The organism is Sulfuriroseicoccus oceanibius, from assembly GCF_010681825.2.
Taxonomy (GTDB): domain Bacteria; phylum Verrucomicrobiota; class Verrucomicrobiia; order Verrucomicrobiales; family SLCJ01; genus Sulfuriroseicoccus; species Sulfuriroseicoccus oceanibius.
Window position 1 is genome coordinate 2,823,822 of record NZ_CP066776.1, and the last position, 57,671, is coordinate 2,881,492.

At 57.4% G+C, this 57,671-nt stretch carries 43 protein-coding genes (2 of these 43 cut by a window edge); 22 read left to right on the forward strand and 21 right to left on the reverse strand.

All coding sequences use genetic code 11. The features are described 5' to 3' along the window. The 8 genes from G3M56_RS11390 to G3M56_RS11425 all read left to right on the forward strand — a co-directional run. Nucleotides 1-700, forward strand: partial view of a type II secretion system protein GspD gene (locus tag G3M56_RS11390; protein ID WP_164363624.1) — the 3' portion only. It extends 1,157 nt beyond the left edge of the window; the window shows 700 of its 1,857 coding nt (coding positions 1,158-1,857); its start codon lies off the left edge, out of view; it ends in the stop codon at nt 698-700. Nucleotides 701-771: 71 nt separating this feature from the next. Continuing rightward, the gene (locus tag G3M56_RS11395; protein WP_164363627.1) at nt 772-1,365 is read left to right on the forward strand and encodes a hypothetical protein; all 594 of its coding nucleotides are present in this window, start codon (nt 772-774) and stop codon (nt 1,363-1,365) included. Further along, nucleotides 1,362-3,053 (forward strand): GspE/PulE family protein, encoded by a 1,692-nt coding sequence (locus G3M56_RS11400; RefSeq protein WP_164363629.1) that lies wholly within the window; start codon nt 1,362-1,364, stop codon nt 3,051-3,053. The genes G3M56_RS11395 and G3M56_RS11400 overlap by 4 nt, the downstream gene beginning before the upstream one ends. A gap of 41 nt (nt 3,054-3,094) precedes the next feature. Then, nucleotides 3,095-4,315, forward strand: a complete 1,221-nt coding sequence (locus tag G3M56_RS11405) for a type II secretion system F family protein (protein ID WP_164363631.1) — start codon at nt 3,095-3,097, stop codon at nt 4,313-4,315. 42 nt (nt 4,316-4,357) lie between these two features. Beyond that, a complete protein-coding gene (locus G3M56_RS11410) occupies nt 4,358-4,876 on the forward strand; it encodes a hypothetical protein (RefSeq protein ID WP_164363632.1) in 519 nt (172 codons plus the stop codon). A 27-nt stretch (nt 4,877-4,903) separates the two neighbouring features. Continuing rightward, entirely contained in the window at nt 4,904-5,326 is a 423-nt protein-coding gene (locus G3M56_RS11415) for a pilus assembly FimT family protein (protein ID WP_164363634.1), read from the forward strand. Nucleotides 5,327-5,346: 20 nt separating this feature from the next. After that, nucleotides 5,347-5,820, forward strand: coding sequence for a hypothetical protein (locus tag G3M56_RS11420; protein WP_164363636.1), 474 nt, complete (start codon nt 5,347-5,349; stop codon nt 5,818-5,820). Nucleotides 5,821-5,854: 34 nt separating this feature from the next. After that, nucleotides 5,855-8,614, forward strand: a complete 2,760-nt coding sequence (locus G3M56_RS11425) for a glycoside hydrolase family 2 TIM barrel-domain containing protein (protein WP_164363637.1) — start codon at nt 5,855-5,857, stop codon at nt 8,612-8,614. Between the two features lie 560 nt (nt 8,615-9,174). Here the strand turns inward: G3M56_RS11425 and G3M56_RS11430 are convergent. From G3M56_RS11430 to G3M56_RS11455, 6 genes are all read right to left on the reverse strand, one after another. Next, nucleotides 9,175-10,572: a TonB-dependent receptor gene (locus G3M56_RS11430; protein ID WP_164363639.1), complete on the reverse strand. Its 1,398-nt coding sequence runs from the start codon at nt 10,570-10,572 to the stop codon at nt 9,175-9,177. A 57-nt stretch (nt 10,573-10,629) separates the two neighbouring features. Further along, a complete protein-coding gene (locus tag G3M56_RS11435; protein ID WP_164363642.1) occupies nt 10,630-11,955 on the reverse strand; it encodes a TFIIB-type zinc ribbon-containing protein in 1,326 nt (441 codons plus the stop codon). Nucleotides 11,956-12,033: 78 nt separating this feature from the next. Continuing rightward, a complete protein-coding gene (locus tag G3M56_RS11440) occupies nt 12,034-13,302 on the reverse strand; it encodes an ABC transporter permease (RefSeq protein WP_164363643.1) in 1,269 nt (422 codons plus the stop codon). Further along, a complete protein-coding gene (locus G3M56_RS11445; protein WP_235203415.1) occupies nt 13,299-14,048 on the reverse strand; it encodes an ABC transporter ATP-binding protein in 750 nt (249 codons plus the stop codon). Before G3M56_RS11445 ends, G3M56_RS11440 begins: the two co-directional genes overlap by 4 nt. A 48-nt stretch (nt 14,049-14,096) precedes the next feature. Further along, nucleotides 14,097-15,215, reverse strand: coding sequence for an efflux RND transporter periplasmic adaptor subunit (locus G3M56_RS11450; protein WP_164363645.1), 1,119 nt, complete (start codon nt 15,213-15,215; stop codon nt 14,097-14,099). 41 nt (nt 15,216-15,256) lie between these two features. Next, nucleotides 15,257-16,825 (reverse strand): TolC family protein, encoded by a 1,569-nt coding sequence (locus tag G3M56_RS11455; RefSeq protein WP_235203416.1) that lies wholly within the window; start codon nt 16,823-16,825, stop codon nt 15,257-15,259. 162 nt (nt 16,826-16,987) lie between these two features. Here G3M56_RS11455 and G3M56_RS11460 point away from each other — a divergent pair, with 162 nt between their 5' ends. The 6 genes from G3M56_RS11460 (at nt 16,988) to G3M56_RS11485 (ending at nt 24,234) form a co-directional block, all read left to right on the forward strand. After that, the gene (locus G3M56_RS11460) at nt 16,988-17,920 is read left to right on the forward strand and encodes a diacylglycerol/lipid kinase family protein (RefSeq protein WP_164363648.1); all 933 of its coding nucleotides are present in this window, start codon (nt 16,988-16,990) and stop codon (nt 17,918-17,920) included. Between the two features lie 102 nt (nt 17,921-18,022). Beyond that, nucleotides 18,023-19,114 (forward strand): outer membrane protein assembly factor BamD, encoded by a 1,092-nt coding sequence (bamD, locus tag G3M56_RS11465; RefSeq protein ID WP_164363649.1) that lies wholly within the window; start codon nt 18,023-18,025, stop codon nt 19,112-19,114. A gap of 101 nt (nt 19,115-19,215) precedes the next feature. Continuing rightward, nucleotides 19,216-19,731, forward strand: coding sequence for an LPS assembly lipoprotein LptE (lptE, locus tag G3M56_RS11470; protein ID WP_164363651.1), 516 nt, complete (start codon nt 19,216-19,218; stop codon nt 19,729-19,731). A gap of 83 nt (nt 19,732-19,814) precedes the next feature. After that, complete coding sequence (gene rsmI / locus G3M56_RS11475) at nt 19,815-20,549, forward strand: 16S rRNA (cytidine(1402)-2'-O)-methyltransferase (RefSeq protein ID WP_164363653.1); 735 nt, start codon at nt 19,815-19,817, stop codon at nt 20,547-20,549. Nucleotides 20,550-20,583: 34 nt separating this feature from the next. Beyond that, entirely contained in the window at nt 20,584-23,148 is a 2,565-nt protein-coding gene (glgP, locus tag G3M56_RS11480) for an alpha-glucan family phosphorylase (RefSeq protein ID WP_164363654.1), read from the forward strand. A gap of 126 nt (nt 23,149-23,274) precedes the next feature. After that, nucleotides 23,275-24,234, forward strand: coding sequence for a sugar phosphate isomerase/epimerase family protein (locus G3M56_RS11485; protein WP_164363656.1), 960 nt, complete (start codon nt 23,275-23,277; stop codon nt 24,232-24,234). A 10-nt stretch (nt 24,235-24,244) separates the two neighbouring features. Here the strand turns inward: G3M56_RS11485 and pbpC are convergent, their stop codons facing one another. The 5 genes from pbpC to G3M56_RS11510 form a co-directional block, all read right to left on the reverse strand. Continuing rightward, entirely contained in the window at nt 24,245-26,524 is a 2,280-nt protein-coding gene (pbpC, locus tag G3M56_RS11490; RefSeq protein WP_235203417.1) for a penicillin-binding protein 1C, read from the reverse strand. A 98-nt stretch (nt 26,525-26,622) separates the two neighbouring features. After that, a complete protein-coding gene (locus G3M56_RS11495) occupies nt 26,623-32,490 on the reverse strand; it encodes an alpha-2-macroglobulin family protein (RefSeq protein ID WP_164363660.1) in 5,868 nt (1,955 codons plus the stop codon). 91 nt (nt 32,491-32,581) lie between these two features. Further along, the gene (locus G3M56_RS11500; protein WP_235203418.1) at nt 32,582-33,649 is read right to left on the reverse strand and encodes a chorismate-binding protein; all 1,068 of its coding nucleotides are present in this window, start codon (nt 33,647-33,649) and stop codon (nt 32,582-32,584) included. A gap of 8 nt (nt 33,650-33,657) precedes the next feature. Further along, on the reverse strand, nt 33,658-34,482 hold the full coding sequence (locus G3M56_RS11505) for an Hsp33 family molecular chaperone HslO (protein ID WP_164363663.1): 825 nt from the start codon (nt 34,480-34,482) through the stop codon (nt 33,658-33,660). A gap of 106 nt (nt 34,483-34,588) precedes the next feature. Continuing rightward, nucleotides 34,589-35,344 carry an outer membrane lipoprotein-sorting protein gene (locus tag G3M56_RS11510; RefSeq protein WP_164363665.1) on the reverse strand — a complete coding sequence of 252 codons (756 nt, stop codon included), beginning with the start codon at nt 35,342-35,344 and terminating at the stop codon, nt 34,589-34,591. A 100-nt stretch (nt 35,345-35,444) separates the two neighbouring features. Here G3M56_RS11510 and G3M56_RS11515 point away from each other — a divergent pair, with 100 nt between their 5' ends. The 3 genes from G3M56_RS11515 (at nt 35,445) to G3M56_RS11525 (ending at nt 39,291) form a co-directional block, all read left to right on the forward strand. Next, on the forward strand, nt 35,445-37,004 hold the full coding sequence (locus G3M56_RS11515; protein ID WP_164363666.1) for a glycosyltransferase family 39 protein: 1,560 nt from the start codon (nt 35,445-35,447) through the stop codon (nt 37,002-37,004). Between the two features lie 35 nt (nt 37,005-37,039). Further along, nucleotides 37,040-37,753, forward strand: coding sequence for a glycosyltransferase family 2 protein (locus G3M56_RS11520; RefSeq protein WP_164363667.1), 714 nt, complete (start codon nt 37,040-37,042; stop codon nt 37,751-37,753). Between the two features lie 230 nt (nt 37,754-37,983). Then, entirely contained in the window at nt 37,984-39,291 is a 1,308-nt protein-coding gene (locus G3M56_RS11525; RefSeq protein WP_164363669.1) for a sigma-54-dependent transcriptional regulator, read from the forward strand. Between the two features lie 8 nt (nt 39,292-39,299). On the opposite strand, the gene G3M56_RS11530 is transcribed toward G3M56_RS11525, so the two are convergent. The 8 genes from G3M56_RS11530 to G3M56_RS11565 all read right to left on the reverse strand — a co-directional run bounded on the left by G3M56_RS11530 (nt 39,300) and on the right by G3M56_RS11565 (nt 50,520). Beyond that, nucleotides 39,300-40,487, reverse strand: a complete 1,188-nt coding sequence (locus G3M56_RS11530; protein ID WP_164363671.1) for a ribonuclease D — start codon at nt 40,485-40,487, stop codon at nt 39,300-39,302. Nucleotides 40,488-40,536: 49 nt separating this feature from the next. Continuing rightward, nucleotides 40,537-41,916 carry a transcription termination factor Rho gene (rho, locus tag G3M56_RS11535; RefSeq protein WP_235203419.1) on the reverse strand — a complete coding sequence of 460 codons (1,380 nt, stop codon included), beginning with the start codon at nt 41,914-41,916 and terminating at the stop codon, nt 40,537-40,539. Between the two features lie 170 nt (nt 41,917-42,086). After that, nucleotides 42,087-42,755 (reverse strand): dephospho-CoA kinase, encoded by a 669-nt coding sequence (coaE, locus tag G3M56_RS11540; RefSeq protein WP_164363673.1) that lies wholly within the window; start codon nt 42,753-42,755, stop codon nt 42,087-42,089. Between the two features lie 154 nt (nt 42,756-42,909). Beyond that, complete coding sequence (locus tag G3M56_RS11545) at nt 42,910-45,513, reverse strand: Amuc_1098 family type IV pilus outer membrane protein (RefSeq protein WP_164363675.1); 2,604 nt, start codon at nt 45,511-45,513, stop codon at nt 42,910-42,912. A 91-nt stretch (nt 45,514-45,604) separates the two neighbouring features. Beyond that, on the reverse strand, nt 45,605-46,675 hold the full coding sequence (locus G3M56_RS11550; RefSeq protein ID WP_164363677.1) for an Amuc_1099 family pilus-like system protein: 1,071 nt from the start codon (nt 46,673-46,675) through the stop codon (nt 45,605-45,607). Between the two features lie 87 nt (nt 46,676-46,762). Then, entirely contained in the window at nt 46,763-47,872 is a 1,110-nt protein-coding gene (locus G3M56_RS11555) for an Amuc_1100 family pilus-like protein (protein ID WP_164363679.1), read from the reverse strand. Between the two features lie 65 nt (nt 47,873-47,937). Further along, nucleotides 47,938-49,704 (reverse strand): Amuc_1101 family PilM-like pilus complex protein, encoded by a 1,767-nt coding sequence (gene mul2B, locus G3M56_RS11560; protein WP_164363682.1) that lies wholly within the window; start codon nt 49,702-49,704, stop codon nt 47,938-47,940. A gap of 180 nt (nt 49,705-49,884) precedes the next feature. Next, nucleotides 49,885-50,520 carry an Amuc_1102 family pilus-like protein gene (locus G3M56_RS11565; protein WP_164363684.1) on the reverse strand — a complete coding sequence of 212 codons (636 nt, stop codon included), beginning with the start codon at nt 50,518-50,520 and terminating at the stop codon, nt 49,885-49,887. A gap of 219 nt (nt 50,521-50,739) precedes the next feature. On the opposite strand from G3M56_RS11565, the gene G3M56_RS11570 reads away from it, so the two are divergent. Genes G3M56_RS11570 through G3M56_RS11590 form a run of 5 tightly spaced genes read left to right on the forward strand, consistent with a single transcriptional unit; the run spans nt 50,740 to nt 55,094 of the window. After that, nucleotides 50,740-51,459 carry a type I 3-dehydroquinate dehydratase gene (locus tag G3M56_RS11570; protein WP_164363687.1) on the forward strand — a complete coding sequence of 240 codons (720 nt, stop codon included), beginning with the start codon at nt 50,740-50,742 and terminating at the stop codon, nt 51,457-51,459. 51 nt (nt 51,460-51,510) lie between these two features. Further along, a complete protein-coding gene (locus tag G3M56_RS11575) occupies nt 51,511-52,665 on the forward strand; it encodes an ABC transporter permease (RefSeq protein WP_164363689.1) in 1,155 nt (384 codons plus the stop codon). A gap of 10 nt (nt 52,666-52,675) precedes the next feature. After that, a complete protein-coding gene (locus G3M56_RS11580) occupies nt 52,676-53,464 on the forward strand; it encodes an ABC transporter ATP-binding protein (RefSeq protein ID WP_164363692.1) in 789 nt (262 codons plus the stop codon). After that, nucleotides 53,461-54,459, forward strand: coding sequence for an MlaD family protein (locus G3M56_RS11585; RefSeq protein WP_164363693.1), 999 nt, complete (start codon nt 53,461-53,463; stop codon nt 54,457-54,459). Before G3M56_RS11580 ends, G3M56_RS11585 begins: the two co-directional genes overlap by 4 nt. Before the next feature lie 20 nt (nt 54,460-54,479). Further along, nucleotides 54,480-55,094 (forward strand): PqiC family protein, encoded by a 615-nt coding sequence (locus G3M56_RS11590; protein ID WP_164363695.1) that lies wholly within the window; start codon nt 54,480-54,482, stop codon nt 55,092-55,094. 35 nt (nt 55,095-55,129) lie between these two features. Here the strand turns inward: G3M56_RS11590 and G3M56_RS11595 are convergent, their stop codons facing one another. Together G3M56_RS11595 and G3M56_RS11600 are read right to left on the reverse strand one after the other, a co-directional pair. After that, nucleotides 55,130-57,130: an ATP-dependent DNA helicase gene (locus tag G3M56_RS11595; protein WP_164363698.1), complete on the reverse strand. Its 2,001-nt coding sequence runs from the start codon at nt 57,128-57,130 to the stop codon at nt 55,130-55,132. A 158-nt stretch (nt 57,131-57,288) separates the two neighbouring features. Beyond that, nucleotides 57,289-57,671, reverse strand: partial view of a hypothetical protein gene (locus tag G3M56_RS11600; RefSeq protein WP_164363700.1) — the final stretch only. It continues 721 nt past the right edge of the window; 383 of the gene's 1,104 nt are visible here — the last part of the coding sequence; the start codon falls outside the window, past its right edge; its stop codon occupies nt 57,289-57,291.

The following is a 57,671-nucleotide window of genomic DNA, read 5'->3' on the forward strand; positions in this document are numbered from 1 at the left end:
CCGCGAGGTCGGTGTGACCCTTACCGTCACCCCTACCCTGCTGCCGGACAACACCATCCGCATGGACCTGCGCCCGCGTACCGCACAGATCGTCGACTTCGTCGAAGGCCGCAGTGGCAACGTTTACCCACGCGTTACCGAATCGATGGTTCAGTCGATTGCTCGCGTCCCTAACGGTCACTCGCTGATCATCGGTGGCTTCTACGGATACACCGACAGCAACAAGGAGAACAAAGTCCCGATCCTCGGTGACATCCCGGTGGTGAACTTCTTCTTCAAGAGCAAGGAAACCATCAAGGAGTCGACCAGCTTGGTGTTCATCATCACCCCGACCTCGTACGATCCATCCAGCGCCATCGAAAATCTCCGCGCCAATGACGCCATCTACGACAACGTAGCCCTGGACAGCGACCACAACGAAGTCTTCTCACCTCGCGTCGAAGGTGTCGCCCATCGATCCAACATGGGCAACACCGTGCGTAACATCATGCGCCCACGTGACGACAAAGCCGAAGATCAGCGCAACCCATTGGTTCGCCCCGAGCGCGCCGATGAAAAGGTGCAGCAAAACATGGAGCGCTACGAAGCGACCTATCAAAAGGCCAAGGCAGCGCAATCTCAGCAGGCAGCACCTGCGACCAAGGCTCCTGCCAAAACCACCCCAAGCTCGAAGAAATTCGAGGGGGGCATGTTTGACTAGTTCCTCCCACGCCGCATCACGGTTTTTACCGGGGTGCGGCGCTTTTTGTCTCGATCACCAGACCCAATCCCATGTTTTCATCCGATTTCGAAGGCAATGACCTAGGCGGTTCGTCCGCCAACAGTAGCTTTGTGGATCCTGATTTGCGCGACAAGCAGAAGACCGTGGCCAGAAAGACCCTGGACGCACTCATCACGCGCAAACACCTCAGCTTCGACGAAGCGGAACAGATTCAATCCGCTTACCTTTCCGAACTCGATGGCATGGCATCAGTCGAAGTATTCGAGACCATCGTGCGACTCAGCACCACCTCACCGCGCGATATCCCACAGTTCATCCGCCAACTGGGTGACGCCGTGTCCAAGACCCTGGAGCGCAACGTTCCTTACGTACCACTGGCAGGACGGCTGCAAAAACCCTCGGCATTCTACGAGCGGCACGATTCGGTCAAACCTCTGTGCAAAGCGTTGCTCACCCCTATCCTCTACGCTGAAGAGTCGGAAGTGATCGGAATTGGGTCCATCAATCCGAAGGCCGCATTTGTTGCCTCCGAACTCGTCGCAAATGCGGTTTCAGCAACCGAGCCCGTCAAGCCCTTCATGTCTGTGGTTCGCGTGGACTACGACACCTGGAAAACCCTCCTTGAGAAACAATTCGGCTTATGATCTCTATCGACAGCATCACCTTCAATGAAGGCATCAGCGACCGGATCATGGCGCGTCTTGAGGCGCATGACCCGGCAATCGCAAACATCAACCACGACCAGATCGAGTCGAAGACCACGCGTTCGACCCTGATGGCGGCAATTGCTTCGCTGCGCGATCTCCCCTTTATCCCGAAAGTGGCCGCATTGACGGATATGGAGTTGGTACGCGTTTGCGACCCAAAAGTCCTCAACCGCGGCATGTTCGCGCCTATCGCACGCGAAGGAAAATTCCTGATCGTGGCGGTCTGTGACCCGTGGAACGACCTGCCGCTCGACTACCTCGGGCTGATCTTTCCTGAGCTTGAGATCACCATGGTGGTCACGCTCCCCTCGGAGATCACCAAGATCGTCGAGGTGCTCTCGTCGACTGCCGGCCCCGGGAAATCCGAGCTCGAAGCAATTGAAGTCGAAGACACCGACGACGAAATTCAGGATTTCGACGTCCTTAAGAAGTACGACGAACCCATCGCCCAATTGATCGCCACTATGATGGCGACCGCCGTCCAGCTTGGTGTTTCTGATATTCACATCAAAGTGGAGAAGGACACCTTCTACTACAGCTACCGTCTCGACGGGGACCTGGGCGAGAAGTACCAGCTTCCAATGAAGCTGCGCGACCGTGTCGACGCCTTCCTGATGAACTTGATGAAGCTGGCGACCGAAAAACGTTCGACCAGCCCGGGCATCTCCGGTCGTTTCAGTCTTTCCTACCTTCACCGCAGTATCGACGTCCGTTACGAGCGCCACCGGACCTACCGTGGTTACCACGTGACCATGCGATTGCTCGACAAAGGCAACTTGAGCGTTGCTCTCGGTAAAGGCAACATGGCCTTCGACCCGGAGACCCTTTTCGAGCTACGCCGCGTGATGCGTATCCCGGCTGGTATTATCGTGATGTCCGGACCTACCGGATCCGGTAAGTCCACCACGCTCAACGCCATGCTGCGCGAGCTCAACGAACCCGAGGTCAACATCCTCACTCTGGAAAACCCGGTGGAGGATGAAATCCCCGGCGTGACCCACTGTGACTTGAAAGGCCCTGCCGAGTTCAAACCCATGATCTCCTCGTTCATGCGAAGTGACCCGGATATCATCCTGATGGGTGAGGTGCGTGACACCGAATCCGCAGAACTTGCTATCGAGGCCGCTATTACCGGTCACAAGGTGCTGACCACGGTCCACACGCCACGGGCCAGTCAGATCATCGAACGTTTCGAGCAGCTCGGAATGGAGCGCTGGAAGATCGCGCAGACTCTAAAAGCAGCCTGCGCCCAGCGTCTCTGTAAGGAACTCTGCACGTCCTGCAAGATCCGCCTCGATGGCGTCTCAGAGGAAGATCGCCGGGTTTTCAACTTGGAGGAAGAGTGGGCACACAAAGAGGTGTATAAGGCGGCCCCTGAGGGTTGCTCGGAATGCGGAGGCAGTGGCTACAAAGGACGTACCGCCATTCTGGAAATCATCCCGATCTCGCCCTCAGTCTCCGATGAGCTCTCAAAAGGCACACTCAGCCCGTACGAGCTGGAGATCCGAATCCAGGAAGAAGGCCGCCTGCCGTCCCTTCGCAAAAGTGGTCTTCGCCTATTGGAAGCCGGAAAAACCGACCTCAAAGCACTCGCCAAGGTCATTGATATGACCTACACCGACTAGGATCGATTCGTAACGCCTTCGCACTCACTCCGCTCCCCGCCATGCCACCACTCAATCAAGTCCCATCCTCCGCGCCAAAGCCTGTTGCCCCCAAACCGGTTACCCCGAAGCCTCCCAAAGGCGCTGCGAAAGAGCAAACAGCTGAGGGAAGCGCACCTAAAAAGGAAAAGAAATCCTTGGCGAGCAAAGAGATCGAGATCTTCGGCCCAAAGAAGATCAAGATGCCCGAAAAGGAACTTATCAAGTTTTACCGGGGTATGGCATCAATGCTGCGCTCGCAGATCAACACAGGTGATGCATTGAAGTATTATGCCCACGGAATGACCAATCGACCGGTAGCTGATAAGGTCATAGGCATTCAAGAGGCGATTACAGCGGGGGTTCCGATTCATGAGGCATTCCGTAAGTCAGAGCTCTTCGACGACACCACCATTGGTCTGGTTCAGGCCGGAACAGAGTCCGGCCAACTGGATCAGGCCTTCACCGCAGTAGCCCATCGCATCAAGACGGCACACGAATTCAAGGTAAAGGTGAGGAAAGCAATTGCCGTCCCACTTGTTGTAATTTCCTTACTTATCTTTGCTTTCATCATGTCGCAGGTGAAGATCGTCCCCCAAGTAGAGGAGATGCTCATGCAAGTGGCCCAAGAACCGGACGCATTCACAGGTTTGATCTTTAAGATGAGTCACTTCACCCAGGAATGGTGGTCTACGATTGTTATAGCAATCGTTATCGCTGTGGTAGCGATCGTATTTTCAGAGGGGTTACGGACTATCATCACCAACATTGCGATGTCCAAATGGCGCCTGTTGCGCAACCTCATCATGGGACTTCGCCAAATGACCTTCCTCGGAACCATGCACATGCTGCACTCCAACGGAATCAACCTGGCAAAGGCTATTCAAACCGCAGCGAGCAGTGTCAAAGGGACGCCAATGCACGACGAGCTCAAGGAAGCTGCCAACAAATATCAGGAGACCGGCTTACCGGTTTCCGAGGCCTTCAAGAAATTCACATCTTGTGACCCACAGGTTTCCCACATGCTTTTCATTGGTGAAAGGGCTGCCTCTATCGATACCCAATTGAAGATGTTGTCGGAGATGTACGAGGAAGACACGCGCGCATACATGGAAGATTTCACCGCGGCCTTGAACTTGGTGGTTTTGATCGTCGCCGTGATTCTGATTGCCACGGTCTTCATTGGAACCTTCCTTCCAATCTTCTTGATGGGGCCAAAGATGATGCAAGGTGGCAACATGTAGAACGCTGGTTAATCCAAGTCTTTCGTACTGCCCACTTAAAACATGCAACAAACCAAATTCGATCGCTGGCTCCAATCACGCTACGTCAATGAGACGTTGGTGATCACGGTGCGCCAACCGCCCTATGTCCCTAAAGGCATTGTGGTCGAAGAGCTACCACAGTCACTCAACAATCGCTACCGCTACCAGATGGTAATTAGCGACGCCAAGGAGTTGGACAAAATTCTGACCGAGCTCAAGAAGCTGAGTCAGACATACACCACCAGGGTCCGTCAGCGTAAGGGATTGGCAAAATTCTTCTTCGCCCACGAAAGTGGCAGAAGCTTCTCGATTTCCCTCATCTCCGCAATTTTGGGAGCGTCCGCAATGTTTTGGGTGGTTTTACTATTCCCCGACATCTTGATCGAGTATGCTGATCTCTACCTTGTTCCACCGATTTTGGAGCTTAAAGACTCGTTGCTAAATACTGCGAAAGAGCTCCTGAGGAGCGCCGAAGAGGTGCTTCACTCCCAATCCCCGACAGAAGGCATAGAGCAGCAGCCCTCCCCCTCTAACGAATGAGCTTAGATCAAACAACACATAATGATCATGAAGACTCCACTCATCACCAGCAGTCTCCGAACCAAGTCTCTGCACGGCCTCACATTGCTAGAAATGACGTTGGTCATATGCATCCTGATGATATTCATCGGTCTCGGCTTGGGCTATTCGACAGTCACGCAGGACTGGAAAAAGGGGAAAATGGCATCTGAGGCTCTTCGTGAAGTGTATTCAGCCCAAAAGACCTACCTAGGTGACCATCCCACCAGTAACGTCGCAGATCTGACCCAAGAGGACATCACACCATATCTCCGCAATGGGCTCACGGAGGTTCCGACCGTGGTTGGTCTCGACGATGCGACCTACACCATCAAAGTAAACGTCAGCCCTCCAGTTATTGATGATGGCGCCGGCGGTATCTACGACCCCTCCGACCGCTCGGACGACGGCTTGTGGGACGTTGGCTTCTAGCTTCATTGCTCCTCCCCACCATGCGTCCGCTCCTCACTGTCGCATTACTCTGCCTCCTGTTTGTGGGGAGGGAAAGCCTCGCGCAGGCCGCACCCAATGTCGTGCGGCCATTGCAAGAGATCGGAGTGTTTCGGGTGTCCGCGATGTGGCGGGTTTCCAATGGTGAGCTGATCCCATCGGCGATCGAGCCCTACGACTACCGGGTACTCTCCAACGGTGAGCGAATCGAATTGGAGTTGGTAGACGGTGACTCGAAACGCATCTCGTTCGCCGTCTATCGCGCCGGCACCCGCATGATTGTCGAGGACGGCTTGGATGGCATCGCAACAGCCGAAGCCTTGCTCGCCTCCTCCAAAGACGACGGTACGCTCCGCCAGGTGGTACTCACTCCGAAAATGCTGCGCATCACCCGAATGCCAGTCAACAGCATGGACATCATCGTCATCGAGGCCCATAAGGTGCCCGCCAAAAACAAGAACACACCAAGTTCTTGAAAAACAAACGGGCGCGCTACGTAATGGGCCGGTCATGACCTTAGTGCGCTCCTCATTCCAAGCTCTCGCTGCGATCTCCATCGCCGCCGCCCTACCGCTCAGCCTGACCGCACAAGCGGGCGACTCTCCGAACTGGACACCAGCCTCGTCTACTGCAGGCTTCTACCAGACCGACGCAGAGGTCCGAGAGGCCATCAATTTCAATGTCGGTTGGCGCTTTTTCAAAGGCTCAAAAGCGGACGCCCACACTCCTTCATTCAATGATGAAAACTGGGAGGTGGTGAACCTTCCGCACGGGCTAGAAACACTTCCGCTGGATGCCAGCGGCTGCGTGAACTACCAAGGCGTAGCCTGGTACCGCAAACAATTCACGCCCCCTACCGATTGGCAAGGTCAACGCATCTACGTCCACTTCGAAGGCATCATGGGGAAATCCAAAATCTGGATCAACGGCAAGCTGCTCAAATCCCATTTCGGCGGATTCCTTCCCGCACATCTGGACCTCACCGACCACCTTAAACTCGGTGAGCCCAATGTGATCGCCGTCCTCGCCGACAACTCAAACGACCCCGAATACCCACCGGGCAAGCCGCAGGAAACACTCGACTTCTCCTACTTCGGAGGCATCTACCGCGACGTTTGGCTCGTCAAAACCGGTGATGTTCACTTCAGCAATACCAACGCCGTCAACGAAACCGCAGGCGGCGGCATCTTCGTCCACACAAAGAGCATCGACGCCAACAACGCAACCCTTCAAGTCGATGCCCACATCCTGAACCACTCAGGCAAGGCCCAGAACGTCACGGTTACTTCCCATCTCGTGGATGCCGATGGAAAAACCGTTGGAACGAGCAAATCCCCGGCCCGCATCGACGCTTCCGGCAAGGTTTCCCACGACATTCAGGTGCAAGATGCCAAGCTCTGGACCCCGGACACCCCGTACCTTCATCACCTCCACGTCACGATTCAAGACGCCTCGGGTAAAACGATCGATACACTCAAGCTGCGCGTCGGCATCCGCACCATCGAATTCAAGGGCCGCGACGGGTTCTGGCTCAATGGCAAACCCTACGAGCACAAACTCATCGGAGCCAACCGCCACCAGGACTACGCTCATATTGGCAACGCCCTGCCGAATACCACCCATTGGCGCGACGCCAAAAAACTACGCGATGCCGGACTCCGGATCATCCGCAACGCACACTACCCGCAGGATCCTGCGTTCATGGATGCGTGCGACGAACTCGGGCTTTTCGTGATCGTCAACACACCTGGCTGGCAGTTCTGGAACCCAAAGCCACACTTTGAGCAGCGGGTCTACTCGGACGTCCGCAACATGGTGCGCCGCGACCGCAACCGCCCGTCGATCCTCCTGTGGGAACCCATTCTCAACGAAACCCACTACCCGGCACACTTCGCGCAAACCGTCCATAACATCGTCAAAGAAGAATACCCTTACCCCGGCTGCTACACGGCCTGCGACGCCGGTGCGAAGGGCCAGGAACATTTCGATGTGATCTTCGACCACCCGATGTCCAACACGCCGAAGATCAATTTCTGGACCGACGCTGTACCCAACACCGCGGAGAACCGTGAACGCTTCCTCAAGTCGCCACCTAACGAATCCCGGCCGATCTTCACCCGCGAGTGGGGCGACTGCGTGGACAACTGGAACTCGCACAACTCGCCAAGCCGCGTAGCCGTGGAATGGGGAGAAGCCGCCCAACTGGTGCAGGCTCTGCATTACTCGATTCCTAACTTCATCTACACAGCCTACGATTCGCTCCACCACACCTCACGCCAACACTTTGGCGGCAGCTTGTGGCACAGTTTCGACCATCAGCGTGGCTACCATCCGGATCCATTCTGGGGCGGGGTCATGGATGCCTACCGCCAGCCAAAGTACTCCTACCATATGTTCAAAGCACAAAGGGATCCTCAGCTTGAGATCCCGAACGTAGAGAGCGGATACTTCACGTTCATCGCCAATGAAATGACGCCATTCTCGGACTCCGACGTCTGGGTCTTCAGCAACTGCGACGAAGTGCGTCTCAAATTGCATGGCGAGGTCATTGGAAACAAATCCACCAAGCCACAAGGCGCCGGCATGCCGCACCTTCCGGTTGTCTTCGAAGACGTCTTCGACTTCATGAAGGTGAAAAAGCTCAACCGCGCACGCCGGGGCAATGATGCTGCTATCGTCGTCGAGGGGTTGGTCGATGGAAAAGTTGTCCACACCGAAACCCGCCGCCCGGCGATGCGCCGCAGTCAGATTATCCTTAAGCCTGACTACCAAAACGCGGCCCTCGTAGCTGATGGCTCGGACATCGTTCCAGTGGTCGCCTATCTGGCAGACGCCGCCGGCAATACCAAGCGCCTCACCAATGAGTTCATCCAATTCAAGGTGACCGGCGAAGGCTCGCTAGTGAACGATGCAGAGGTCGCCGCCAACCCACAGAAATCCCGTTGGGGCCGTGCGGTCGCTCTCGTCCGATCGACCAATACCCCCGGCAAGATCACCGTCACCGCATCTGTGTTGCGCAATGGTAAGAACCAGCCGGTGACTACGTCGATTGACCTGCAGTCGATCGCAACCAGCCACACCTTCCTCCACTCGGAAACACCAGCAGTGAACACCAAGAGTGTAAAAGTGCAGCAGGATCCGCAAAGTCAGGACTCCGCCGAAGTCGAGGCCCTCCGCAAAAAGCTCCAGGCTGTGGAAAAAGAACTCACCGAGCTCAAGATCAAACAGGTCGAACGCCAACAATCCGAGTTCGAAAACGGGAACCAGTAACCGGAGGACAAATCCGTCTTAGTATCAAAATAGCCGGGCCGGAAAACGGGCCCGGCTATTTTTGTCTTCGCCCCTTGCGCGTTGAGGTGATCCGCAGATCTGCCCTTACGCCACACACGACGCAAAACGATGGAGCAACCTCACTCTTGAGGTTGACCAACACCGCTCGAGCGCAGCGAGCACTCCCCCCACTCCGAGGACAAGGAGCCAACTGCAACGCACCGCTTCGTCGTGGTCACGTTAAGGACCAAACCAAGTCACACTGCCGGCAAGAATGCCGTCTCTCCAGCGCTGCGCGTGAACCTCCGCAGATCTCGCCCTACGCCACACAACACGGAAAACGATGGAGCAACCTCACTCTTGAGGTTGACCAACACCGCTCGAGCGTAGCGAGCACATCCTCCGCTCCGCGGATAAGGATAACGAAGAAGATAACGATAAGGAGTCGACAGCAACGCACCACTTTGCCTTGGTCACGTTACGGAGCAAACCTCGTGACACCGCCACGTTCCCATCCCGTAAATCATGTCAATCCTGTCCAAAAAACAGGATCGCCCCCTCTACTGGAATTTCTGATACAGATTCCCGGGCAGATTCGGAGCTACCAACTCCTGCCATCGATCATCCCCCGCCAATATCATCTTGCGGATGTCGCGAGGCTTGAAGTGCAACAACTCCTCTACCTCACTATCCAACGCCTCGACCATCTCATTAGTGCGCATGTAATCGAGCAGCGACTGCATTGCCACGGGCACAGAGGCGCTTTCGAGCCTTCGGATGTCCCCCCCCGGCTCGCGCGCGGTCGGATAAACGTGCAAACGCACCTGGTTCTTGAACAACCGCCCGAAGCCCTCGAGGATCCCGCCTTCCAGTTCCTCGTACCAATGGGCTTCAAACAATCGCTCAAACAAAGGCAGGCCCACCAGCACGCCGATCGGCTTGTCCGTGTATCTGGAAAAGAACGCGGACAGCCGGTGAAACTGCGCAAACTTGGAGACCAATACGTTCTTGCCCAAAGCCTGTAACATATCGGCTCGTGCGACAAAGTCATTGTAATCCACTCCGCCCTCCCGTTCGCGCAGCAAGTTGTTCATTGTGATCTCCATCACTTCCACAACCTCTTCACCGGAGCCGTTCCCCAATTGTGCATTCATGCGCATCCGGGACTGCTTGAGCATATCCATATGCACTCGGGACGGAGGTTGGAAGCCCCCGCGCAGCACCACAATCGGCTTGCGATAAAAGCACTCGGCAGGTTGCACCACGCTGCCGTTGGCAGAGAACATTGCCGTAGGAGTCAGCCCTTTTTCCACCAGCATCAGGCTGCAGATCCGGTTGTCCACGCTGGCAAAGTCTGGCCCCACAAACTTGAGCATGTCGACCTCCACTCGCTGCGCCGTCAAGTTATCCATCAGCGAGCAAACAAAACGATCCAGATCACCGTCGAAGAACAACGCGCCGTAGATCAAATTCACCCCGAGCACTCCCAACGCTTCCTGTTGTCGCCGGTTGGTCGGATCCAACAACCGCACATGCAAAAGAATATCGTTACTTGCGTGCCCCGGGCTCATTTGCAGCCGGATTCCCATCCAGCCATGACACTCGCCATTGTCTTTATACCCTCGGGCACGAACCGTATTCGCATAGGAAAAGAATCGCGTATCAGCCCCCCGCTTTTGCTCCAGACGCTGCGTTAGCAACTCATACTCGTGGTCGAGCATGTGCACCAGTCGCTCGCGCGAGACATAACGCTTCGTCTTGCCATAAATGGCATCGCTCATCGTCATGTCGTAGGCCGAAATGGACTTGGCCACCGTCCCAGCGCTCGCCCCGACGTAGAAGAAATTGTTCACAGTCTCCTGACCCGCCCCAATCTCGGCAAATGTGCCGTACATTGAGTCGTCCAAGTTGATGCGCAGCACCTTGTCTTTCGTCGTCGCGTATCCTGGGCTCACCATGCCCACAGTGGCTAACACAGAGCAATCCACAACGCGAGCCAAACCCACGCCCGCTACTTATTCCTCCTTCCCTGCATCCAGCCCCAATAAATCGCTGAACCCAATGCACACCACATCCACAACTTCCACCTGATTATCGACACGGGCGTTTTCCGGATAGCGCAACATCAACGTCACATCAATTCCATCAGGAGCCTTGATCAATGCGCGGTGGAGCTCACTCGCAAACCCCGGCTTGCGCTTGTCCACGTAGGCGTAGAGCAGGTTCCCGGCATCCTCGCCATGAAGCATCAAGCTCGCCCACCGCTCCGCATCAGAAAATGCAAAGTTGTGGTACTGCGAGGGCATCATCGCAATCCGTCCCCGGAACAACTGCGTCTCTGTCGGCCTCTGTTGCTTCAGTCCATCCACATCCATCGATGAATAGCGAACAAACGCCTCCCAATCCACTCGCCACTTGTCCCCCTCGCGGACAACCACAAGATCTCGCTCGGTGTAATCAGCCAACGCCACTTCCAACTGCACGCCAAAACGCCCGAGTCTTACAGAGCTCCCGGAAAAATACTCCGACACCCCGATTGGCCCCACCGCTTCGCCACTACGCGCATAAAACTCATTCATCAATGGCATCACCCGCTCGCGATCCGCTACCCATTTGATCCGCTCGTCCACCGACTCGGCAGCGAAAAAGCTCTCGAGTACGGGCTTCACCTCGTTCATGAAGCGCTCTGGATCTCTGGACACACCCGCCCGCCACTCAGTCACCTGATCGTTCCCCTCAGCCTCCACAATCTCACGCCCGGAACGAGTCTCATCTTCTGCCGATCCCAGTGGTGCAGGAATCGACACCACCATCTCGCGTAACATCTGCGACGCAGTCTCCGCATCCTCAGCCGATGCCTCCTCACCATTGCCGACCGTCGCCGCCCAGATCAAACCGCCGACGATCAACACTGCCATTCCGCCCAAAGCTACCAATGCACCGCGTTGCGACTTCCCGCCCGGCTTACGCTGATCCCATTCATCCGCAGCCCCTCCACCGGCAGCGGAGCGACTCGTGCGTGTGGCTGGCGGCGTCACGGGTTGCTCAGCTAAACCTGATGCACGCTTGGCATACGGCTCGATAGGTTGCTCAGAAACAGGTTGAGGTGCGACAGCGGCCTTCGTTGCCACATCTACAACGGCCACTTGTTTCGCGGGGATGCCAGTCTGCGCACTCGCCCCCGCAGCGCTCAATTTGCCAAAATCCACGTCACCGGAGCCGTCGTCGTAAATCATTTCCAAGCCACACACAGAACATGCGGCTCTATCAGCATGATCCACCGCCTCAACGCGGAATGTGTTCCCGCAATCGGGACATTTGAGCAATAACCAGTCGTGCATGAACTAAAGGGGGATGGCGGAAATCTGAAACGGTGCTCATCGAATCACCGATCCGCCATCGCTGTCAACCACCCAGCATCACTCGTAGCGCAACGCCTCAATCGGATCCAGACGAGCCGCTTTGAGAGCCGGGTACAATCCCGAAACCACCCCGACCACGACACTGAAGGCAAACCCGAACAACATCGAATCCACCGAGATCGTTGGTTCCAATCGCGACCCTTCAAGCAGCCCACCCAGCAGCCCCACACTCCAAATACTCACCGCCATTCCGATCAATCCACCGATCAAACTCAAAGTCACCGCTTCCGCCAACACCTGGACAAACACATTCGCGTTCGTCGCCCCAACCGCTTTACGGATACCGATCTCGCGGATGCGCTCCGAGATCGACGCCAGCATCACGTTCATGATCCCGATTCCGCCAATCACCAGCGAGATCCCAGCGACCCCGCCCATCGCGGTGAGATAGGTTTTCCGCATCTCACGCGCCTGCTCCACCCCTTCCTCGTTGGTCTTGACCTCAAAGTCGAGCACTCCGTGGTGCGTTGATGCCAGCGCGTTGTTGATCTGCGCCACGACATTCTCCAGCTTGTCCAAACTCTCCACCCGTACCGAAATCGAGTCAACCGACGTCGGGGTCAGCCGCCTTCCCTCGGATGGGAAACGTCGCTGCACCGTGCTGATCGGAACGAAAACGCCGCGGTTCTTCCAGCGCAGGGCATTGCTGTTGCGCCCGGACTCATTGCGGGACTCGAGCTCGTAGTTCTGCAACACCCCAACCACGGTAAACGGCACGCGGCCAATGATAATCTGCTCACCCACGATCGTCAGCCGACCGCGAAACAACCGCTCCGCAGCCTCGTGCCCGAGCACCACCACTTGCGCAGCATTGCGCACATCTTCATCGGTGATAAAGCGCCCGTCGGCCAGGTCGTACACGTTGAGTTCAAAATAGTCCGGCACCACGCCCTTCATCCGGCTGCGGTACTCGCGGCCGTTGGCACGTGCGATATAACGGTATTCGTTAGCCTCCGGAGCCACCAGATCAATCCCTTCGACCGTCTCGCTGATCACGCTGGCGTCTTCGAGCGTCAACTTCTTGGAGTAACGCTGGATCGCCTGCTGAGATGCCGGAGGGTCGCTATTCTCAATCATCAACTTGGACAATCCGCCCGTCTGCTTGAGCTGCTCCTCGGCCATCTGGAACATACCCGACACGATACTGATCGTGGAAACCAGCGCAGTCACCCCGAGGATGATCCCGAGCATGGTCAAAAACGAACGACCAGGGTGAGCTAGAATCTCCCTCCAGCCCATCTGCAATCCATTGAAAAACGTTCTCATCGAACCTCCTTCCCATCAGATTCCTTCACCATTCCAACAAAGCTCGTCAACGCACCGGATTCCGAAACCCGCCCGTCTTCGACCACAATTGTGCGGTGCGCCACATCCGCCACCCGCGGGTCATGCGTCACCAAAACAACCGTCCGCCCGCGCTCGTGTAGCTCGCCAAACAACTCCAGCACACGTCTTGCACTCGCGGTATCCAAGTTGCCCGTCGGCTCGTCCGCCAAAATCACCCGCGGATCATTCACCAACGATCTGGCAATCGCCACCCGCTGACGCTGACCGCCGGACAACTGCCCCGGCATGTGCCCCACCCGATCAGACAACCCCACCATCTCCAAGACCTCGGCAGCGCGTTTCCTCGCATCCGCCCGCTTGCGGTGACAATACAACATAGGCAGCATCACATTCTCCAACACCGACAACTTCGGCAGCAAATTGAAGGTCTGGAACACAAACCCCACCTTGCTACGCCGAACCCTCGCCAGCTTAGACGCCGACACCTTCGCCACATCCTCACCATCCAGCAGAACCTCGCCGGCACTCGGCTGGTCCATGCAGCCCATAATGTGCATCAAGGTCGACTTACCGGAGCCCGACGGCCCCAGGATGGCAAGAAACTCGCCCTCCCTCACCTGCAGATCCACCTCGTTGAGCGCATACACCGTGGATTCCCCCATCTGGTAACTCTTGGAGACACCGCGGAACTCAAACACCGGCTCACTGGAAATATCTGACATCATACAATTCCGATCAGGCTTCTTCTGCGACCTCTCTGCCCGACAACTGGTCTAACGCCACTTCGCCCAGCGCCCCACCTCACCTCGGCGAGCCTCTACATCAAACCCCGCAGGGATCCCCAGGGTCACTGATTCCCCCTCCTCCAGTCCCGATTTGATCACCACTTTGCTCTTCGCACTGAGACCGATCTCCACCTTACGCAGCTCAAACTCATCTCCCGCATCCACAAACACAAAGGTCTCGTTGCGTTCACGGAACAACGCAGACACCGGGATCACGAGCGCTCCCTGCTCTTCTTGGACGTCAATCGACACCAAGGAACTGATCCCCGGCTTCACCCGCTCATCGGTGTCGCGCAACACCACTTTAACCGGGAACACAACCTCCGCTTTATCCGCCACCGCCGACGGGGAAATACTGCTTACCTCGCCCGACAGCTTCAAATCCGCCATCCCCGGAAAGGTGATCCTCGCAGCCTGTCCGACTTCCATCCGCGGCAGATCCACTTCGCTCACCTCCGCTTCAATCAACATCTGGCCGAGATCCGCAATCTTCATCGGCACATCTCCTGCGGAAACCGAACTCGCCCCGACCATCACCTCGCCCTCGGTCACATCGAGGTTCAACACCACCCCGCCATGCGGCGCGTGAATCCGGGTCTTGCTCAAGCGGTCGTTCAAGTTCTCCAATCTGGCCTCTTGAATCCTCAGTTCGTTCTCCGCCAACTTGCGCGCGGTCACCGCATCCTCCATCTCTTTGTCCGTGGCAAACTTCTTCTCGTAAAGCTCGGCCGTGCGCTTTTCATCGCGCTCCGACTGTTCTTTGCGCAACTGATTGGAAACCATCTGGCGTCGCAGTTCCTCGATCTCGGTTTCAATCTCCGTGCGGTCGAGCTCCAACAAAAGCTGACCTTTCTCCACCGCCTCGCCGTCCTCAACCGCCACGTTGATGATCCGCCCGGAAACTTCGGACTTCACTTCTGTCAACCGGACCGGCTGCACCGTGCCCACAAACGACACCGTCTGAACCACATCGCCGCGCGAAACCTCGACAAACTCCAACCCGGCATTCGGATCTTCCTCTTCGGTGGAAATCATCCGCAACGAGTAAAAGCCCACGCCACCGATCACTCCCGCCAAAATCAAAAAAGTAATTATCTTACGAATCATAACATCTAATTAAAATCTACATCCACCCTAACGGCTCATTCTCATGAACGTTGGTCCTCAGGCACATCCTCGACCGCCTTCCCATCGACCAACACCACGCCAAGCGTCTCCGGCAACTGACCGTCCAGCGCCCGCAACCGGGCCAGAGACGTCAAAACTTCCACCCGCGCCTGCAATTGCCCCAAGCGCGAACCATCGAGATCGTTCTGCGCTTCCAAGAGCGCGCGCAATGAGGAATCTCCGTTGCGGCGGCGGATTTGTTGTTCTTCAAAACGAACCTCGTTCACTTCCACCGCAGCATCGGCCGCCGCCAGTCGTTTGAGGGCGGCCTCCACAGCACGGCAGGCCTCGCGCACATCGCCAAAAAGGTCCAAGCGCTCGGCATGCACCTGCAAGCGCTCGCGCTTCAAATCAGATTCGGCCGACGCCTCACGCGCCCGCTCCGCTCGCGATCCCCAGGGAATGCGAAACTCAATCCCGGCATTGGCAGCACGACCGTCCTGGTTGGCTGCTCCGGACCAGGCACCCCGCATATCCGCGTCCCGCCCGGAAACCCCGACACTCGCCGTAAGGTCCAATGTCGGCCGCACATCATATCGCGCACGCTCGACCTCCAACTCAGCCTGGTCAATTCGCGCACGCTGAATCGCAATCCGCGGGCTCGTCTCCAATGCCTGGGCATACCGCTTTTCCGGATCGATCAACTGCTCCACATCCGCAGGCACCCGCACTTTCTGCAGAGCCAGGTCTCCCGGCTCCATCTCACCCAGCACCCCTAACACACGCAGCAAATTGTCGGTTGCGTCGTCGAGTTGCTTCTGCGCATCGACTAACGCGGCCTCGCGCTCAAGCAAGTTGGACTTGGCCTCCAACTCGTCCACCCTGCTGGTGTCGCGCGCCATCGTCTCCTCGAGAATAACTTTCGCCAACTCAACCGCCTGAGCTCGGATCTCCAACTCGTTGGCCGCGGCTCCTGCCTGCCAGTAACTCACCTCGACATCCCGCAAGGTATCAATCACCACCTGCATCGTCTGGTACTTGCCACTGGTCACATTGACCATCGCCAACTCGGTCGGGATCTGGTTCACCCCCCAGCCGCCCTTCAGCAATGGCTGGCGCACATTCAGCGAAAGCTCACTCGAGAAGCTTGGGTTCAACGTGGAGAACGTAGAGTTAGTCGCGCTGCGGTTCAAAGGCTGCCAATCCAGACCAACGGACGCCCCCGTTCCCAGTTTCTTTTCCACCCCCATCGAGGCAGTCACGCCATCGCTTTCCGGCTGGACCGCACCGTCCAACTCACTGGAGGCTCTGGGTTCCCGCCTATAACGTCCGGCGCTATCCGCGCTCAAAACAGGATCAAACTCAGCTCTGGCAACATCTAGTTGCAGCTCGGTCGCCACTTGCTGCTCCCTCTGAATTTCTATCTCCGGGTTCAACTCCAGCGCCGTAAGCACCGCCTCGCGCAAACTCAGCCGCCCACTCAATACTTCGCGCTGCTCCACCGGGATCACCGATCGCTTGCCCACCAACGCACCAGTCTCCGCCAGACTCATTCCCGTCATCAACAAGCCGAAAGCAGTGCCAAAGGTGTAAGATTGGAAGGTAGTCACAGGAATGATGAAGCAGTTAAAAATCCGAGTCGCAATTCCCATGCAGAGAACTGACTAATAGCACACACGACGTCGCATCAGGCGACGCCCCAGCCTAGATTTGTTCACTAGATTACGTTCTGTTCAAATGACTTGTCTCAGACGCTAGAATAAGAAACCGTCATGAGCACCGTGTCTGCCATCCCAATCATCTACAATCCGGCTGCAAAAAGCGCCCGCTCATCCCACCGCGAGGCCCAGCTCTCCGCGCTATCCCCACGCGTCCAACTGGTTCCCACCACCTGCGCCGGAGATGCCACCCGCATCGCCACCGAATTGGTCCAAGAGGGAGCCACCACGATTGTAGCCGCCGGCGGCGACGGCACCATCAACGAAGTGGTCAAAGGAATCGCCGCCTGCGGAGACGCCGCCAAGGACGTCCATTTGGGCGTACTTCCTGTTGGTACCGCCAATGTGTTTGCCCAGGAACTTGGCCTACCGATGCTTGAGATGGGACTCCCCGGACTGGGGATGCACCGCTGTTGGAAGATTATCGAAAGCGGTGCCACCCGCAGGGTCGATGTCTGGACCGGCAATGACATGCCCTTCATCCAACTGGCGGGAATCGGCTTCGATGCCGCAGTCATCAATGAAACCAGTTGGGAGCAGAAGAAGATCGCGGGCCCTCTCTCCTACCTCATGAACGCAGTGCGCATCTTCGGCGAATCCCACGAAAATGTCACCGTCACCAGCAACGCCCTCGCCGCCCCGCTGCAGGGCGCGTTCGTCCTGATTGGCAATGGCCAACGCTACGGCGGACCGATGCGATTCTTCCCGGAGGCCGCTAACGACGACGGGCTTCTCGATGTCATGGTTTTCAAAAAACAGGAAATCCCCGCACTGCTGAAGTTCTTCGCCGCCGTGGGGACCGGTCAGATCCCCAAATCAGGCAACGACTTCGAATTCTTCCGCTGCCACTCGTTGGACATTTCCGCGGAAGGACAGGTTCCATTCGAACTCGATGGCGAGCTCTGCGGCACCACTCCGGTCGCGATCCGCCACGCCGGCACCATCAATGTCAAAGTGCCTGCGAAAAAATCGAACGTGGACCTGTAGCACGCTCGCTAACCCATCGGCGGCACCCAACGCATCCAATCAGAACGAATGACAATTTCGACTGCTTGACCCATCCTGCCGCATTCATTAACGTCCCTCGACATGAACTTGCGTAACCGACTCTCTTCCTCGGCTGCTGTGGCAATCACCGCATCGGTGCTGGCATCCGCCACCCTCACCACTCCGGCCGACGCCGGCATCTTCTCCAAGCTCTTCGGTGGCGGCGACAAGGAGGAGCTCCCGACCCAGACCGAGCTCGAAAAGCGCGAACAAGCCGCAGCCGAACTCGTCGCCAAAGCGCAAGAACAAGAACAAAAGGGCGACTTCAAGGACGCAGCCAAAATTTACCGCAAGCTGGTCAAAAAGTTCCCACTGACCAAGTTCACCGCAGACGCCGCAATCCGCAGCGCAGAGCTCTTCGAATCTGAAGGCGAACCAACCGACGCCTTCGACGTTTACCAAAAGTTCATCGAACTCAGCCGCGACGACAAACGTTACGGCGAAGTGCTGAAGGCTCAGTACGAACTGGCTCAACGCTCGAAGACCGGTGACTTCAAGCGCCGCGTGGTGGGTCTCCCTCTGGACGTGCCGATGAACAAAAAGGTCGAGATGTTTGAGACCGTTTCCACCAACTCCCCGCGCAGCCCGCTCGCAGCTCAGTCGCTCTTTGCTATCGGCGAAGTGTATCAGGAAGCTGGAAAGACCCAGGATGCCATCATGGCATACGGCCGAGTGGTCAGCGCTCACGGCACCCGCCCACAAGCACCGATCGCCCAGTTCCGCATCGGTCAATTGCACATGGCCACCGCCGCCCAGGGAGCCAAAGACACGTCGACCATCACTTCGGCTCGCGAAGCCTTTGAAGATTTCCTCCTCGCCTACCCGGATCACAAGCTCGCTCCAAAAGCGAAGGAACTACTCAAAACTGTCGACAAACGCCAGGCCGCAGAGTTGCTCAAGGTCGCAAAGTTCTACGAAAAGACCGAAAAGTACCGCGCTGCCGCACTCTACTACCGCGATGTGATCAAGCGCGGCGGTGACGAGGCCGTGGTCGAAGAGGCCAAGGCCCGACTGGCCGCACTTCAGGCAAAAGGCGGTGAACTCAACGCCCCCACCACCACAGACCCTGAAGACTCAGACGGTAGCCTGACCAAGGACCGCAAAGACTACGTCGGCCCAAAATCTGAAGATTAACCTCCCTCAGCAGCCCGATAGAATTCACGCTGGCTGCACCATTTCGGCTTGCATACACAGCCCTGCCCCCTTTTGCTGGGCACTCTCAAACACCATCTATCATGATCAAGTTTTTCACCCGCATCTCTTTGCTGATCCTCACCGCCTTTGCGGTCACCTCCTGCGGCTACCGAGTGGGCGACATCAAGCCGGCTCAACTCGAAGGCGTCGAATCTATTGCCATCCCACTGGTTAAAAACGACACCCTCCAACCTCGTACCGCTCAAATCGTTACGGGTGCGCTGATCAGCCAAATGGAGCAGGACGGCACCTACAGCATCGCTCAAAGCGAAACCGCCGACGCCGTGCTCAACGGCCGAGTGAAGAGCATCGAACGCCGCCAACTACGCTCCGCTCGCGACAACCAGTTGCGCTCACGGGAACTCGAACTGCGCATTGAGTTCGAATACGAACTGGTGGAAAAAGCCACCGGAGACATCCTCAGCCGCGGCACGTTCTTCTCCAGCACCAACGTCTTCGTCTCGGCGAACTACCAGACGGCAGAACGCCAAGCTCTGCCGGAGGCCGCACGCCAACTGGCAATCGACCTGACCACCCGCTTGACCGAAGGATACTAACTCAGCCAAGCCTCTCTCACTCTCCCAACCATGCGACCGTAACGTGACGCTCAACTGTCACTGCGGTCGCATTTTTTGTCTCCATGAGCCATCAAGAATCATCCACCACTCCCCGCGTCGTCCTCGTCCCCACGCCCATTGGAAACCTGGGCGACATCACTCTGCGCGCGCTCGACGCCCTGAAAGAAGCCTCGGTCATCGCCTGCGAGGACACCCGCCGCGCGCGCATCCTGCTCAAGCACTTCGAAATCGACAAACCCACGATCAGCCTCCACGAACACAATGAGGCGTCGCGCTCACAAGAGATCATCAAACGCGTCCAAGACGGACAGGTCGTCGCCGTCGTCAGTGACGCCGGCATGCCCGGCATCTCGGATCCAGGCCTGCGGCTGACCAATGCCTGCGCCGATGCGGGGGTTCCCGTCGAGGTTCTCCCCGGAGCGTGCGCGGTGCCTCTCGCTCTCGTCGGATCCGGCATGCCAACCGAGCAGTTTGTCTTCGATGGCTTCCTGCCACCGAAATCCGGACGCCGCCAAACCATGCTCACCGCCGCACTCGAACGCGAGTCCGCCACCTCGATCTTCTACGAGTCTCCGCACCGCCTCACCAAAACCCTGAAGGCACTCGCCGATCTCGACCCCGAGCGCTGGGTCTGCGTCGCCCGCGAACTGACCAAGAAGTTTGAAACCTATCACCAGGGCAACGCGAGCTCACTGCTGGAGCACTTCACCAAGCAGCCACCAAAAGGCGAAATCGTTTTACTCATCGCCCCCCAAAAACTGCCCAAGTTCTTGACCGACAGATCCCTAAGTGATTAGTGATCAATCGGCAATTAGTTACCCCCAATCTATCATGCATCCACATCTCACGTTCCATGTAACACCAAAATTACCGGAGCGGCTCGAACCGCTGCGCCAGATCGTGATGAACATCTGGTGGAGCTGGGAGCCGGAAGCCCGAGGTCTCTTCCGCGAGATCAATCCAGAACTCTGGCATAGGGTGAACCACTCACCCATCCGCATGCTCCAGCTCGCCTCACAGGACCGCTTGGTAGAACTTTCGAGGGACCCGGATTACCTCCACAGACTCGACACCACATTCCGCCGCTTCAAGACCTACCTCGATCGCCCGGACACCTACTTCAAGAAACGCGCGGCCGACTCTCCGCTCAATGGCCCCATCGCCTACTTCTCGGCTGAGTTCGGCTTCCACGAGTCCATTCCAATTTATTCCGGTGGCCTCGGCATCCTTTCGGGCGACCACTGCAAGGCCGCCTCGGATCTCGACCTTCCATTCATCGGCGTCACCCTGCTCTACCGCCACGGCTACTTCAAACAGCAGATCAACTCCGACGGTTGGCAGGAAGCCCGCGAGCTCGACCAAAACTTTCACCAGCTCCCGGTCGAAGAAGTGACCATCAACGGCAAGCCGCTGATCATCCACGTTCCAATGATCCACCGCAACGTCGCGGTGAAAGTGTGGAAAATGGCCGTCGGCCGAGTCACCCTCTACTTGCTGGACACCGACGTGCCGGAAAACCCGCACGAGGATCGCGAGATTACCGCCCAGCTCTACGGAGGCAACAAGGAAACCCGCATCCAACAGGAGATCATCCTCGGCATGGGCGGAGTCCGCATGTTCGACGCGCTCAACATCGAGCCGGAAGTCTACCACATGAACGAAGGCCACTCCGCCTTCCTCAGCCTGGAGCGCATCCGCCGCCGCATGGCGTCACACAACCTCTCGTTCCGCGCCGCGCTTCAAGTCGTCGCCGCATCAAATGTCTTCACCACCCACACTCCGGTACCGGCGGGTAACGACGCGTTCTCACCAAACATGATGCGCCATTACTTCGCAGGCTACTGCGCGGACTCCGGCATCTCATTTGATGACTTCTACACCTTCGGTCAGGCCACCGTGCACCCGGACCCTGACTTCTCGATGACCATTCTCGCGCTGCGCACCAGCCGCCACGCCAATGGAGTGTCCGCTCTGCATGGCGAAGTCAGCCGTGAAATGTGGCAGAATGTCTGGGCAGGAGTTCCGAGCTCGGAGGTCCCGATTTCCTCGGTTACCAATGGTGTCCACACCAAGACCTGGCTCGCTCCCGAGTTTTCCCGACTCTTTACCAAATACCTGGGCGACGACTGGGAAGACCATATCACCGACACCGAGTTCTGGGGCCGCGTCACCAACATCCCGGCCGAGAAACTGTGGTCGACCCACCAACACCTCAAATCACGGCTCGTCGACTTCGCCCGCGAACGCGTTCGCAAACAACGTAAACGTAACGGCGAGACCCCGGACGAATTGCGCAAGGTCTCGAAGATGCTCGATCGCGATATCCTTACCATCGGATTCGCCCGCCGCTTCGCCACCTACAAGCGCGCCACCCTCCTCTTCTCGGATGAGGAGCGCCTTTTCAAACTGCTCAACCACACGGAGCGCCCGGTTCAGTTCATCTTCGCCGGAAAAGCCCACCCTGCGGACGACGGCGGCAAGGCATTCATCCAAAAAGTCATCGAGTTCACCCGCAGAGAAGGCTTCTGCCACCGGATTGCGTTCATCGAAGACTACGACGCCTACATCGGCCGCCGCCTCTACCAAGGCGTCGACCTCTGGCTCAACAACCCACTGCGTCCACTGGAAGCATCGGGCACCTCCGGCATGAAACTTCCCCCCAACGGCGGCATCAACCTCTCGGTGCTCGATGGTTGGTGGTGCGAGGCCTACAACAAAAAGAACGGCTGGGCCATCGGCGAGGAAATCACGGACGGGGATCCCACCTTCCAAAACCACGTCGATGCCGCGTCGCTCTACCATCTGCTCGAAAGTCAGATCGTCCCGCTCTACTACACCAAGCCAGACGGCAATCTGCCGCTCGCGTGGATCCAGGTCATGCAGGAGTCGATGAAAACCGTCACTCCGATGTACAATACGGAGCGCATGGTCACCGAGTACAACGAGCGCTTCTACGAAAGAGCAGCCAAAGCCCGCTCGATCTTCACACCAAATGACTGCGCAGCGGCTGCCGCCCTCGCCGACTGGAAGAACGAGATCCGCCGCAACTGGGAGCAAATCCGCATCGACCACGTCGACGTCGCGGTCACTGATCCACTCGACGTTCCAGTCGGAGATCCCGTCACGGTCGAGGCACGCGTCCACTTCGGCGAGGTCAACCCGGACCACGTAAGCGTCGAGGCCTATTACGGCGAAAGCGACGAGCACAACATCATCTCCCCTACCATCCAGCCACTTGAGCGCGTGGAGGGACCAGACCAAACAGGATGCCTCACCTACCGCGGTCAGATCATCCCGTCGGATTCGGGTGCCTTCGGCTTGTCGGTGCGCGTCGTTCCGACGTCGCCACATCTCGTGCAAGCCCACGAGCTGCGCCGCATCACCTGGTCGCACTGAGATACCAGGTGGATTCCCTGATTCCCATCCCCTCTCTCTGATCCTGGAGAGAGGGGATTTTTTGGTTCGCCATCTGGGCCACCAGCTCTACCTTGTGGCCGCGATCAATCCTACCGGACCCTCTTCATGCTCTCCTTTTCTACCTGCTGGAATAGTTCAAAACACCACGACGGAGCCAAATTGCTCCAGGAAATCACCGGTCTCGGGTTCGATACCGTCGAGCTTTCCCACGGCATGACCGTCAGCCTGCTTCCAGGCATTCAGGAGACCTTCGACAAAGGACAAATCAAAGTCAGCGGACTACACAACTTCTTCCCCTCACCGGTCGAAGTCATGGTCGACGCTCCGGACTGCTACGAGTTCACCTCCCACCGCCCGGCCGAGCGCGACCGCGCATTCAAACTGACGCTGCGCACGATCGAAACCGCCGCCTACTTCGGTGCCAAATACCTCGTGCTCCACATGGGCAGCACCCCACTGCGCGGACTCACCAAGGAGCTCGAGACCATGGTCAAATCCGGCAGCCTGAACTCACGCAAGTACGTCCAGAAGAAGCTCGACTTCATCCGAAAACGCGAAGCCGCGTCGCCTGCGTCCATGAAGCGCATCATCCAGGTGCTGGAGAAACTCATCGAGCCCGCCAAGGAAGCCGGCATCGTTCTCGCCGTGGAATCCCGCAGTCACTTCGAACAAGTCCCGACCGAGCGCGAAATGGTCGACCTGATGAAGCATTTCGAAGATTGCCCGCAGGTCGGCTATTGGCACGACTTCGGCCACGTCCAACGCAAGCATAACCTCGACCTGATCGACCACCAACAGTGGCTCGAAAAAATGCTTCCCTATCTGGTCGGCTGCCACGTCCATGACGTCGAGTACCCCGCCAAAGATCACCGCGTTCCATTCACCGGCCACATGGACAACTTCCTCGAGTTGATGAAAATGGTGCCCGCCGAAAAGCCCATGGTTTGGGAACTTTCCCCAGGCCGCCGCCCGGTCCACATCCGCCGCGCCCTCGCCCGCTGGGCCGAAGAACTTCCAGAAACCTTCGCCGGCCAAAACATCACACTGCCGGAAACCGCGGATTAGTAGCAGCCCGCTACTCCACCACCTCGACAGAAAATACCGTGGAGGCGGAGCGACCCCGGTCGTCTATGGCGTGGACACTCCACTCGCCGGCATGCGCCTGCCACAGCATCGGCTCACCCACTGGACTCGAGCCGATAAACGATCCTCCGACAAACCAGTACACGGTGGAGCTGTCGGGTGCCGCATCCACTCGCAACGGGATCCGCGAACGCTCCGGATCCGACAACCGCAGCGTGTAAACGTACGCCGGCTGGGGCGACAAGATCACCGGAGAAGCAGCGCTGTCGGCCGTCGCCATTGCCGCTGCGGACGGCTCAAACGGCGGTGGCGTCCGGCGCGGCAATCCAGCCGCCCGAAACAGGCCCAACAAGTCAGCGGGCCAGAACTCATACACTTCCCGAGCCAGCTCACGCTTGCCGTCGTCGTAAGCCACACGCAAGCCGCTCTCCAAGTCGATCAAGACCTCCCGATGCACGCCGCATGGCGCAATCGATGACACCCCAGGGATGAACCATTCGTCCTGGTGACTCGGACAATGCGGGGTCGGCAGCTGCCCGGAAACCGCGCACATCGGGATCCTCTTCACCCCCTCGGGCACTGGATCGGACGCCGCCGGCAAGTTCAACCTCGCCAGCGCATCGAACATCAACGGGGCGGACGACTCACGCGCCACAAACGCTGGGTTGCCGGAACCATCGAAGTTACCAATCCACACTATCAGCACATAGTCCCCGAAAATTCCGGCCGACCATGCATCACGGAATCCATGGGACGTGCCTGTCTTCCAGCGCACCTCCGGGTTGTCCGCCAACACATCGTAGTCCCGCGCCTTGAGCATCTGCCGGGTGAGAAAGCCGGCTTGGGGCGACCACATCACCACCTCATCATTGCCGCTACTGCTAGCACCGTCCTGCTGGAGAACCAACGCCCGTGCCACACCATCGGTCGCCAGCATTGCGTAGAGCGCCCCCAGTTCCTCCATTGTGACCTCGCCTCCACCGAGCGGCAGCGACAGCCCGTAATGTTCGGCATCCTCCGGCAGCGCGACTCCCGCCCGACGCAGAAAATGATAGAAGGTTTCCTCCCCCAACTGCGCCGCCAAACTTACCGCCGGTATGTTACGACTGTGATACAGCGCGTCCGCTGCAGCCACCGGACCGACAAACCCACGGTCGAAGTTCTCCGGGTTGTACTCACCAAAACTCCGCCGGGCGTCCCTCAACAACGTCGCCGGATGAATCAACCCACGCTCCACCGCCAGCCCATACACAAACGGCTTCAACGCCGATCCCGGTGAACGCCGCGCCATCACGCCATCGACCTGACCCGCAATCCCATCATTGCCAAAATCCGCCGACCCCACATACGCCCTGACTTCGCGGCTTGGAGCATGCACCAACAACGCACACGCATTCGTGATGCCGACATCGCGGTGCCGCTCGATATAACCATTAATCGCCGCCTCCAACGTGCGCTGAAAGTTCACATCCACCGTGGAGCGCACCCTGCCGCAGCGCCCCGATAACAAACGCCGCGCCAAATGCGGGACCTCGCGCACCACACCGCCCGACGGCCGCAACACATAATGCTCGTCCAATGGGTCGACACGCCGACCGTCCTCCGCAGCCAACCGCTGCCGCAGCCGATACTGCGCCGCCGCCAACTGTTCGTTGTCTCGCAACGCACTCGGACACCGTCGCGACGGGCTCTGCGGGATCACGGACAACGCCACCGCATCGCGCTCGTTCAGCTCCCCAGGATCCACACCACACCAGATCAACGAGGCAGCTGCCACGCCTTCCACATTCCCTCCATAAGGAGCCAGATTGAAATACGCTTCAAGGATTTCGTCTTTGCTGTGATGCCGCTCCATCTGCAATGCCCGCACCATCTGATGCAATTTACCGCTAACCGAAGTGGTCTCGATTCCATAACGCATGCGGGCCAGCTGCATCGTGACGGTCGACCCTCCGCCCAACCGCTGACCGCTGATCACTCCCCACGTCGCCCGCATGAGCGACACCGGGTTCACTCCGGGATGATCGCGAAATTGCCTGTCCTCGTGGAACAACGTCGCCTCCACCAATTCTTCACTGATCTCCTCCACCCCACAACGCACGCGATATCGACCATCAGCCGCCAGAGCAATATGGATCACCTCTCCATTGCGGTCTTCCAGCACAGGCGAAAACGTCAGCCCCTGCGGATAAAGCGTATCCTCAGGCAACAGCCAATACCCGACGGCAGAAGCAATCAGGACGATCACACTGAGCCCCCCGATACGTTTCAACCAGCGACGCACCCACCCACGCCGGCACCTGGCGGAACCGGTTCTGGCATCGGGGGAAGCGGATGATCGACGTTGGGGCATCGCTGAATTGACTGGGATTATTCCTCTTCCGCCGGCAGCACTTCGATCGTGCCTCCACCGCTGCGTCCCTTGATCCCGGGATCGTACATGCTTTCAGCAAAGATCGGAGGTATCACGAACGTGCCGGCCGCCACCGGTTTGATCCGATAGCTGAACGTACGCAGGTCGCCCTTGCCGAGCCCGAGGAAGAACACATTTCGGTCTTCCCGTACGTCCACAAAATCCGCTCCTGGAACCGTTCCCGCCCCGGGCTTCAATGCATTGGCTTCCACCTCGAATCCGCCAGGCAGCAGGTCCAGTACGGCCAGATAATCGAGCACACGCGGCGAGATGTTACGCACCGCGATCCGAACCGTCACCGGATCCCCCACACGCAACTGGGTGACCGGGTTACCATCGGCATCGACCAACTCACGCGCCACCTCAAGCCCATCCCGCACCACCGCGTCGGGAACACCTATGTCGAATCCGGCTTCGATCACCTGATAGAACGCACCCAGCTTTGATTCTCCCTTGTCCAACTCGAACCGCACCTGTGAACTCGTCGGGTCAAACGAAGCCACGCTGTAGCCTGGAGCCATTGGCACCAGGGCGTTGAGTTCGCCGCCTGAGGTTTTCTCAAGGATTGCCGTCATCGCGCCCGATTCTCCCGCAACCGCGGAGTACGCCTCCAACGCCTGAATCAGTGCCGACGAGCGCAATGTATTGATCCGCCCCTCCTCGATCGGTTTGACGATCGGCTTCAAGTCGTCGTAGCCGAAGCGCTTGGCGACCTCAGGGAAATGGCGACATATCAAAGCGAACCCGAGCGCCTTCCGTGCCTCGTCATCGTGGTAGTAATCCAATCGGTACGCAGGGTCCACCGGCTTCTCCTTTGCCAGCCCTTCGGAGTAGCGGCGCATCAAGCGCACTGCCTCGTCATCTTGTTTGAGCAGCTTGTAGCTGGCGGCCACATACATCGCCGTCAGATCCTCTTCCCACAGCCCGGTGAAGTGCTGCTCCAAGGTGTCTCTCAAGTTGACCAAGCGATTCGCCGAGGAGCGATGCATCCCTCGGATCAGATAATAGATCGCGGCAGACTGGTTCATCGCCTGATCCATGTTGTCGGGTGCCACGGCAGCGATCTCGCGCATCCGGCTGCACATCAAATCCCACATCCGCGACGGCACCGGATATCCGCGCTCTTTCGCATTGACCAAAAACGACATGACATACACCGAGAGGAAGTCATCGGCTGCAGCTCCAGTGCCCCGGCTCGTCCAATAACCAAACGCTCCATTGCTGTGTTGCCGCACAGACAACATCGACAGCGTTCCCTGCACGGCTTCCACTGTCTTCGCCCGATCAAATCCAAACTCCGGATAATCCGCCAGCAACAGGCGCCCGAATGCCCGACTCGTGATCTGCTCGCTGCACCCGTGCGGGTACACGTTGAGATAGGACTCCAAACCACGCGCCAACCCCAACGGCAGCGGCGAAGCGCTAGCTTCCGTCTTGCGGAACTGCGGGAACAACTCACGCTCGACATCCACATCATGACTCCCAAGACGGAAATACCCGCTCTGAATATGCGTCATAAACGGTGAGGCCGGCCGAACACTCAAGGTAGCGCCACGGGTCATCTCCTCACCAGAGGCACTGGCTGCAAACCGCAACTCGGCACCACCCAGGTTCTCAAGCGCCTTCATCCTGAATCGCGCGGTTCCTTCCTCCCCCTGCTTGAGCACCAGTGGCTCATCAGGACCGGAAACCAACTCAAGCCGCTCATCGGCTTGAAGCGTAACCGCGATTTCGTCCTCACCCTCATGCTCCAGATTGTTCGCCACGGTAACACTAGCGGTGAACTCGTCGCCCGGTGCCACGAACAACGGCACATTAGGCGTCAGAACCATGGGCCCTCTCACCAAAACGCCATCCTCGTTCTGCCCCAACGCAGAGTCACATACCATCACCGCCATCACATTGAGCTTCCCGGAAAAATAGTCCGGCACCTGATAGCTGACTTCACGCCGCTCTGGCCCCGCATCGACAATCCCCGACCAGAACACCACCGGCGCTTCGCGTCGACGCTTGAACGGGTTCAGGTGAATCTTGGGCGGAGCCCCACCGCCACCAAAGGCTTTGCTATTCCGGATCAACGAAAACTCAGGAAGGATCAAATCCAGCAACTGATAGGTTCTCACCTCAAGCGCGCGCTTGGCCATCAACTGCGTCAACGGCCGCGGCATCTCATAATCGGTGATCTGATGAATGCCCGCATCCACAGCATAGAGAATAACCCTGCCCTGGCGCTCAGCCGTGTACCCAATCTTCAACTCAGCCCCCGGCTTCACCACCTCGGGAACATCCAGTTCCACACCAACCCGCCGCTGATCCAGATTCACCTCGATCGGATGCACCGCATAACTCAACGGACTCATGAACACCTCAGGCGAATCCAACGCACGGACAAAGTTCACCGATACATAAGCCGTTCCCACCACTCCCTCAGGAACCGTGATCGTCTCCACCGCCGACGTCGTGTCCATCCGGAACCACTTGAACGCCAGAACACCCTCCCGCTCGATCGTGATCAATCCCGAACCAGCATACGGCGCGCGGATCGACAGTTCGAGCTCATCACCCGAATTACACTCCTTGTCAGCCAGCTTCACATCGAGCTCGGCATCCCGTTCTAAACTCCGCCCGGATTCCCCCTTACCCGCAACCGAGTACGGACAAACCAGTAGAACGTTCCCATCCACATCGAGCAACTCGAGCCGCATCTCACCCACCTGATCAGTCGGCAACTCGAACGCATGCCCACCTGCCTCAAGATGCATCATCCCATCGGCAATGATCTTGTCCCGCTTGGTCGAGACATAAGCGTAGCTACCATTGCGCTGCTTGGTTAGCACCGAAGCAAACCGCGTCTCAACCACACGCCAAGCCAAGTCGTGCAACGCAACCGGAGCCAGACTCTGGTCCACCGCCTGCAGCTGGATCACTCGCTTGCTATCCGCCCCGACATAATCCAACGCCCCGTCCGCCTTGTAGCCGACCACATAATCAAATGGCGCAACCAAAGTCGACGTCGCACCACGGACACTGCGCCCGCCTCCCGCCTCAAAGCCCTCGACAAACACATTCATCCTGAAGGTCGCGTTCTCAAACCGCTCCATTCCCAGATCAAACTCGGCCTGCCCATTCTCATCGGTCTTCTTTTCGCCCAACTTCACCGTATCGCCCGCCAGGTTCTTCGCCGCCGTAAGCGCCCGGTTGTGGAAGACATAATCGGCATATTGATCAAACTCAAAGCTCGCCGCGCTCAACTCCAGCTTGGCCTTCACTCTGCGATCCGCCGCTGGAAACCCAAACAGAGTATTGAGCTGCACACGGGCAGTGGTCGCTTCCGGCTTGATCCACCCATTCGCTCGCTCCACTCCGCTAATTGCCACATCGAGCTTCATCGTGTCCGGCTGGAAATCCTCCACCCGGATGCGATGACTTCCCAAGTACTGCCGGTGCTGCCCGTTCACCAGATAATAGAGGGTGGCAGTATAGCTGCCCGTCGGCGACGCCTCATTGAGCTTCACTGAAAAGTCCACAAATCCATCCGCTGCCAGTGGTGCCCCGCTAGAGCCGACCACACTCCCCCGCGCATCCCGCACATCGAGCATCAACGGCAGCCCCTGCAAACGCCCCGACCAATCCCGCCGCCGCACGACCGCACCAATGTGCAACTCATCCCCCGGGCGGTAGATCCCACGCTCGGAGAACACAAATGCCTCCAACTTTTCGCTGTCCGATGCATTCACCCCACCAATGTCGAAGCGCGAGAAATCGATCAGACGGTCCGGACGTTGATACGGAATGAACGCCACATCCGATCCCGACTTCGCCAAAATCGCCGTCGGTTCTTTTTCCTCACGCAGGTGGTCCACCGAGTCCAAGTGAACATATCCGTTTTCATCCGTCCTGGCCGCCAACACCTCTGATCCATTCTTAGCAACCACCGACACCCTCACCCCGGCCACAGGCACCCCATTCGAGATGCTCTGGACAAACACAGCACGCGAGCCGTCGCTTGCACGCTTCACCAGCATCCCCAAATCGGTCACCAACACAAAGCGCTTCTTGAAGCTGTCACCGTACTCAGGAAGCCAATCGGTCATCGTACCATCACCCTCCATCGCTCCTGGCTCATCACCTCGAGGACGCACTCCTTCTGCGGTTACGAAAAACAATCCGCGTGAGTCCTCCGCTCCCGCCGATACCGTACGCATCGCCTCCCCCATATCCAATAAAGGGAACGACGCCTCATAATCATTGGGCGAGACAATCGGCATCACCTTGCGCTGATAGATCCCGATGTTCTCCTCGTTGAAAACCCAGTGATTTTTGAACTGTGGAGACTCGAAGTCGCCGCTGGTCACCGCGACCAGATGGTTGATCTGATCCTCCGGAATCCTCGCAAAGGTCGTCCGCAAATAATCGAGACCACGCGTCTTCAGCCCAAGCTTGCGCTCGCCATTGAGCGCCAGCAACCCACCATCGCCCAAAATCACGACCTCCTTCGGAAACGATGGCAACGACGCATACGTCCCATAGGCATTCGCCAACTCGAAGCCCCCCATTGCCTCCACGCCGGAATCAATACGGACAAACAAAGTCGCCCCCTCTTCACGCAAGAACGTGAATGCATGCACCTGGCTCATGCCCTCATCATTGGCACCCGCTGCCTCCTGCCTAACCAACTCAACCGGCTCCCAGCCGCCCGGAACATTCTCCAGTGCCTCTGCCGATCCTGGCCGTTTGTGGCGACGCACCCACTCCTTCGGAACCGCCCAACAATGCACTTTGCCATCAAGCGCCTCGCCCGCGACATAGCCCGTCGTCTCGACCAACAACACCTGCTCCGGCACACCATCCGCAGTCCGAACGATTTTACTGTCCAATCGCGCGATATGAAATCCGGACATGCGATCGGGCACTCGCTCTTTGACCGCAACCGCCTCTCCCAATTCCGACCCACCACTCGCGGCCATCAACGCCCCCGAAACACTCACCTTCACGTGGTCCTCTTCGTCCGGAATTGCGATCCGAGCACTGCGCAAGTAATACGTCCGGCCCGCCGATGCCTCATCCTCGACGACGTTCAGCAGCGTGGTCGGACGCACGCCCTTGTAGGTGAACAAATCTGAATCCCCCAAGACCTCCAATGAGAGCGCGCTCTTGAGCTTATCCAATTCCAGCGTGTAGTTGCTCTTCAACGTCGCTTGCACCTCATGCCGTGTCGGGTCTTTTGGATCGGTATGGAAAGATTGGTTCTCAAACGCCACGTTGAGCGCTGGAGTCGCAAACTTCAATGACTCGGAGTCCAACCGGACTTCCGGCGGGAAAAAGCCCTCGGCAAACGCCAGCTCGAACTGCTGCCCGGCCGGCCACTCGGCATCAGGCAAAAACGTCAGCGTCTTGTCATCCTTCCACTGCCACACCCCGTCAAGAGCAGGTACCAATGCCACTCCACCCGCCACTTCCTTGCCCACCTGATCGATCGGCGCCGAGCTCTCACTGAAACGCACCACCACCTCGTGCATCTTGAGCTTGCCCTTCGCGTCTACCGAAGCTACCGCCGGCGGTGCGATCTCAACCTCCACATCACGCATCACCACACGCACCGTCGGCTGCGGCTTGTGCGCCTCCCACCATTGCCAGCCATACCACCCTGCCGTGCCAAGCACCGCCAAAGTGGCCACCACACCAAAAGCCCGCCGTGGATGAGCCGCGATTGCCTTACCAGTGCCCGCCAACCAGCGCGGTGGGCGGTAGTGGATTTCTCCAACGGTCGCGCGAATTGCAGCGCGAACCCAACGCACCGGGGCAAAGAAGTTAAGTGGCTTCATAAAGAAGCAAAACTACCAGATCGGCCTATGTTCTTTCAAACCCCGACTAGTAATTCAAAAAAAGGCCAACACCCCTAACCAGAAAGAAACTCTAGATACCAAACAAGCGCTTCACAGACTCACGCTTGATCGCCAGTTCCTTCCATTCATTCTCGCACTCGCTCTCGGCAATTACCCCACAGCCCGCAGGCAACAGCGCATGCGTACCTCGCCAGCAAATGTGACGGATCCCCACCACCCCGTGGAAGCTCCCGCCCACGCGCACCCCGAACGGCGCACCAAATCGCTTGGGCACACCCAGCCGGTCACGCATCTCGCCCAGCAGCTCTAAATTCTCCGCATTGCGCGGTAACACACCCAACGCAGGAGTCGGGTGCAATCGGCGGACCAACGCGTCCACTCCCGGACTCTCGCTGAGCTTCACCTTCAGCGCCGAGCGAAAATGCACGATCGAGCCCAGCGACATCACCTCACGTTTCTCACGCACCACCTCGCCCAGCGGATCCAACGCATCGATCAAATAGCGAACGACAATCTCATGCTCACGGATCTGCTTGGGATCGTTCACAAATGGCGCCCGGCGCTCGACCGGAGCGGTTCCCGCCAGCGCCATTGTGATCAACTCATCGCCCGTCAGTGAAAACAAACGCTCCGGAGTAGCACCGACCAAGCCACGTGATCCCACACGATAGCCGTAGGTCCAGTACTCTTCCGGCAACTCGGGCAAGCGGTGAACCAGCGCATCCAGATCACCACTGACCACCCGGCCGCTCTCCACCACCGCCGGCACAATCTTCTCGTAGCGCCCGGCGGACAGATCACGGCTCACCTTGCTGAAAACACCTTCCCACTGACGGAATCCTGGGCTGTCCCAACTGATCTCAGGCAAGGTCTCACCGATATGCTTGGCCAACGCGGTCAAATCGTCCGCCACCCAGAAACTCGCGGGGACCTTCCACGGCCGAGGATCCGTCATTTGGAAATCCCCGGCGTAAAACGCATCCACTCCGTCCCCAGGCTCATCGGCCAACTCACGGAATGGCCCACGGCCGACACAAAAGCCCAACCCCGGCACGCGAAGAAACGCAAAATCATCCGCGCTTCCCCGCACGACTTCGTTGCCTGAGTCTGTGCTGGGCTGTGGGGTGTCAGACATCATAAATCGAACTACGCGTTGTCGGGGCCGTCGAGGATGCGGTCGAACTGCTCGCGGGTCACATCGATCTTGGCCGCACAGCGTGGGCAATTGATTCGGATCGACGCATCATCGCCAAAGATCTCTTTGCGGTCTGCCTCCTGCAATCCGGCGAAACGCGAGATAATCCGTTCCGCAGAACATCCGCAGTCAAAGACATACTTGCGTGTCTCAAGCAGGCTCAGCTCCTCTTTCTTATCCAGCTCACGGATGTCGTCCTCTGTCAGTTCCGCCAACCACTCGATATCACAGTCTGGCTGAGCGGTGATCAACACAAAGTCCTCGGGACCATAAGCAAAGAACCGCGCCATGCGCTGCTCACTTTGCTGGTAGAAGTCCTGGGCAGCGTCAAATGGACGCGCTCCATCCCGCTTGATCTCCACCGTACTGCGGCGCGATTCCCCGGAGGTCAATTTCTGAGCCTCCGCGATGAACAGCCCCTTGTGCATGGCCTGCAAATCATGCGTCCAAACCCGCCCCGTCACACTGCCCTCGCCGTTATTGCCGGTGACAAAAACATTCATCCGCGGGTCGACGAAGTTGATCGTCCACGCAGCGGTCTCGTCGTACGGCTTCGATGCCATGTGCAGTGTCAACGCAGCCAGCGACTCTTTGAGCACTACGTCACACTCGGTCTCCAATTGGATTCCATGCTGCATCCAATGCAGGTAGTAATCCATGTACAACTCGCCAAAATCCCCGCGCACCAACAAGGCATTGCGGTGGCGCACAAAATAGCACCGGATCTCAACGTGGCTCAACGCATCTCGCGGGTCGATAGATTTCGATTCACTCATGGCTAGTCAGACATCGTAAGTCTTCACATCCACCGGCAGCCCACCAAATCCCTTCGGCGCCGCCCGGCAATGGCTCCCACATCGGTAGCCCCGCTGGGCCCACTCGTCAAAACAGCGGCGATGACTTTTTCCGCGCCTTGTCCAAATACAGCCACGTCCGCGCCACCACCTTGCCGGTCCCCGCGTCAATGCGATCAATCCGCATCTCCTTGAGCACCCAGCCCTTCTTCATCTTGCGCGCGCTGATCACTTCGAACTGCTTCACACATTTGCCCTGCCAATTGTAGCCCTGCACCCGCATCAACGCACCGCTTTCACGATCCACCCAGGCAAAGACCGCCGCATACGGGCCCTCACGCCGCGGGTTGTTGGCACGAATCTTGAAGCAATCGCGGGTGGCCACACTTTCGACGATCCGTTTTCCGCTCTTGGGGTCCTTCTCAAAACTCGCGCTCTCCCAGAACAAAAAACGCAGTGCGATATCTTCAAAGTTCGCATCCGTCCCGCGGATCGACTGCCCATAACTCTTCGAGGTCAGCTTCCGCACCTTGCCTGACGCATCTTTCACCAACACATCCTGCTTGCCACCGCTCAAATCCAAAGTCAGCGTCTCCTTCGGGCGGGTGAAGGAAAACGAAATCGCCCCCCGGTCCATGCGCAGAGCAAATGGCACTTTCTTGCCCTCCGAGGTCCTCAGGTGCCCGGTCGTATCCATCTCCTGACCGCTGCTGTTGATCCGCACCCACTTCAGCATCTGCGCGGCTGTGGGTTCCGCCTCCGCGGCAACCGCCACACCAGCCATCGCCAGCGCGACCACCATCACCGCCCCGTTTTTGATCCAATCATTCAGCACCTTCATCATTACAAGTTGTTCGGCAGACGAATCGAACGTCAATTGAATTCATCCCATCCTCCGGAGAATCCTTTGACACCACCCATGGACAAGGGTTCATTCCCCGAACATGTGGAAGACGCACCGCTGGCTCCTGATTGCCCTCATTCTCTTGACGATCTGCCGTTGGATCATGGCGGGAGCCATTGAGCTGACGGAAGACGAAAGCTACTACCACCTCTGGTCGGAGCACCCAGCCCTCTCCTATTACAGTAAAGGCCCCGGAGTCGCAGCTACCATGGGCGTGTCCTCGTTCATCCTCGGCGACAGCGCCTTCGGCATCCGCTTCTTCTCGCCACTACTGGGACTGGCCACCAGCCTGCTCATCTTCCGCCTCGCCCGCAGTATCTTCGACACCAACACCGCCGCCTGGTCGGTCGTACTGCTCAATATTCTCCCGATCTTCAACGCTGGGTCGATCCTCCTTACCATCGACCCACTCTCGATCTTCTTTTGGACCGCTGCAATGCTCGCACTGTGGCGAGCCCTCCACCGCTCCAACGCATCGTTCACTTGGTGGCCACTCACCGGCCTGCTCATTGGCCTCGGCTTCCTGTGCAAATATACCAACGCACTGCAGCTCATCTCAATCATCCTGCTACTGGTAATCGTCCGTCGCTGGCGCCCACATTGGCGCAAACCCGGCCCCTACCTGCTGCTCGCCACGTTCCTCGTCTGCACGCTCCCGGTGATCATTTGGAACGCCCAAAACCAGTGGATCACCGTCACCCACCTCATCGAACGCGGCCAACTCGATGAAGAAACCGGAGTCAATCCAGGTGAGTTCTTCAGCTACCTCGGAATGCATGCCGGGGTCTACTCACCGGTCATCTTCCTCGGTCTGCTCGCAGCCCTCTATCTCGGCATCAAGCGAGTCGGCAAAGACTTCGGCGAAACCTTCCTCATTCTCTTCGCCGCACCAATCATCATTCTCTATTTCATCCTCTCGTTCAAAGAGGCAGGGGAAGCCAACTGGACCGCTCCGGGCATGCTCTCGCTCGGCGTTTTGATGATCCACTATTTCCAGCTCGCACGCTGGTCGAACCGAACCAAAGGCATCGTCCGGGCCACCGCCATTACCCTCTCGATCCTCCTGACCGCTCTCTCGCTCAACCTCGACGTACTGCGAAAAATGGGCGTCCAGTGGCCGTACTCTCTCGACCCCACCACCCGCCTCACCGGCTGGCAATCGACCGCCGATGCCGTGGAGGACGTCATCCGCAAATCCCAGGACAATCTCGGCGACGGCATCTTCCTCATCTGCGACCGCTATCAAAGCGCAGCCAGCCTCCATCACCACCTTCCAGACGACCTCAACCTGATCCGCCCAACGGAGGCCCACCCGAAGGTCTTCATCCCGCAGTCGTCCATCATCCTCAATCAATTCTCGTTCTGGCCCCGCTACGACTCGATCGCAGGTGCTACCGAAGGTGAACCTGGATACACTCCATTCCTCGGAAAAAACGCCCTCTTCATCAGCACCCACCCGCGCAGCAACCCACCGGAAGAGATCCGTCGCGCATTCCGTCACACCCAACCGTTGAGCACGGTTGAAATCCGCCGATTAGGCATGAAACTACGAGATGTGCGGATCTTTGTCTGCTATGACTACCAAGGCATCAGCCTCTAGCCCATTCCCCGCCTGACCTTTTACCCATCTACCGAGTGACCACCAACGCATCGACATCACCCGAGCTCTCCGTCGTCGTCCCGCTTTACAATGAGGAAGACAACGTCGCCATCCTTCAAGAAGAACTCGCCACCGCACTCCAGGGCATTGATTTCGAACTCGTTCTCGTAGACGACGGATCCAAGGACAAAACCGTCGAGAACGTCGTCCGCAACGACCACACCCGCCTTATCGAATTAGAGAAGAACACCGGCCAGTCCGCCGCCATGTTCATCGGCATCCGCGAGGCCCACGGTGAATACATCGCTCTCATCGACGGAGACCTCCAAAACGATCCAAAGGATCTCCCGATGCTCCTCGAAAAGTGCAAATCCGGCGTCGACCTCATGTGCGGATACCGCGCCAAACGCAAGGACACCACCTTCAAGCGCATCCAAAGCCGCATCGCCAACTTCGTTCGTAGCCGCTTCACCGGCGACGGCGTGCGCGACACCGGATGCTCGCTCAAATGCATGAAGTCCGAATGCCGCGATGCGCTCATTCCTTTCACCGGCATGCACCGCTTCATCCCAGCTCTGATCAAAGGCGCAGGCTACAAAGTCGATGAAGTCGCAGTCAACCACCGTCCACGTCAGTACGGTGTCTCCAAATACGGCTTCGGCAACCGCGCCTGGCGCGCCACCATGGACATGTTTGGCGTCCGCTGGTTGGTCAGCCGCCACTTCATCGCCCGCATCAAAAAGGGCTAATACCCACAGCCATCCGATTCCTCCGCGCCTCTCGTTGGCGCGACACAAACGATCCCGCTACCCGCGGGATCGTTTTTTTTGTGATCTCCCCCCGATTTCACCGCCCTCTGACAGCCCGCCTCAACGGCCTTATAAAAACCATAGTACCCGCTGAGTTACAACGACTTGCCCACCACAAAACTGCGAATCAAAGGTTGTCACAATTGCGAATAAAGGCTTAGATACTCGTTATGGCGAAAATCCTGATCGTTGATGGTGACCGCAGCGTCCGCGAGGAACTCTACCAATACACCAAAGACCAAGGCCACGATTCCGTGACCGCGGAAACCGGTGAAGCGGCGCTGTCCCTGCTGGAAGAGTTCCAGCCACAGGTCATGATTGTCGATTTTCGAATGAAGGACATCACCGGGCTGGAGCTGATCGAAAAAGCGAAAAAAGCCTACCCGGACTTGGCTGTGATCATGGCCACCGGCAATGGCTCGATCGAGTCCGCCGTCGATGCGATGCGCCTCGGCGCGTTCGACTACCTGACGAAACCTTTCCAACTGGACGAACTCGGGCAAACCATCAACTCCGCCGCCGCCAGCACCGAAGGTCGTGGGTTATCATCGGTCGTCTCTTGCAGCTCACTCTCGGTCAGCAACGCGAAGATCGTCGCCGAGAGCGAGGTCATGCGGCGCATTGAAAAGCTCATCGACCGGCTGTCGATGCGCCCCACACCGCTGCTACTCGAAGGCGAATCCGGTGTCGGCAAACGCACACTTGCTAAAATCCTCCACAGCCACCGTCACAAAGAAGCCCGGCCATTCAAGGTTCTTCCGTGTGGTGCGCTTCCCGATTCCTTGATCGAACAAGAGCTCGCCGGTGGCCGCAGCATCCTGGAGCGCGCAGCAGGCGGCACCTTACTCCTCGATGAGATCGACACCCTCTCGCCGCGTCTCCAGTCATTGTTACAGAACTCACTTGAGGCCCACCGCCCGGCACGCACCGGCACCCAGTTGATCTCCACATCTGAACAACGCCTCGAAACCATGGTAAGGGAGGAAACCTTCCGCCCGGATCTTTTCTTCAAAGTCGCTGTGATTCCCCTCTCGGTGCCGCCCCTGCGCGAACGACGCAGCGACATCGCCCCTCTCTCCAACTTCTTCCTACAGGAACTCCACACCACCATTAAAGGAGGACCGTCGAAACTTTCTCCCACCGCCCTCAAGCTACTTCAAGAGTACCCGTGGCCTGGAAATGTCAGTGAGCTCAAAAACTCCATTCAGCGCGCCTTCGCTCTCGGTGGAGGTGAACTGATTACCGAGAAAGAGCTTCCACCGAAACTCCGCGATGGTAGCGCCGCTCTATCGTTGAGCAAAAAGCCATCCGAGGACGGCATCAAACTTCCCGTCGGCGAACCACTCGGGCCATTCGTCAAAGATCTGGAGCGCCGCTTCATCCGCGCGACCCTCGAGCACACCAACGGCAACAAAGAGCAAGCGGCCAGCGTGCTCGGCATCAGCCTGGCAACGCTCTACCGCAAGCTCGACCAATAGCACAGGCTCTAAATCAGGCCCAACAACTGACGCTGCCAGTTCAGCATCATCGGCCGCGGACGCCCCGGACTCTCATTCGCCGGATCAAACGCGGCAATCGGATCCGAATGCAACGCCAACAGCTCAATCGTCTTGCGCGGTGCAATCAACGACGGCTCCAAATCATGCTCGGCAGCAACCGCATTGCGCTTGGCAATCAGTGCATTCACCCGGTCGTCAAACGCATCGTCCTTGGCCAGACGCTGCACAGCCGGACGCTGTGGATAATCAGAGGCAGCCATCGCCTCCACCTTTTCCACCACGTCGCCAAACTCAGCCAACGCCTTTTTCGACAAGCGCCAGCGCAAATCTTTGCGGCTTGGCTTCGAACTAGACCCAAGCTTGGTCGCCAACTGCACCAAGTCGCGGTTGTTCACCACCTTGAAGTGCGGCCGGTCACGGCGCTCCGCCTCACGGTCGCGCCAATGCCACAGCTCGCGCAGGTAGGCTTGGGCTCGCCCCTTCGGCACTTTGCCCCAACCATTCACCCGCCAAACAGTATCAGGATCGCGCGGTGCACGGTTGAGCACATTCTCACGCGCCGCCACACAACTCTCCTCAAACCAATCCCAACGCCCCAACTCAACCAGACGCTTCTTGAAAAACTCCGACAATGGAAACATCAAACGAGCATCCAAGGCCGCATAATCGAGCATCTTCTGAGTCAACGGGCGTTTGCTCCAATCCTCCTTCTGAGAACCCTTGGACATCGTGAACCCCAGAATCTCTTCGGTAACAGCAGCGAGACCGAAGCGACGAAAACCACAAAGCTGCGCCGCAATCTGCGTGTCCCAGATCATCGGAGGCACCTCTCCGAACGCTGCGCTCATCAACGAAATATCGAAGTCAGCGCCATGCATCCAGATCTCCCCCGCCGGATCAAACAGCCGCTTGGTCAAAGGTGACAAATCATCGATCACCAACGGGTCAATCAAACCAACCGCGCCTTCACCGCCATCAACTTGCAACAAACACAGCTTCTCTTGATAGCAGTGCATGTTGTCGGCTTCGAGATCCATCCCGATCAACCCACCAGGCGCGGGAAGCGACGCTGCAAACGACTCCAGCGCTTCGGCTGAATCAATCCAAAGGTACTCTGCTTCCAGAGGTGGGCGATCTCCCCCAACGGGCGATCCGGGCACTTGCTGATCAGTCATGTAACTCGTCGTACGGTAAATAATCTATATCCTCGGGCAAACTTGAGGCCTAGCGCAATTGCAGTCCCGTGAGCAATAGCTCGGTGTTGTTCTGCGTGCGGGCGATATTCTTAAGCAACACCTGCATCGCATCGGGAGCAGGGAGCTGCGCCAACTGGCGACGCGCCACGTTGATCCTGCGCATCTCGTCCGGATGGTACAACAAATCATCCTTACGCGTAGCCGACTGCGCGAAGTGAATCGCAGGGAACAAACGTCGCTCGGCCATCTCCCGATCCAAGCGGATCTCCATGTTACCCGTGCCTTTGAACTCCTCGAAAATGATATCGTCCATCTTCGATTCAGTCTCGACCAACGCAGTGGCTAGAATAGTCAAACTGCCTCCCTCTTCGGCGTTGCGCGCCGAGTTGAAGAATGTACGCGCCTTCTGCAATGCCTTTGAGTTCAATCCACCCGACATCGATCCACCGCCGCCACTGGCCAACGCGTTGTATCCACGCGCAAGACGCGTCAAACTATCGAGAAGAATCACCACGTCCTTGCCGCGCTCAACCAAACGCTTGGCGCGCTCGAGCACGAACTCCGCCACCTCAATGTGACGCTTCGGATTTTCGTCGAAGGTAGAACTGAACACCGAGGCATTCACAGTCTCGCGGAAATCGGTCACCTCTTCAGGCCGCTCGTCGAGCAACAAGATCACCAACTCCACATCGGGGTGGTTGGCATGAATCGCCGAGGCGATGCTCTTGAGCAAAATGGTCTTACCTCCCCGGGGTGGCGCCACAATAACACCACGCTGCCCCATGCCGAGCGGAGCAATCAAGTCAACGGCGCGACATGCCGCATTCTTAAGCTCTGAGTTTTCGAGAATGATCCGTCGGTCCGGATACATTGCTGTCAGGTGTTCGAATGGAGTCGCTGCCTGGTAATCTTCAGCCGGCAGTCCTTCCACCTCGAGCACGCGGCTCGCGGAAAGATATTTCTCACGGTCGCGCGGCGCACGGGCCTGCACTTTCACCTGCTGCCCATGGCGCAAGCCAAACTCACGCACGGTCTGCGCTGGTACGTAGATATCATCAGGCTGGGCGCGGAAGCTCGAAGATGGTGTACGCAACATTCCGAACGAGTTCTCGTTCTTCAGTTCAATCACACCCTCCGCTTCAATCACCGTCCCCCGCTTGGAGTAAAAGCACAGCACATCAAAAATGATCTGGTGCTTGGTGCGCGAACTCACACGGACGCGCAATTCGTTACCAAGCTCATACAACTCCGGCAACGGGCGCTTCTGCATTTCAGCCAAAACCACCAACTCAGGCACATTCACTTCCTCCTCTTGAGGAGCAGCTGGCACCGCTTTGTTCTCCGTTGGCTCTGCCGGCTTGGCAGCTGCGTCGTCATTCTCTGGAGTAGAGGAATCGATCTCTGTCATGTCTTATTGAACGTAAAAATAGTCTGCCCCTGCCGCCTTGCTCTGAAGGAAGCCAACCTGCGCATTGCGCACATCAACTCGTGGGGCCTTAAATTAAAATCATAGCCGCAAGCAGTCACCTCGTGGAAACCCTCACCAACTCGTCGCTACGACCAACCTTGGATCCCGAATCAGTCACCGGCTTCCGAATGATCGTCTACCGGTGCGTTGGCCAATCGCTTGTGAAGCAGAACCACCTGGCTGCGCAAAGCATCCAAAGTCCCCTCATTCCAAACCACGAATGAAGCAAGCTTGAGCTTCTCAGCCACAGGCATCTGCGCGGCCAATATAGCGCGTGATGTCTCGTTGTCGAATCCGTTTCTTTCCTTCATCCTACGCATCTGCGTCGCCGTCCCAACGCCCACTACCACTGCCTTCGGGGCTTGTTCAAGAATCCCCGCATCGACGACGAATCGCCCCTCGCCCTCAAAGTACAATGGCACATCCGCAAGGAACCACCGGGAACCGTCATCGGCCGCCTGACGATATGCCTTCAACGCAGCAGCGCGCACCATAGGGTGCACAATCCCCTCAAGCACCCGCCGCTTTTCCGGATCACCCATCACCAGTTCCCGCAACCCCGCACGATCGACACTTCCATCGTCAGCCACAGGGCAGCCCAGCACGTCAACCAACCGGCCGACCACATCAGGGTCCCGGTACACCTCGTGCACCGCCTCGTCCGCGCAGAACAACGAACTACCAGAATAGAGCGCCTGCCACTCATCACAGAAACTCGACTTGCCACAGGCTATACCTCCGGTGACCACCAAAACCTCAGGGGAATTACGTCTATCCATTAACTTGTTCGCGGATCAAATACGCAGCAGATCGCACCATAAATCCCCCCCTCGCGCAACACCAACAAACACAAATCAGCCTCGCACCAACGAACAAAAAAAGGCGGCCACCGGATAACGGTGACCGCCTTATAAGAATCAACAATCAGGTCGATCAGAACAGATCGCTGCTCGGACCGCCGGACACCGAGGTCTCACCGCTCACGTCGGTGCTGTACTCGTTGAGGTTCTTACCAGCAGGGTCGATCAGGCGAGCTGTCACGAAGACCATCAGGTTACGCTTGAAGCGCTCCTCTGCCTTGGTCTTAAACAAACGCCCCACGATTGGGATGTCGCCAAGGATAGGCACCGAGTCCTCGATGTCCTGAACGTCTTCGCGGATCAAACCACCAAGCGCAACGGTCTGACCGTCCCACACGGTCACCTGGGTCTTGACTCGGCGAGTCGAGAACACAGGCATGTCGATGCGGTTGTCGGTGATGGTCACACTGGTCGGACGACCAAGTGCGTCGATCGCAGGAGTCGTGATCGGGTTACCGTAGTTGATGAAGCCGTCGAACTCGACCACCTCTGGAGCGAGGTTCAGATCGATGGTGAAGTTGTTCGCTCCAACGGTTGGATCCACCTCAAGAGTCACACCAGTGTTACGCGTTTCGAACGCGGTTGGTGTCGCAGGTGTCACAGGGAACGAGGTCACGGTAGCGACTCCGTCACCACCACCACCGTCACCGCCACCACCATCGATGTTGTTGGCGCCGACTGCGTTTGGAAGCTCTGGTGGATCGTACTCGGTTGGGTAGATGAATTCTCGAATCACCTCGACTCGAGCCGGTGTACCCGGGCGGGTGGTCACCTGCGGAGCGGAGAGAAGGTCAACGCCCTTCTTCTGGTTGAGCGCACGCATCACCACCTGGAACTGAGGCTCGGTCAGGATACCTGCGATGCCAAGCACGCCAGGTGCCACGTTCTCACCTTGTGCCTCGGAGATCGAGGAGTTGAGAATCGAATCAATTGCACCGCGTGTGATACCAAAATCACCGGAACGGTTACCAGCTGTCACTGGGTTGCTGCCGAGAGGCTGCGGAATGATACCCGAGGTTGGGTCGACCACCGGCCAATCGCCTGGGTTGACTGCGGTTCCGTTACCGGCGGTACCACCGGTCACGACCACACCCTTCTGGGAGTCAACGGTAAGAGGTCCAAGCAACCAGTCGAAACCGAGCTCGTAACCATTGCGCTGGGTCACTTCCACGAACTTAACGCGGACGTTCACCATCTTAGGCGCCTTGTTCTTCGCCTCGTCGACGATCACCTCAACCAACTCCATGGCCTGAGGTGTACCAGTCACGGTCAGCACCGAGTTACCTGGATCGTAGCTGGCACGACCATTCTCACCGAATGGGACACCACGGCTCTCAAGGTACTCTTGTGCAGTCATGCGGGCAGCAACCGCGGCGCCACCGCCGCCACCGCCAGTAGCAAATGGATCATCGTTGAAATCAGCCGCACCGCCACCGCCATCGGTAGGAATGAAGGTTGGTGGGACATCAAAGCTGCGGGTGTAAACGTTCTTGTCGACAGAATCGTTAGGAGCCAACACGACCGCGTACTCTTCAACCTTCACACGCATGTCGGTCAAGTCGGCTACATAGCGAAGCACTTCACCAAGCGGCAGGTTGCGGAGGTTAATCTCCGAGATCAAAAGGTCGTCCGGGCGACCACCTTCAGCCAAGCTGCTGCGCGAGTCGATCACGATCGACACGCCACGGTTTGCCGGATTCGGATCGGTGTCGATCTCACGGCTCTTGTTGCGAAGGAACTGCACCACTTCACGCAGTGTCTGATCTTCGAACTGAACGCTAGGAATGATCAGGCGGTCCAACTTGCGCTGAATGGCAAGGCGTCCATCTGTCTGTCCACCGTCATCTTCAGATCCACCGAGTTTCGGCACATCGATCAATGCAGGCTTGATCTCCCACTCGCTGTCCACTTCCGCCAGCATCTCTGCACGGGTACGGGTACGGGCGACACTGTAGTATTCGATCTTGAAACGCTCGATCTTCTCGTGGAAGCGCTGAGCCGCTTTGTTGTACTTGTCGATGCGAAGCACCTGATCGAACATCTTCTCGGCATTGTCGTAATCGTCGAGAAGGAAATAGCTTTCACCAAGCTTGAGAAGACGGGTCACTTCAGCTGCTCGCTGCTGAAGCTCATTGTAATCGTCACCACCGGTGCTCACCAACGGGAAGCGCTCTTCATCCTCCAGAAGCTCACGCATACGGAGCGCACGCTTGTTGCCTGGATCAACGGTTGGAAGCAGCACATCGTCAATCAACTGACGAGCTTCGGTGTAACGCCCTTCGCCAGCGCGCTGCTTGGCAAGCAACAACGAGGCACGGACATAACGGGATGTCACCGACTCATGAAGATCGGCAGTCACATTGCCGCGTGGAATCAGATCACGGGCTTCACGGAAATCCTGCAACGCGCCTTCGAAGTCGTCAGCTGCAAGTTTCTCATCGCCTTCCACAGCAATCTCACGCGCCTTCAACGTCATCTCCTGACGACGAATCAACTCGCGTTGAGCAGTGCTGCTAAGTCCGGATGAATAACCGGCCGATCCATAGCCAGCTCCACCGGTGTACCCGGTCGAGCCCGCCAGGGCGCTTGGCATCGAAAGCGGCGTTAGCGCTGCAGCAGTCGCCGCAACAGCAGCCAGCTTCCAATAGCTTGTCTTTAAATTGTTTGTGTTTCTCATAGTGGTGAACTAATCGCCTACACTCCCAGCTTCTGGGGGGGATGGACGGGGTAGAAAAGCATCAGGGTCAGTTGTCAATCAAGGCAAAAGATCAATTTTGTTGAGGTTTTAGAGCAGCCCCTTTCGGATACTCCATGGTGATGAGCTTGCCAGTGGCCTTCTCTTTGATTTCGACGGTTGCCACCCCGTCGGTAACCTTCACCAATCGCAGTGTGTAACCACTGAGCAATTCCGGCAGATCACCGGAGTTCTGCAGCAGCTCCAACTTCACCGGCTGGTCCGGTGAAGCGACAAATCCAAACAATCCGGAGACATCTCCGAAGTCCACCGTTTCACGGTCAGGGATCCGCTGCGTACGCTTTGGATGCCCCTCCGGACGAGAGTGGTCAACGACGATCGCAGTTGGAGTTGCCCCCTGTTCGACCGAATCAAGCGAGAAACGTCCAGCCTCTTCCTTTCGCTTGTTGCTTGGAATCTTCTTCTTCAGACCATCCTGGTTGAGATACTCGTTCCACTGGCCAGTGCGACGGTTGGTACGGTCCGGATGCTTGAGCTGCCAGTCATTCGCTCCGATCGAACTGAACATGATCGGATACGGATCATTCAGCATGCGATCAAACACGAGCTTGTAGTAGTACGGCGGATGGCTCTCTGGATCAGTCGGATCGAACGAGGTACCCATCGCTTTACCGAAGAGAAACTCCTCTTCGTTTGTGAAATGGTCACCATCCGGGTCAAGATTACCCACATTCTCGTACTCCTTCTCCAAACGATACTTCATCAGGTACTCATTGGTCATTGGAGGACGCAACAGCGGATCGTTCTTATCAAGATCAACGATCACACTCTCCCCCCCGTCTTTCTTAAGCACCAACGGAGTAGAAACCATGAATCCGCGCGGACGTCCGGCAGCTTCATAGTTCTTCCAGGAGTCAAACGAAACAGATCCGGCAATCTTCTTGGTAGCATCAACGGTCTGCTCGACCATCACCTGCTCTGGAGTCTGCCCACCAATCTTCGCGGTCACATCCGGAAGTTTGTATTCGTCGACTTCATCACTGAATGAGAGTGCACTGCTAATCACCCAACCACCCACGCCAAGCGCCACAACCCCGGCGGCGATCAACATGATTGGGTCTTCTTTGCGTACGGCTTTCTTCATAATCTAATAGTTGCAGCTACCGGCTATTCGCCGGATCCCCGCATATTCGAGGCTGTGTAATTTGTGAACGTGTTGAACGAGTAAAGCTTAGTTCTGATCTGCGTCATCTCCCGCGAGCGGCTTAAACACGGTAAAGTCCAAAACCGCAGTGAGAATCACCTCTTCCGCACCAAGGAACACCACGGCATCCCGCCCCCCCTTCTCTTCGACGAGACTAGCCAACTCGGCAGCCGCACTGGCATCAAGCACCTCCTCCTCAGCAGCAGGCTCCTCGGCAGCAGCTTCTTCACCGCCACCAGCAAGACGCGCAGCGCGACGCTCAGCGTCTGTCATTCCAGAATCTTCTTCGAATCCACCGAACTCACTGAAGCTTCCAAAATCGCTCATTCCACCCCCAGCAGGAGATGAATCAACAACCTCCGACGACTGAATCCTTGCTTCAACCTCTTCCTTGGCAGGGGCCGTTGGATTGCTGTTACGCAAGTTGACATAACGCACTCCAAAGAGATGGTCCTCGGCCTTCACCAGATCATTCAACAAGCTCTGAACCTTGCCCTCAGGACCGCGCACAGCGATGACAATTTGGTAGGTATTCACAGGCGACTCCACTTCGTCACCGTAATCATCGTCGTCATCAGATGCAGAAGCCGCGACTTCTCCCGCCACCTCTTGGCGCTCAAAGCGAACCAGCTCAGACATTCCATTGGCTACCACCTTATCCAGAAGCCACGTAACAGCTTCCAGCTGATGATCCAACTCTGCGACCGCCGATGGGTTGGCCTGAATACGGTCACGATAGGTTTCGAACCCAAGGAAGAACCCATCAGGAACGGTAATCTTGCGGTTCTGCCAACGGTTGCGCAGCTCTTGATAACGCGCCTCGACTCGCTGACCAAAGGTATCGGGCGAACCAACTTCTCCTTTGAACGAATAGCGCTCAACCGCCTTCCGTAGCATCGCCTGAGCATCGGTCTCCAATTGAGCAACCGCCGCCTCCTTTGCTGCCACAACTTCCTTGACGGGAACTTCTTCGCGCGCCGCAGCGCCTTTCAGAGCTCGAAGCGACTTCTCAATCTCATCACGAGCGTCATCGGCGCGGCCTTTGCCGTCGATGGTCAGGTAGCCAAACACACCGGCACCCACAACCACGGTACCGATCAAACCTGCCAGGTACTGATTATTCTTAATCCAATTCATTTCGTATAAATTCTTCGCGGATCACATCCGCATGAGTCTTTGATTCAGGATTTCCTAACTTGGCATTAGCGAAGCAAGATCGGCTCGGCAAGAGGCAAGGTCATCTCAAACGCCCAGGCGTAATCGTCATCGTTGCGGCTACTCACCTTCAAGCGCTTTGCCTTCTCTTGTGGCGGAACTTCAGCCAACACGAGCGGCCCCGTCTTCGATTCGCGCAAACGGTCGTAAATCTGATTAATCTGGTTCTGCCCCGCCGGAGCATTGCGCCAGAATCCCTTGATGCGGATCTCAGTCACCACATCAGGTCGCGGCTTCCCACCATCTTCCTCATCGAACTCGAGCTCTTCACCCACAGCGGTGCGCTCTTTCAGCGCTCCGAAGTCACGCACTCCAGTGCCTCCGGCCAGAGGCTCAAGATCGGTCACCCAAATAATATCGCTCGCAAACTGACGGTTAAGTTCATCAATGATACCTACCCAACGATCACGCATCTCGAAAATGCGCATCACCGGACCTCGGTTCACATCGATCTCGGAAATCTGGTCATCAAGCACCGACAGATCTCGCTTGTTACCATCCACAACCTTACCCACTGCAGAGAACTCACCCGCTTTGTCTTCGAGCTTGGAGGCTGCCATCTGCTGGTAAACAGCCCCAGCTCCCAGTGCCGCAAGCACACACACTGCCGCTGTCGTAAGAAACGGCTTCCGTGCGGCAATCTCACGCCGTGCAGCCACAGTCGCCGGCACCAAGTCTACATCCACAGGCACACCGCCTGCCTGACCAAGAGCAAGACCCACAAGCTCGCCCATCCGATGACCCACAGCTGAAACAGCCGCCGCATCGACCTGAGGACCCACAGCCACGTTGCGCATGGCATTAAAGTATTCAACCTGCGCGCCCAACTTATCGTGAAGGAATTCGATAGTGTAAGGAAGGGATGCTCCCCCTCCCGCCAGAAGCACGCGCTTTGGCACGGTACCGCCCTGCTGGGTACGGTAGAAGTTGTTGGTACGAACAATCTCAGAATGAAGGCGCGTCATCGTTGTGCGCACGATCTTGGAGATCGCGTCGATCCGAGGATCCGGATTCTCCTCATAGGCACCGCCAAGCGCCACATATCCATCCTGGATCTTTTGCTGTTCAGCAACCTGGAAGGTCACACCAAGATCCTTTGCAATCGCACTGGTCACCGAAGCGCCGCCCACTGCGATCGTACGGGCAAACAAACTACCACCCTCGATATACAGAAGATTGGTACTGCGGGAACCGATATCGACCAACAAAACCGGCTCATCGACGTCCGGATAGTTATAACGATACGCATTGTAAAGCGCCATCGCATCAACTCCGACGCCATTGACAACAAGCTTGGCATCTTCCACCACCCCGTTGAGGGAGTTCAACTGATCAAGCTTGATTGCAAACAAACCGACTTCCAGGTCACCGTCAGCAGTCTCACCAAACACCTGGTAATCCCAGGCAACCTCGTCAATCGGGAACGGAACGTGCTGCTGCGCCTCAAAGCGCACCATCTCGTCAATCTTGTCCTCGCTGACCGCCGGAATCTTCACAAAGCGAGTGAAGACCGACTGCCCCGAGATCGAATAGCGGCAGCCTTCTCCCTTGGAGACACCCAACTGTTGGGTCACGCCATCCAAAGCGAGCGCGGTTTGGGAGATCTTGGCGGAGTCCAAAGTGGTATCCCCGTCCATCGCCTCAAATGCATGCCCTTGAAGAATCACCCCACCGGAAGGATCCGCCTGAAAGCGAGCCCCTGCCACGGTTTGAGATCCGATATCAATCGTCGTTATCAATGTTGATTTTGCCATATTGATGAGTTTCCGAAATAAGTTCGCGTCCAGTGCTGAAGTACCAAACCGCCTCAGCCCAGCCACGTGAAGATAAATGTGTCAAAAAATTACCATCGCACCATCAGCGCGCGGCGCACTGGGTACCTCTGTCTAGAAAGACAAACAGCCGCGCTCTAACGAGCACGGCCGAACTCCCGACTATCGCTCCTGCCGGGTCTGCGGGTAACGATCGTACCACAACAAAGCAAACGGGGTATTCCCCTTCGCTCGAATCAAACCGCTCTCACGCGGATCAGACCACTTTTTCCACCATTCACCGCCCTTGGTCGACGCAAACAAGTCCTTAGGCTTGCTCATCGAGATATTTGGAGCCGTAACCGTCACACCAACCGACTGCACATCACCCTTACTAGGCTTATCCTTCCCCACGAAACGGGCAAGTGTGTCCGGATCGACGTACGCCACGAGGTACGCCTTTTTGGAACCCGCACGAATATTTGTGAAGGTGATCGAATCCGAAAGCATCACATACCTCGCCGCACGATCCGCCTCATTCGGAAGCGCCACGTAGAAGGTCGCAGTCAACTCCGGGATCACTTTGGTCTCCGCACGGGAATCCACATCCAACTCCACCTCAATCTCCAACCACTCAAGTTGATCCCAGCGCTTGTCACGAGGACCAGCCGCTGCATAACGAGGGGTCTGTTGCATCTCCACCTCAACCTTTTTAACTTCAACCTTATGTTGAACCTGAGCGGAGACGTATGTTGGCAACGCGGCCATTCCGACCACTGCCAACGCGAGGCTACGTGAGAATTTCTGGAGGGTTTTCATAAATATTGGATGGGTTTAATGGGATTCTCGGGGGAACGGAAGAAAAATCTTTGAAATGCCTGTGATTTCCTCAACCAACTACCAAAATGCCAATTCTGGATCACCAAAATCGCACAGAGAATCACCGCTGATCTAAAGCACACGCTCTCGACACATGCCAATCCCAATGCATGGTTGAAAGCGCCATCTCCCCGCTCCCGCACCTCACTCTCTTAGTCCATGAGCCACGACACCTCATCCAATCTCCCTCACCCTCCGCGCGTTGTCACCACCATCAACAACGCGGACGACCTCGCATTCGCGCGCACCGCGGACCTACCATCACTTTGCGATGTGCTTGAGATTCGGCTCGACGGACTCCAAGAGACACCTCTCGAGCTCTCGGAACTTCAATCCCTCCACGCCACCACCCCACTCATCCTCACCGCCCGACGCGAGGACGAAGGCGCATTCTCCCCAATGAGCGACGCAGCCAGGATCGACGCAATCCACCAAACCCTCCTCCAAGATGCCATGGTGGACCTCGAATTCCGAACCCTCAACTCTACTGCAAAAAGCCCAGCACTCACCCGGCTACTCGAAGCCATGAAGAACAACGGCAACACCATCGTGATGTCCTATCACGACTTCAACGGTGTACCAGACGAAGCACAGATCCGCGACCACCTCGCCTGCGCCAGGGAACACCGCGCGATCACCAAGATCGCAGCGACCGTCAACTCAACCACCCAACTCCAACTCTGGACCGAAAGACTCGCCCAACTGGAATGCTCCAACCAACGCTTCTCTTTCATGGGGATGGGGAAGTTTGGCATGGCCACCCGACTCATCGCTGCATCCGCAGGGTCGGAGCTCAATTACGGATTCATCCAATCTGCATCAGTCCCTGGTCAATGGCCGGCCAAGCTCCTCAAGGCTACCATTGCAAAGCTTTCATGAACTGGTTAACGTCACCGGAAATCTTAGCCCACCTTAGCGACACACCCACCGGTGACCGACTCTACACCATCCGCAGATCTCATCGCTCCGTCAGCACCTTCCGCTGACGGCGTAGGGCATGTACTCAAATTCCGCGGTGATTGGACTCTTGAGACACCGCGCCCGAAAGTCGCCCAATTGATCGCTGAGATTGAGCGCCTCGCCGCGGGATCCAGCCTCACTCTCGACACCCTGGAAGTCACCCGCTACGACTCCTCCCTCACCGCGCTGATTCTCCGCCTGATCCGCACCAGCGAAAGCCGCCAACTCAAGATCGACCACACGTCGCGCACCGACCCCAGCATCCATAACATGATGGAACTGGCCCTCGGCGTCCCCATTAACAAAGACGCCGAGCGCACACACGAATGCGAGCACGACTTCTTCTGTACCGTCGGCAAGGCAACCCTCGACCTCTACAGCTACATCATCGACACGATGAGCTTCATCGGCGAGACGGTCCTCTCATTGGGCCGCTTCGTAACAGGCCGCGCCCGCTTCAGATCCCGTGACTTCTGGATCACGCTCCAATCATGCGGCGCCGAAGCCCTTCCCATCGTCACACTCATCAGCTTCCTGGTTGGGACCATTCTCGCATTTGTTGGCAAAGCCCAGCTCGACACCTTCGGCGCATCTATCTACGTCGCTGACTTGGTAGCAATTGCCATGGTCCGGGAAATGGGATGCCTCATGACCGGCATCATCATGAGCGGCAGAACCGGTGCGGCATTCGCCGCTCAGATCGGCTCCATGAAAGTCACGCAGGAGATCGACGCCCTGCGCACTTTTGGCTTCCGCCCATTCGACTACCTCGTGCTGCCCCGCATGATCGCAATGATCTTGATGATGCCCCTGCTCACGATCTACTCAAATATCGTCGGCATCACCGGCGGCATGCTCGTATCCTGGGCATCAGGCATCCCCCCGCTGCTCTATTTCAACTCGACAGTCGAACTCCTCGACATCACCACAGCATCCCTCGGCGTCATCAAAAGCTTCTTCTTTGGTATCGTCATCGCCGGCGCAGGCTGCCTCCGCGGCATGCAGTCGGGCAACAGCTCATCCGCAGTTGGAACAGCAGCCACCCGTGCCGTCGTCACAGCGATCACCGCCATCATCGTGATCGACTCGTTCTTCGCTGTCGTTTTCACCATTCTCGACATCTGATCCCCCACTCATGTCCGCCACCACCCCACATATTGATGTTCGCGACCTCACCATGGCCTACGGGACCAACGTGGTGATGCGCGAACTCAATTTCCAAGTCTCACGCGGCGAAATCTTCGTCATCATGGGAGGTTCGGGCTGCGGTAAAAGCACCCTGCTGCGCCACATGATTGGACTACTCCAGCCAGCCAGCGGCGAGATCTTTTACAACGGCAAGACGTTCACCAAAGCTACTGCAGCTGAGCACCAACGCATGCTCAGGACCTTCGGCGTACTCTATCAGTCCGGCGCACTCTGGAGCTCGCTCACCCTCGCGGAAAACATCGCCACCCCACTGGAAGAGTTCACCGACCTCAAACGCAACGAAATCGCCGACATTGTTAGCTACAAGCTCTCACTCGTCGGGCTGGGCGGTTTCGAGGAATACTACCCATCGGAAATCAGCGGAGGCATGAAAAAGCGCGCCGCTCTCGCCCGAGCCATGGCGCTCGACCCGGAGATCCTCTTCTTTGACGAACCCTCCGCGGGCCTCGACCCCATCACCTCGCGCCGCCTCGACGAACTCATCCTCGAGATCAGTCGCAGCATGAACACCACCGTCGTACTCGTAACACACGAACTTCCCAGCCTCCTCGGCATCGGCGACAACTCGATCTTCCTCGACGTTACCACGAAGCGCCAAGGCCCGATCGGCAACCCGTCGTTCCTCAAAGATCACAGCACCAACCCGAACGTGCGCAAGTTTCTCAACCGCGGCGAATCTCCATCGCCAACAACCCAAGCTACCCCAGGACCATGAGCTCCAAGGCCAACCCAACCGCCATCGGCATTTTCGTCACCGGCGCCATCGCGCTCGGCGCGTTCGCTATTCTCTTGATCGGCAGCGGCCAATGGCTACGCAGCAAGCAGGAGTTCATCCTCTACTTCCGCGCCGACGCCAACGGTCTGGATGTCGGATCAGACGTCCGCATTGGCGGAGTGGCCATCGGCACGGTCGAATCCATCAGCATCGAGCTCAACCCTGAGACCGGCACGAAAATCGTCCCCGTCGTCGTCTCCATCGATGAGCAAAACTTCACCAGACTCTCGCCGGCAACCGCCGACATCGACCTGGGCAACCCGCAGCACCAACGCGAAATCATCGAAAGCGGCTTACGCGGGCGCCTCCGCCAGAACAGCATCCTCACCGGGAAGCTCTTCGTGGAGTTGGACTTCCTCCCAGACCAAGAGGGTTTTGTGTTCGATTCCCGCCATTCCAGAGAGCACCCTCAGATCCCGACCATCCCCGCCACCATGGATGCCATGATGGAATCGATTTCGGAAAGTCTGGACGCCATCAGCAGCCTCAATTTCACCGAACTCTTCGACGAGATCACCAAGCTCGTAAAAGTCACCGAACAACGAGTAGCCCAACTCGACACTGAGGAAATTAAAGAAGGCATCGTCGGCACCACAGACGACATCCGACGGGTGCTCAACGACCCCGAACTTGCTCAAGGTTTGGACGACTTCAAACTTGCCGCAGCGCAGATCAAGGAGTTGACGACAACCCTCAACTCCAAAGCCGGACCGATCGCCGACAACCTGGACCAGGCGCTCGCCAAGGCCGATGCCAGCATGTCCAAGATCGAAGCCGCCGCCGACGGACTCGCCGGGCTCACCGCCGAGGACGCCCCCACCATCATGCGCCTGAACGACGCAATTGCCGAGATCCAGCGCACATCGAAAGCTTTCCGGGAATTAGCCGACTTCCTCAAGCGCAATCCGGACGCGGTACTCAAAGGTCGCGACTAACCTAATCCCCACCTTTTCCCATGAAAACGCTCACCACCCTCCTCGCACTTGGCTCCTGCCTGCTACTTGGATCCTGCGCACTGCTCACGAAGACCTCGGACAAACGCGCGATCTATACGCTGCGCCCAATCGAGCACACGCCATTGGCAACCATGCCAACCTTCAGCGCACACGTTACCTCGGTATCCATTCCCGGCTATCTCGACCGCTCTGAACTCGTAACCCGCTCCAGCCCCAACCAGCTGGATATCCGCCACCGCGCCGTCTGGGGAGACGACCTTCAATCCGACATCGCCCGAACTCTGGCAACCAACCTCCGCTCACTCCTCGGCACCAGCTACATCGTAGCCCGCGATAGCAACCTCGCACGACGCGACGACGCCACACGCATCGACCTGGAGATTAACCGCTTCGAACCTCTCCCCGGCGGCCGCCAAATCGAGTTCAGCGGACTCTACTCGCTGCGCCAAAGCTACTCACCGCAACCCGCAAGAATCCTCCCGTTCTCCATTATCCTCGACCAAGCCCAAGCCAGCGCGACAAACAGCGCTACCCTGATGTCGGTCGAGACAATGAACGCCGCCCTCGATGAACTCAGCCTCCAAATCGCACAGGCTCTGATCGACCGCAGCTAACCAACAGGCACGTAGCTCCCTGCCATCGGTGAAACTCAATGCACCACACGCGGTGCATCCGGCAACGCTCGCAGGAAACGTTTCCCATATGGCTTGGTCAGCACGCGATTGTCCAGAATCACCACAATCCCCCGATCATTCTTCGAGCGGATCAACCGCCCAACACCCTGACGCAGTTTCAAAATCGCCTCAGGAACAGAGAAGTCGAAAAACGAACTCCCGCCCTCTTCTTCGATCCGCTCAATCCGCGAAGCCACCAACGGGTGATCCGGTACTGCAAAGGGCAAACGGGTCACGATCACGTTGGTCAGCGCGTCCCCTGGGACGTCAACGCCGGTCCAAAAACTATCCGTCCCAAACAAGACCGAGCCTTTGTTCTCTCGGAATGATTGTAGGATGGCTTCACGGGACATTCCGCTCCCCTGCACCAACAGCGGCCATCCTCCACGGTCCAAGAACCGTGACAGAGACGCCGCCGTCTTCCGCATCAGCGCATAGCTGGTGAAAAGCACAAACGCCCGCCCATCGCTCATCTCGACGAACTTCTTAATATTCTCCGCCAAAGCTTCATCGAAATTCGGGTCGCGCGGTTCAGGGATCGACTTCACGAGGTGCAATTCCATCTGCCGCTTGAAGTCGAACGGACTCCCAAGCACCAGAGGTTCGGCACGCTCCGCCCCCACGCGTCGCTTGAAGTAACTCAACTCGTTATCACCCACCCCAAGAGTCGCACTGGTAAGCACGCAGCCACGACGCCCATGGAAAAGCGTCGAGCGCAGCAGCGCCGCCACATCCACAGGAGCCGAATGCAGAGTCACCACATCGCTCCCGCCCTGACTATTCCTCTGCACCCAGTAAATATGATCCTCCTCTTCCTGGTCTAGGAATGCGTTGACGGCCATCCGCGCGCTTTTCACGGAATCGGCCATGTCCTCAAACTCGTCTTTCTTGAGCTCACCCTCACATTCATCCGCGGCAGCCCGGGCCAAGTCCTCCACCCGCCGCAATGACGCCGCCACCGTATTCTCAACCAGCCCCGTCTCGCGCACCCGGAATTCCTTACCAAAATCTCCAAAAGAACACGCCTCGGCCACATTACTAAAGAAGTGATCGATCTCGCTCATCGCAGTCTCAACGGAGCGGCAACCCGCCCCATCCCGCGATGACAAAAACATCCCCCGCTTGGTCCGAGGGTTGTACAACCGCTGAAGATCGTAACGCAAACCGCTCTGGCTCACATGCAAACCAAACTGCTTTGCAGCAATCTGCTCGATCGTGTGCGCCTCATCCAAAATCGCAAAATCCGCAGGGAACAAAAATCCCTCCATATCCGCATCGCGGTCAATCAATCGCTCACCCGCCAACAGAGTGAAAAACAGAGTGTGATTGACTACCACAACCTGGGCCGCCGCCACTTTCTTGCGAATCTCCTGGTAATGACACGCGCCCGGCGCCCCACAGCGACGCGGCGTACAAATCCGCGACTCACTGCAAACCTGCGCCCACACTTTCGGGTCGGGCCGAAATGGCAGGTCGGTCAAGGTTCCGTCCTCAGTCTCCTCAGCCCACAACGCAATGCGCTCCAGCTGCTCGGTCTCGCTGGTAGTGAACAAGTCCCCCGGCTGGCGCAATGCCGCCCGCAACCGCTGCGGACACAAATAGTTCTGCCGACCTTTGAGCAACACCGCATTGATCTCCTGCCCGACAATCTTTTCCACAATCGGCAGATCCTTGTGCATCAACTGCTCCTGCAGGTTGATCGTATGCGTGGAAATCACCGCTTTCCGGTCGTGTTCCAGCGCGTGCATCACCGCCGGAACCAGATAGGCCAAGGACTTACCCACCCCCGTCGCAGCCTCAGCTACCAGCAGATTGTCATTCTCAAGCGCGCGCGCCACGCTGTGGGCCAACTGCTGCTGCTGTTCGCGATACTCGAAATCCGGAGATCCCGACAACACACCGGACTCGGAAAACACATCATACACACTCTCCGCAATCGACGGTGCCTCCCCTTCTCCTTGGTCCAATGAAATCATACGCGCTCAACAACTGCCCCGAGCATCCACCGCCCTCTGATTCCGTTCAACTGCAGAATCGTACGATCCGTCGTTTAATTTCCCCTCACCGACCGGAGACAAAAAAACCGTGGGCGCAGCCGGCACCCACGGTCTTGTCTTGAATACTCTGCAGTCGATTACTCGGACGATCCGACGTTCGCATTCACCACGATCTCGCGATCGACAGTGAACGTCACCACATCAAGACGCTCAGGCTCACCGTTATTGAAAGGCGTCTTACTCAACAACTCCATGGTGTAAACCCCGTCATCGCCAAGATACTGCTCCCAGTTCTCCGCAATCACATCGAGCTCCTGCGGCTCGTCCGCTTGGATATCGCGTACCGATGCGGCAATCACCTTACCCACTGTACCCAAAGCCTCCTCACCTTCATAGACGTGAAGGTAAATCAAACTATCAGGATACACATCGGTCACCTGATACCGCACTTCTGGAATGTTCCGCAGAACTTTCTGATCTTCCTCGACACCGATGATCTTACCTTCAGCAACCGGCCAAA

What these genes read in the sequence shown, in the direction of transcription:
- G3M56_RS11395 (WP_164363627.1), top strand. Translation starts at nt 772, where the DNA reads ATGTTTTCATCCGATTTCGAAGGCAATGACCTAGGCGGTTCGTCCGCC.
- G3M56_RS11400 (WP_164363629.1), top strand. Translation starts at nt 1,362, where the DNA reads ATGATCTCTATCGACAGCATCACCTTCAATGAAGGCATCAGCGACCGG.
- G3M56_RS11405 (WP_164363631.1), top strand. Translation starts at nt 3,095, where the DNA reads ATGCCACCACTCAATCAAGTCCCATCCTCCGCGCCAAAGCCTGTTGCC.
- G3M56_RS11410 (WP_164363632.1), top strand. Translation starts at nt 4,358, where the DNA reads ATGCAACAAACCAAATTCGATCGCTGGCTCCAATCACGCTACGTCAAT.
- G3M56_RS11415 (WP_164363634.1), top strand. Translation starts at nt 4,904, where the DNA reads ATGAAGACTCCACTCATCACCAGCAGTCTCCGAACCAAGTCTCTGCAC.
- G3M56_RS11420 (WP_164363636.1), top strand. Translation starts at nt 5,347, where the DNA reads ATGCGTCCGCTCCTCACTGTCGCATTACTCTGCCTCCTGTTTGTGGGG.
- G3M56_RS11425 (WP_164363637.1), top strand. Translation starts at nt 5,855, where the DNA reads ATGACCTTAGTGCGCTCCTCATTCCAAGCTCTCGCTGCGATCTCCATC.
- G3M56_RS11430 (WP_164363639.1), bottom strand. Translation starts at nt 10,572, where the DNA reads ATGGTGAGCCCAGGATACGCGACGACGAAAGACAAGGTGCTGCGCATC.
- G3M56_RS11435 (WP_164363642.1), bottom strand. Translation starts at nt 11,955, where the DNA reads ATGCACGACTGGTTATTGCTCAAATGTCCCGATTGCGGGAACACATTC.
- G3M56_RS11440 (WP_164363643.1), bottom strand. Translation starts at nt 13,302, where the DNA reads ATGAGAACGTTTTTCAATGGATTGCAGATGGGCTGGAGGGAGATTCTA.
- G3M56_RS11445 (WP_235203415.1), bottom strand. Translation starts at nt 14,048, where the DNA reads ATGATGTCAGATATTTCCAGTGAGCCGGTGTTTGAGTTCCGCGGTGTC.
- G3M56_RS11450 (WP_164363645.1), bottom strand. Translation starts at nt 15,215, where the DNA reads ATGATTCGTAAGATAATTACTTTTTTGATTTTGGCGGGAGTGATCGGT.
- G3M56_RS11460 (WP_164363648.1), top strand. Translation starts at nt 16,988, where the DNA reads ATGAGCACCGTGTCTGCCATCCCAATCATCTACAATCCGGCTGCAAAA.
- bamD (WP_164363649.1), top strand. Translation starts at nt 18,023, where the DNA reads ATGAACTTGCGTAACCGACTCTCTTCCTCGGCTGCTGTGGCAATCACC.
- lptE (WP_164363651.1), top strand. Translation starts at nt 19,216, where the DNA reads ATGATCAAGTTTTTCACCCGCATCTCTTTGCTGATCCTCACCGCCTTT.
- rsmI (WP_164363653.1), top strand. Translation starts at nt 19,815, where the DNA reads ATGAGCCATCAAGAATCATCCACCACTCCCCGCGTCGTCCTCGTCCCC.
- glgP (WP_164363654.1), top strand. Translation starts at nt 20,584, where the DNA reads ATGCATCCACATCTCACGTTCCATGTAACACCAAAATTACCGGAGCGG.
- G3M56_RS11485 (WP_164363656.1), top strand. Translation starts at nt 23,275, where the DNA reads ATGCTCTCCTTTTCTACCTGCTGGAATAGTTCAAAACACCACGACGGA.
- G3M56_RS11495 (WP_164363660.1), bottom strand. Translation starts at nt 32,490, where the DNA reads ATGAAGCCACTTAACTTCTTTGCCCCGGTGCGTTGGGTTCGCGCTGCA.
- G3M56_RS11500 (WP_235203418.1), bottom strand. Translation starts at nt 33,649, where the DNA reads ATGATGTCTGACACCCCACAGCCCAGCACAGACTCAGGCAACGAAGTC.
- G3M56_RS11505 (WP_164363663.1), bottom strand. Translation starts at nt 34,482, where the DNA reads ATGAGTGAATCGAAATCTATCGACCCGCGAGATGCGTTGAGCCACGTT.
- G3M56_RS11510 (WP_164363665.1), bottom strand. Translation starts at nt 35,344, where the DNA reads ATGATGAAGGTGCTGAATGATTGGATCAAAAACGGGGCGGTGATGGTG.
- G3M56_RS11515 (WP_164363666.1), top strand. Translation starts at nt 35,445, where the DNA reads ATGTGGAAGACGCACCGCTGGCTCCTGATTGCCCTCATTCTCTTGACG.
- G3M56_RS11525 (WP_164363669.1), top strand. Translation starts at nt 37,984, where the DNA reads ATGGCGAAAATCCTGATCGTTGATGGTGACCGCAGCGTCCGCGAGGAA.
- G3M56_RS11530 (WP_164363671.1), bottom strand. Translation starts at nt 40,487, where the DNA reads ATGACTGATCAGCAAGTGCCCGGATCGCCCGTTGGGGGAGATCGCCCA.
- rho (WP_235203419.1), bottom strand. Translation starts at nt 41,916, where the DNA reads ATGACAGAGATCGATTCCTCTACTCCAGAGAATGACGACGCAGCTGCC.
- coaE (WP_164363673.1), bottom strand. Translation starts at nt 42,755, where the DNA reads ATGGATAGACGTAATTCCCCTGAGGTTTTGGTGGTCACCGGAGGTATA.
- G3M56_RS11545 (WP_164363675.1), bottom strand. Translation starts at nt 45,513, where the DNA reads ATGAGAAACACAAACAATTTAAAGACAAGCTATTGGAAGCTGGCTGCT.
- G3M56_RS11550 (WP_164363677.1), bottom strand. Translation starts at nt 46,675, where the DNA reads ATGAAGAAAGCCGTACGCAAAGAAGACCCAATCATGTTGATCGCCGCC.
- G3M56_RS11555 (WP_164363679.1), bottom strand. Translation starts at nt 47,872, where the DNA reads ATGAATTGGATTAAGAATAATCAGTACCTGGCAGGTTTGATCGGTACC.
- mul2B (WP_164363682.1), bottom strand. Translation starts at nt 49,704, where the DNA reads ATGGCAAAATCAACATTGATAACGACGATTGATATCGGATCTCAAACC.
- G3M56_RS11565 (WP_164363684.1), bottom strand. Translation starts at nt 50,520, where the DNA reads ATGAAAACCCTCCAGAAATTCTCACGTAGCCTCGCGTTGGCAGTGGTC.
- G3M56_RS11570 (WP_164363687.1), top strand. Translation starts at nt 50,740, where the DNA reads ATGAGCCACGACACCTCATCCAATCTCCCTCACCCTCCGCGCGTTGTC.
- G3M56_RS11580 (WP_164363692.1), top strand. Translation starts at nt 52,676, where the DNA reads ATGTCCGCCACCACCCCACATATTGATGTTCGCGACCTCACCATGGCC.
- G3M56_RS11585 (WP_164363693.1), top strand. Translation starts at nt 53,461, where the DNA reads ATGAGCTCCAAGGCCAACCCAACCGCCATCGGCATTTTCGTCACCGGC.
- G3M56_RS11590 (WP_164363695.1), top strand. Translation starts at nt 54,480, where the DNA reads ATGAAAACGCTCACCACCCTCCTCGCACTTGGCTCCTGCCTGCTACTT.
- G3M56_RS11595 (WP_164363698.1), bottom strand. Translation starts at nt 57,130, where the DNA reads ATGATTTCATTGGACCAAGGAGAAGGGGAGGCACCGTCGATTGCGGAG.